The organism is Salinivibrio sp. SS2 (assembly GCF_001722075.1).
In the GTDB taxonomy this organism is placed as follows: domain Bacteria; phylum Pseudomonadota; class Gammaproteobacteria; order Enterobacterales; family Vibrionaceae; genus Salinivibrio; species Salinivibrio proteolyticus.
On sequence record NZ_MEBP01000064.1, the window covers coordinates 1 to 56,447 of the forward strand.

General features: G+C 49.9%; 59 protein-coding genes, 1 pseudogene and 1 riboswitch (1 of these 61 running past the window's edge). Of the genes and pseudogenes, 35 read left to right on the forward strand and 25 right to left on the reverse strand.

The features are described from left to right. Window positions 1–54: 54 nt before the first annotated feature. Window positions 55–564, forward strand: a complete 510-nt coding sequence (locus BGK46_RS05330) for a GNAT family N-acetyltransferase (RefSeq protein WP_069587540.1) — start codon at window positions 55–57, stop codon at window positions 562–564. A 6-nt stretch (window positions 565–570) separates the two neighbouring features. Here the strand turns inward: BGK46_RS05330 and BGK46_RS05335 are convergent, their stop codons facing one another. Further along, complete coding sequence (locus BGK46_RS05335) at window positions 571–1,404, reverse strand: TauD/TfdA dioxygenase family protein (RefSeq protein ID WP_069587541.1); 834 nt, start codon at window positions 1,402–1,404, stop codon at window positions 571–573. Then, window positions 1,401–1,652: a hypothetical protein gene (locus BGK46_RS05340; protein ID WP_025739952.1), complete on the reverse strand. Its 252-nt coding sequence runs from the start codon at window positions 1,650–1,652 to the stop codon at window positions 1,401–1,403. The genes BGK46_RS05335 and BGK46_RS05340 overlap by 4 nt, the downstream gene beginning before the upstream one ends. Before the next feature lie 123 nt (window positions 1,653–1,775). On the opposite strand from BGK46_RS05340, the gene BGK46_RS18000 reads away from it, so the two are divergent. Together BGK46_RS18000 and BGK46_RS05350 are read left to right on the forward strand one after the other, a co-directional pair. Continuing rightward, window positions 1,776–2,054 (forward strand): type II toxin-antitoxin system RelE/ParE family toxin, encoded by a 279-nt coding sequence (locus BGK46_RS18000; RefSeq protein ID WP_069587542.1) that lies wholly within the window; start codon window positions 1,776–1,778, stop codon window positions 2,052–2,054. Window positions 2,055–2,064: 10 nt separating this feature from the next. Next, window positions 2,065–2,385 (forward strand): HigA family addiction module antitoxin, encoded by a 321-nt coding sequence (locus tag BGK46_RS05350; protein ID WP_069587543.1) that lies wholly within the window; start codon window positions 2,065–2,067, stop codon window positions 2,383–2,385. Window positions 2,386–2,442: 57 nt separating this feature from the next. On the opposite strand, the gene BGK46_RS05355 is transcribed toward BGK46_RS05350, so the two are convergent. Further along, window positions 2,443–2,679 (reverse strand): RNA recognition motif domain-containing protein, encoded by a 237-nt coding sequence (locus BGK46_RS05355; RefSeq protein ID WP_069587544.1) that lies wholly within the window; start codon window positions 2,677–2,679, stop codon window positions 2,443–2,445. A 116-nt stretch (window positions 2,680–2,795) separates the two neighbouring features. On the opposite strand from BGK46_RS05355, the pseudogene BGK46_RS05360 reads away from it, so the two are divergent. Next, a pseudogene (locus BGK46_RS05360) lies at window positions 2,796–2,948 on the forward strand (OsmC family protein); the annotation flags it as partial. Between the two features lie 75 nt (window positions 2,949–3,023). Here BGK46_RS05360 and BGK46_RS05365 read toward each other — a convergent pair. Then, window positions 3,024–3,671, reverse strand: a complete 648-nt coding sequence (locus BGK46_RS05365; RefSeq protein WP_069587545.1) for an NAD(P)-dependent oxidoreductase — start codon at window positions 3,669–3,671, stop codon at window positions 3,024–3,026. A gap of 210 nt (window positions 3,672–3,881) precedes the next feature. Between BGK46_RS05365 and BGK46_RS05370 the strand changes: the two genes are divergently transcribed. The 7 genes from BGK46_RS05370 to BGK46_RS05400 all read left to right on the forward strand — a co-directional run bounded on the left by BGK46_RS05370 (window position 3,882) and on the right by BGK46_RS05400 (window position 7,717). Continuing rightward, complete coding sequence (locus tag BGK46_RS05370; RefSeq protein WP_069587546.1) at window positions 3,882–4,469, forward strand: GNAT family N-acetyltransferase; 588 nt, start codon at window positions 3,882–3,884, stop codon at window positions 4,467–4,469. A gap of 19 nt (window positions 4,470–4,488) precedes the next feature. Next, window positions 4,489–5,025 (forward strand): GNAT family N-acetyltransferase, encoded by a 537-nt coding sequence (locus BGK46_RS05375; RefSeq protein WP_069361324.1) that lies wholly within the window; start codon window positions 4,489–4,491, stop codon window positions 5,023–5,025. Then, entirely contained in the window at window positions 5,025–5,573 is a 549-nt protein-coding gene (locus BGK46_RS17865) for a hypothetical protein (protein ID WP_069587735.1), read from the forward strand. Before BGK46_RS05375 ends, BGK46_RS17865 begins: the two co-directional genes overlap by 1 nt. A gap of 134 nt (window positions 5,574–5,707) precedes the next feature. Next, window positions 5,708–6,229 carry a GNAT family N-acetyltransferase gene (locus BGK46_RS05385; RefSeq protein WP_069587547.1) on the forward strand — a complete coding sequence of 174 codons (522 nt, stop codon included), beginning with the start codon at window positions 5,708–5,710 and terminating at the stop codon, window positions 6,227–6,229. Further along, complete coding sequence (locus BGK46_RS05390) at window positions 6,222–6,779, forward strand: GNAT family N-acetyltransferase (RefSeq protein ID WP_371440459.1); 558 nt, start codon at window positions 6,222–6,224, stop codon at window positions 6,777–6,779. The genes BGK46_RS05385 and BGK46_RS05390 overlap by 8 nt, the downstream gene beginning before the upstream one ends. Before the next feature lie 100 nt (window positions 6,780–6,879). Then, window positions 6,880–7,095 carry a VF530 family DNA-binding protein gene (locus tag BGK46_RS05395; RefSeq protein WP_046073336.1) on the forward strand — a complete coding sequence of 72 codons (216 nt, stop codon included), beginning with the start codon at window positions 6,880–6,882 and terminating at the stop codon, window positions 7,093–7,095. A 148-nt stretch (window positions 7,096–7,243) separates the two neighbouring features. Next, a complete protein-coding gene (locus BGK46_RS05400; protein WP_069587548.1) occupies window positions 7,244–7,717 on the forward strand; it encodes a 2TM domain-containing protein in 474 nt (157 codons plus the stop codon). A gap of 67 nt (window positions 7,718–7,784) precedes the next feature. Here BGK46_RS05400 and BGK46_RS05405 read toward each other — a convergent pair whose 3' ends face one another. The 4 genes from BGK46_RS05405 to BGK46_RS05420 form a co-directional block, all read right to left on the reverse strand. Beyond that, entirely contained in the window at window positions 7,785–8,483 is a 699-nt protein-coding gene (locus BGK46_RS05405) for a gamma-glutamyl-gamma-aminobutyrate hydrolase family protein (RefSeq protein WP_069587549.1), read from the reverse strand. After that, the gene (locus BGK46_RS05410) at window positions 8,459–9,466 is read right to left on the reverse strand and encodes an amidoligase family protein (RefSeq protein ID WP_069587550.1); all 1,008 of its coding nucleotides are present in this window, start codon (window positions 9,464–9,466) and stop codon (window positions 8,459–8,461) included. The genes BGK46_RS05405 and BGK46_RS05410 overlap by 25 nt, the downstream gene beginning before the upstream one ends. A gap of 127 nt (window positions 9,467–9,593) precedes the next feature. Next, the gene (locus BGK46_RS05415) at window positions 9,594–11,582 is read right to left on the reverse strand and encodes a hypothetical protein (protein ID WP_069587551.1); all 1,989 of its coding nucleotides are present in this window, start codon (window positions 11,580–11,582) and stop codon (window positions 9,594–9,596) included. After that, on the reverse strand, window positions 11,575–12,801 hold the full coding sequence (locus tag BGK46_RS05420) for an ATP-grasp domain-containing protein (protein WP_069587552.1): 1,227 nt from the start codon (window positions 12,799–12,801) through the stop codon (window positions 11,575–11,577). The genes BGK46_RS05415 and BGK46_RS05420 overlap by 8 nt, the downstream gene beginning before the upstream one ends. Before the next feature lie 304 nt (window positions 12,802–13,105). Between BGK46_RS05420 and BGK46_RS05425 the strand changes: the two genes are divergently transcribed. Next, the gene (locus BGK46_RS05425) at window positions 13,106–14,347 is read left to right on the forward strand and encodes an NAD(P)/FAD-dependent oxidoreductase (protein WP_069587553.1); all 1,242 of its coding nucleotides are present in this window, start codon (window positions 13,106–13,108) and stop codon (window positions 14,345–14,347) included. Between the two features lie 223 nt (window positions 14,348–14,570). Continuing rightward, on the forward strand, window positions 14,571–15,263 hold the full coding sequence (locus BGK46_RS05430) for a response regulator transcription factor (protein WP_069587554.1): 693 nt from the start codon (window positions 14,571–14,573) through the stop codon (window positions 15,261–15,263). Here the strand turns inward: BGK46_RS05430 and BGK46_RS05435 are convergent. After that, entirely contained in the window at window positions 15,256–16,197 is a 942-nt protein-coding gene (locus BGK46_RS05435; protein ID WP_069587555.1) for a DMT family transporter, read from the reverse strand. The two genes, BGK46_RS05430 and BGK46_RS05435, sit on opposite strands and share 8 nt — an antisense overlap. A gap of 90 nt (window positions 16,198–16,287) precedes the next feature. Between BGK46_RS05435 and BGK46_RS05440 the strand changes: the two genes are divergently transcribed. Next, window positions 16,288–17,181 (forward strand): LysR family transcriptional regulator, encoded by an 894-nt coding sequence (locus tag BGK46_RS05440; RefSeq protein ID WP_069587556.1) that lies wholly within the window; start codon window positions 16,288–16,290, stop codon window positions 17,179–17,181. 81 nt (window positions 17,182–17,262) lie between these two features. Here BGK46_RS05440 and BGK46_RS05445 read toward each other — a convergent pair whose 3' ends face one another. Both BGK46_RS05445 and BGK46_RS05450 read right to left on the reverse strand, forming a co-directional pair. Continuing rightward, the gene (locus tag BGK46_RS05445) at window positions 17,263–20,355 is read right to left on the reverse strand and encodes an efflux RND transporter permease subunit (protein WP_069587557.1); all 3,093 of its coding nucleotides are present in this window, start codon (window positions 20,353–20,355) and stop codon (window positions 17,263–17,265) included. Between the two features lie 10 nt (window positions 20,356–20,365). Next, entirely contained in the window at window positions 20,366–21,400 is a 1,035-nt protein-coding gene (locus BGK46_RS05450; RefSeq protein ID WP_254659660.1) for an efflux RND transporter periplasmic adaptor subunit, read from the reverse strand. Window positions 21,401–21,692: 292 nt separating this feature from the next. Here BGK46_RS05450 and BGK46_RS05455 point away from each other — a divergent pair, with 292 nt between their 5' ends. From BGK46_RS05455 to BGK46_RS05480, 6 genes are all read left to right on the forward strand, one after another. Then, window positions 21,693–22,277 (forward strand): nucleoside deaminase, encoded by a 585-nt coding sequence (locus BGK46_RS05455; protein WP_069587559.1) that lies wholly within the window; start codon window positions 21,693–21,695, stop codon window positions 22,275–22,277. Between the two features lie 12 nt (window positions 22,278–22,289). Next, window positions 22,290–22,730, forward strand: a complete 441-nt coding sequence (locus BGK46_RS05460; protein ID WP_069587560.1) for a GNAT family N-acetyltransferase — start codon at window positions 22,290–22,292, stop codon at window positions 22,728–22,730. 83 nt (window positions 22,731–22,813) lie between these two features. Continuing rightward, on the forward strand, window positions 22,814–23,611 hold the full coding sequence (locus tag BGK46_RS05465) for a substrate-binding periplasmic protein (RefSeq protein ID WP_084781291.1): 798 nt from the start codon (window positions 22,814–22,816) through the stop codon (window positions 23,609–23,611). Window positions 23,612–23,958: 347 nt separating this feature from the next. Next, window positions 23,959–24,471, forward strand: coding sequence for a prolyl-tRNA synthetase associated domain-containing protein (locus BGK46_RS05470; RefSeq protein ID WP_077640285.1), 513 nt, complete (start codon window positions 23,959–23,961; stop codon window positions 24,469–24,471). Window positions 24,472–24,624: 153 nt separating this feature from the next. Further along, on the forward strand, window positions 24,625–26,712 hold the full coding sequence (locus tag BGK46_RS05475; protein WP_069587561.1) for a TonB-dependent siderophore receptor: 2,088 nt from the start codon (window positions 24,625–24,627) through the stop codon (window positions 26,710–26,712). A gap of 146 nt (window positions 26,713–26,858) precedes the next feature. Further along, a complete protein-coding gene (locus BGK46_RS05480) occupies window positions 26,859–28,493 on the forward strand; it encodes an acyl-CoA synthetase (RefSeq protein WP_069587562.1) in 1,635 nt (544 codons plus the stop codon). 42 nt (window positions 28,494–28,535) lie between these two features. On the opposite strand, the gene BGK46_RS05485 is transcribed toward BGK46_RS05480, so the two are convergent. After that, the gene (locus tag BGK46_RS05485; RefSeq protein ID WP_069587563.1) at window positions 28,536–29,009 is read right to left on the reverse strand and encodes a peroxiredoxin; all 474 of its coding nucleotides are present in this window, start codon (window positions 29,007–29,009) and stop codon (window positions 28,536–28,538) included. Window positions 29,010–29,302: 293 nt separating this feature from the next. Here BGK46_RS05485 and BGK46_RS05490 point away from each other — a divergent pair, with 293 nt between their 5' ends. From BGK46_RS05490 to BGK46_RS05505, 4 genes are all read left to right on the forward strand, one after another. Further along, a complete protein-coding gene (locus tag BGK46_RS05490; RefSeq protein WP_069587564.1) occupies window positions 29,303–30,559 on the forward strand; it encodes an outer membrane protein transport protein in 1,257 nt (418 codons plus the stop codon). Window positions 30,560–30,572: 13 nt separating this feature from the next. After that, on the forward strand, window positions 30,573–32,975 hold the full coding sequence (locus tag BGK46_RS05495) for a VolA/Pla-1 family phospholipase (protein WP_069587565.1): 2,403 nt from the start codon (window positions 30,573–30,575) through the stop codon (window positions 32,973–32,975). Between the two features lie 185 nt (window positions 32,976–33,160). After that, on the forward strand, window positions 33,161–33,523 hold the full coding sequence (locus BGK46_RS05500; RefSeq protein ID WP_084781293.1) for a DOPA 4,5-dioxygenase family protein: 363 nt from the start codon (window positions 33,161–33,163) through the stop codon (window positions 33,521–33,523). Then, entirely contained in the window at window positions 33,520–33,846 is a 327-nt protein-coding gene (locus BGK46_RS05505) for a DUF4144 family protein (protein ID WP_069587567.1), read from the forward strand. The genes BGK46_RS05500 and BGK46_RS05505 overlap by 4 nt, the downstream gene beginning before the upstream one ends. On the opposite strand, the gene BGK46_RS05510 is transcribed toward BGK46_RS05505, so the two are convergent. Then, window positions 33,843–34,622 carry a TerC family protein gene (locus BGK46_RS05510; RefSeq protein ID WP_069587568.1) on the reverse strand — a complete coding sequence of 260 codons (780 nt, stop codon included), beginning with the start codon at window positions 34,620–34,622 and terminating at the stop codon, window positions 33,843–33,845. The two genes, BGK46_RS05505 and BGK46_RS05510, sit on opposite strands and share 4 nt — an antisense overlap. A 226-nt stretch (window positions 34,623–34,848) precedes the next feature. On the opposite strand from BGK46_RS05510, the gene BGK46_RS05515 reads away from it, so the two are divergent. The 5 genes from BGK46_RS05515 to BGK46_RS05535 are packed head-to-tail and all read left to right on the forward strand — an operon-like array spanning window position 34,849 to window position 37,506. Continuing rightward, entirely contained in the window at window positions 34,849–35,397 is a 549-nt protein-coding gene (locus BGK46_RS05515; protein ID WP_069587569.1) for a lipocalin family protein, read from the forward strand. 12 nt (window positions 35,398–35,409) lie between these two features. After that, window positions 35,410–35,703 (forward strand): hypothetical protein, encoded by a 294-nt coding sequence (locus tag BGK46_RS05520; protein ID WP_069587570.1) that lies wholly within the window; start codon window positions 35,410–35,412, stop codon window positions 35,701–35,703. 27 nt (window positions 35,704–35,730) lie between these two features. After that, window positions 35,731–36,486, forward strand: a complete 756-nt coding sequence (locus BGK46_RS05525; RefSeq protein WP_217492719.1) for a DUF4336 domain-containing protein — start codon at window positions 35,731–35,733, stop codon at window positions 36,484–36,486. Between the two features lie 16 nt (window positions 36,487–36,502). Continuing rightward, entirely contained in the window at window positions 36,503–36,931 is a 429-nt protein-coding gene (locus BGK46_RS05530; RefSeq protein WP_069587571.1) for a VOC family protein, read from the forward strand. A 5-nt stretch (window positions 36,932–36,936) separates the two neighbouring features. After that, window positions 36,937–37,506 (forward strand): O-methyltransferase, encoded by a 570-nt coding sequence (locus BGK46_RS05535; protein WP_069587572.1) that lies wholly within the window; start codon window positions 36,937–36,939, stop codon window positions 37,504–37,506. Between the two features lie 62 nt (window positions 37,507–37,568). Here the strand turns inward: BGK46_RS05535 and punC are convergent, their stop codons facing one another. Beyond that, a complete protein-coding gene (gene punC / locus BGK46_RS05540; protein ID WP_069587573.1) occupies window positions 37,569–38,774 on the reverse strand; it encodes a purine nucleoside transporter PunC in 1,206 nt (401 codons plus the stop codon). A 105-nt stretch (window positions 38,775–38,879) separates the two neighbouring features. On the opposite strand from punC, the gene punR reads away from it, so the two are divergent. Further along, complete coding sequence (gene punR / locus BGK46_RS05545) at window positions 38,880–39,779, forward strand: DNA-binding transcriptional activator PunR (RefSeq protein WP_069587574.1); 900 nt, start codon at window positions 38,880–38,882, stop codon at window positions 39,777–39,779. Between the two features lies 1 nt (window position 39,780). On the opposite strand, the gene BGK46_RS05550 is transcribed toward punR, so the two are convergent. The 10 genes from BGK46_RS05550 to BGK46_RS05595 all read right to left on the reverse strand — a co-directional run bounded on the left by BGK46_RS05550 (window position 39,781) and on the right by BGK46_RS05595 (window position 51,246). Next, window positions 39,781–40,407, reverse strand: a complete 627-nt coding sequence (locus tag BGK46_RS05550) for a CDP-alcohol phosphatidyltransferase family protein (RefSeq protein WP_069587575.1) — start codon at window positions 40,405–40,407, stop codon at window positions 39,781–39,783. After that, window positions 40,400–41,071, reverse strand: coding sequence for an ATP-binding cassette domain-containing protein (locus BGK46_RS05555; protein WP_069587576.1), 672 nt, complete (start codon window positions 41,069–41,071; stop codon window positions 40,400–40,402). Before BGK46_RS05555 ends, BGK46_RS05550 begins: the two co-directional genes overlap by 8 nt. Beyond that, window positions 41,031–42,740 (reverse strand): ABC transporter permease, encoded by a 1,710-nt coding sequence (locus BGK46_RS05560; RefSeq protein ID WP_069587577.1) that lies wholly within the window; start codon window positions 42,738–42,740, stop codon window positions 41,031–41,033. The genes BGK46_RS05555 and BGK46_RS05560 overlap by 41 nt, the downstream gene beginning before the upstream one ends. Before the next feature lie 13 nt (window positions 42,741–42,753). Continuing rightward, window positions 42,754–43,908, reverse strand: a complete 1,155-nt coding sequence (locus tag BGK46_RS05565; protein ID WP_069587578.1) for an ABC transporter substrate-binding protein — start codon at window positions 43,906–43,908, stop codon at window positions 42,754–42,756. Between the two features lie 12 nt (window positions 43,909–43,920). Beyond that, window positions 43,921–46,056 (reverse strand): dihydrolipoyl dehydrogenase, encoded by a 2,136-nt coding sequence (gene lpdA, locus BGK46_RS05570; RefSeq protein ID WP_069587579.1) that lies wholly within the window; start codon window positions 46,054–46,056, stop codon window positions 43,921–43,923. Window positions 46,057–46,340: 284 nt separating this feature from the next. Next, a complete protein-coding gene (locus BGK46_RS05575) occupies window positions 46,341–46,934 on the reverse strand; it encodes a TfoX/Sxy family DNA transformation protein (protein ID WP_069587580.1) in 594 nt (197 codons plus the stop codon). Between the two features lie 115 nt (window positions 46,935–47,049). Next, a riboswitch (cyclic di-GMP riboswitch) is annotated at window positions 47,050–47,149 on the reverse strand. Window positions 47,150–47,328: 179 nt separating this feature from the next. Continuing rightward, window positions 47,329–48,333: an HTH-type transcriptional repressor PurR gene (gene purR, locus BGK46_RS05580; protein WP_069587581.1), complete on the reverse strand. Its 1,005-nt coding sequence runs from the start codon at window positions 48,331–48,333 to the stop codon at window positions 47,329–47,331. A 260-nt stretch (window positions 48,334–48,593) separates the two neighbouring features. Then, window positions 48,594–49,370, reverse strand: coding sequence for a heme ABC transporter ATP-binding protein (locus BGK46_RS05585; RefSeq protein ID WP_069587582.1), 777 nt, complete (start codon window positions 49,368–49,370; stop codon window positions 48,594–48,596). Then, the gene (locus tag BGK46_RS05590) at window positions 49,367–50,404 is read right to left on the reverse strand and encodes a FecCD family ABC transporter permease (protein WP_069587583.1); all 1,038 of its coding nucleotides are present in this window, start codon (window positions 50,402–50,404) and stop codon (window positions 49,367–49,369) included. Before BGK46_RS05590 ends, BGK46_RS05585 begins: the two co-directional genes overlap by 4 nt. Continuing rightward, window positions 50,404–51,246 carry a heme/hemin ABC transporter substrate-binding protein gene (locus BGK46_RS05595; RefSeq protein WP_069587584.1) on the reverse strand — a complete coding sequence of 281 codons (843 nt, stop codon included), beginning with the start codon at window positions 51,244–51,246 and terminating at the stop codon, window positions 50,404–50,406. The genes BGK46_RS05590 and BGK46_RS05595 overlap by 1 nt, the downstream gene beginning before the upstream one ends. A 204-nt stretch (window positions 51,247–51,450) precedes the next feature. Between BGK46_RS05595 and BGK46_RS05600 the strand changes: the two genes are divergently transcribed. The 5 genes from BGK46_RS05600 to BGK46_RS05620 all read left to right on the forward strand — a co-directional run bounded on the left by BGK46_RS05600 (window position 51,451) and on the right by BGK46_RS05620 (window position 55,796). Next, on the forward strand, window positions 51,451–53,505 hold the full coding sequence (locus tag BGK46_RS05600; RefSeq protein ID WP_084781294.1) for a TonB-dependent hemoglobin/transferrin/lactoferrin family receptor: 2,055 nt from the start codon (window positions 51,451–51,453) through the stop codon (window positions 53,503–53,505). 70 nt (window positions 53,506–53,575) lie between these two features. Further along, a complete protein-coding gene (gene hutX, locus BGK46_RS05605; protein ID WP_069587585.1) occupies window positions 53,576–54,109 on the forward strand; it encodes a heme utilization cystosolic carrier protein HutX in 534 nt (177 codons plus the stop codon). A gap of 2 nt (window positions 54,110–54,111) precedes the next feature. Next, window positions 54,112–54,681: a heme utilization protein HutZ gene (gene hutZ / locus BGK46_RS05610; protein WP_069587586.1), complete on the forward strand. Its 570-nt coding sequence runs from the start codon at window positions 54,112–54,114 to the stop codon at window positions 54,679–54,681. A gap of 135 nt (window positions 54,682–54,816) precedes the next feature. Then, window positions 54,817–55,290, forward strand: coding sequence for a DUF2947 domain-containing protein (locus tag BGK46_RS05615; RefSeq protein ID WP_069587587.1), 474 nt, complete (start codon window positions 54,817–54,819; stop codon window positions 55,288–55,290). A 62-nt stretch (window positions 55,291–55,352) separates the two neighbouring features. Beyond that, a complete protein-coding gene (locus tag BGK46_RS05620) occupies window positions 55,353–55,796 on the forward strand; it encodes a hypothetical protein (RefSeq protein ID WP_084781296.1) in 444 nt (147 codons plus the stop codon). Window positions 55,797–55,850: 54 nt separating this feature from the next. Here BGK46_RS05620 and panP read toward each other — a convergent pair whose 3' ends face one another. Then, window positions 55,851–56,447: the 3' portion of a pyridoxal-dependent aspartate 1-decarboxylase PanP gene (panP, locus tag BGK46_RS05625; protein ID WP_069587588.1), read on the reverse strand. Its footprint extends 1,053 nt past the window's final position; only the last 597 of its 1,650 coding nucleotides appear in the window; its start codon lies beyond the right edge, outside the window; it ends in the stop codon at window positions 55,851–55,853.

The window sequence follows — 56,447 nt, forward strand, 5'->3', positions numbered from 1 at the left end:
TCGCGCCAATATGCGATTATGACGCGATAGAATGTTTTAGTAGGCTAGGGGTTTATGACACTGATATGCCGGTCAAAAAGGATCAATGTGCGACAGTTTCATCTCGACGATGCGCCGTTTATTGTGGAGCTGCTTAATGATGCGTCGTTTATACGCTATATCGCAGATAAAAAGGTGCGTACTGAGCAAGATGCGATCGAGTATCTCCGTCACGGGCCGCTTGCGAGTTATCAAGCATATGGCTTTGGCCTGAATCTGGTAGAACGGCGGGAAGATGGTGAGCCCATCGGCATGTGCGGTGTGCTCAAGCGCGATGAGTTGGCATATCCAGATTTAGGCTACGCGTTTTTATCGCGTTATACCGGGCAGGGATATGCCACAGAAGCCGCCGAGGCGGTGCTTGAAGCAACTCTGTTAGCGAGCGGACTGACTACGGTTCAGGCGGTGACCTTACCGGACAACCAAGCCTCAAACCGCTTGCTTGAAAAGCTAGGGTTTCGGCTACAACACCCAATCATGCTTTATGGGCATAGCAACAATCTGTATGAATATACTCGCGCCTGAATGCCGTTAGGTGTTACTGACACGCTCACCCTGAACCGTGACGCGGTGTAATCGTCTGGGCGTGTCACCATAATCGGTTACTGCGTAGTGTTGGGTGGCGCGATTGTCCCAGATTGCCACCGAGTGTTTTTGCCAGCGAAAACGAACGTGATATTTCGATTGGCGTGCTTGACTGAACAGTGTCGCAAGCCGTTGTTGGCTGTCAGCCTCTGGCCAGTCGGCAATCGTACGAGTAAATTGCTCGTTAATAAATAGCACTTCTTGGCCGGTTTCTGGGTGGGTTTGCACCATGGCACGGCGAATGGGCGGGTAGTCTTGAGCGCGTTTCGAGACCACACTCTGGCCGTCGGCGTCTTGATGATCGTAACGACTGCCTTCAAAGGCGTGCAGTGCGTGAATGGTGTCGAGCTGGCGTAGCTCGATTTTTTCTTTGTCGGTTAGATCGGCCCATACTGCTGCCATGTCACACCAAATCGTATCCCCGCCATGTTCTGGTACATACTGCGCGTGTAAAACCGAGCACTTGGGCGGCACCGCTTGCCATGTCATGTCGGTGTGCCAATAGCTTTGGCTGGGTGGATTACCGCGGCTGGTTTCAATCACGACCACTTGGTCGTTGTCGGGTAGGTGCGGAAAAAACGGGTGAGGTGGCTCAAGCTCGCCGAAGCGTTTTGCCAGTGCAACATGGTCGTCGGTAGATAGAGGCTGCTCACGAAAGAAAAGCACTTTGTAGCGTAAAAATTCTTGGTACAGCGCCGCAAACTCAGCCTCGGAAAGCTGGGATAAATCGATATTATCGATTTGCGCCCCTAACGTATCGCCTAAAGGGGTTATCTTCATTTGAACCATACCTTACCGCCAATGAATTTATAGGCTGGTGTGCCTCGCACTAGGGTGTCACGCGCAAAGGGCTGTTCGCACTGAGGGCAGTGACACGGCGTGGTGGTGGCATCCTCAACAATCCTTTCTTTAAAGCACTTCACCAATGCACCTTTGCCGCCTTTGCGGTATTTAAACAGTGGTGCATTACAGCGTTTACAGAAAATATCGATGGTTTTGGTGGGCCCTTTTTTATTTGGCTTTGCCATGTTGATTGCTCAAGCGTCACTAGATGCCGAAAGCTTGATAGTGACGAGTCGGGCGTAGGCTGTCAATTAGCTATCGTTTAATGACGCTTTACGTTATTAACGTTATGCGTTACTATTGGGTTTATGATTCGAACGTTTAATTGCAAAGATACTGAAAAGCTAGCACAGGGAAAGCGGGTAAAGCGCTTCGTCAATTTTGAGCGAGTCGCGCTTAGAAAATTGCGCCAGCTACAAATCTCAACCGATTTAGATGATCTCAAAATACCACCTGGTAACAAACTAGAGCCGCTAAAGGGTGATCGTAAAGGGCAATTTAGCATTCGAATCAATAATCAGTTCCGCATTTGCTTTCGCTGGGTTCAAGGTGGTGCGGAAGATGTCGAAATCGTTGATTATCACTAAGAGGTCGCTCATGCGTACTGTAGAAGCTGTCACACCTGGCGAGTTACTAAAAGAAGAGTTCCTGACCCCGATGGGGATTTCGCAATATCGTTTGGCTAAAGAAATCGGAGTGCCCGCACAGCGTATTGGTCAAATTATTGCTGGTAAACGGGCTATAACGGCTGATACAGACCTGCGTTTATGCCGTTTTTTTGGATTGTCGAAGGGCTATTGGCTGCGTGCTCAAGTGGCCTATGATACTGAAATTACTGAACGTGAGCTCGAAGATCAGCTGAATAGTATTCGCCCATGGACAGAAGTTTCGACCATAAACAAAAGCCAACACGTGTGATCGTGTTGGCTATCGCTCTCGCCTCATAGCCAATGTAAGTGCAAGGGAGCCTTTTGCTTAGTTTGCGACTTTAACGCGGATTTTGCTTTTCGCAACGCTGGTTAAGTGCAACGCCGCCATCGCGGCTTTCGCCTGTGTGTCATCAGGCATGGTCACGAAAGCAAAGCCTTTGGATTCGCCAGTCTCTTGGTCCAGCACCAGATTACATTCGGTGACATCACCATACTCAGAAAACAGCTGACGAAGTTGGTGTTCGGTAGTGGTGCGAGCAAGATTGCGAGCTAGTAATTTCATTGTTGTCCGTAATTGTCGAAGTAACAGCAGCGATTGTCTCAATAAAGGGTGGCAGGACCAAGCAATAGTTTGGCGATGTGACGAATAAGCGAATCAAAGGCTCGTGTTCCGATGGTGATGGCGGCTTTGGCATTGCCGTGAAGTTGGCAGTGTCTGTGGGTGATCTGGATAAAGAGACCGCGCAGTCATTGGTCGAGCAAGCGCACCAGGTCTGCCCATATTCTAATGCCACGCGTGGCAATATTAAGGTCGAGCTGTCAGTGGTTTAAGCTGGTAAGAAAAGATCGAATAGTGAGGAGCGCTCAACACAGCGCTCCTTTTTTACGTTTACGATCTAGCACCTGTTAGGTGCCATAGCCCACCGTGAATGCTTGCTGCAGATGCTTAGGTGTTTCGGCCTCATCAAGCATGGCGACCGCGAAGTCTTCCATTGAAATGCGAGACCGTCCGTCGCTATCTGTCACTAAGGTGTCTGTCCCCAATGTGTACTGACCGGTGCGAGTACCAGGTGCGATCATGGCGGCAGGCGAGAGGTAACTCCAAATCACATCTTGGCTGGTGAGGCACTGCTCATATTGCACTTGGCACGCGCGTGCAATCTCAACCGCTGAAGCAGGGAGAAATCCTTCGGCGTTTAACACGGTTTCACCGTCAGTGCCTGGAATCATCAGTCGAGCGGCACCGCCGACAATCAGAACGCGCATTTGATGGTGGGCTGCGCCTTGGACGACGGCTTGGGTTAACACCGGTAATTGTGCTTCTTCGCCTGTCGGTGGGCGTAACGCCGTAATGGCAAGATCATGACCAGTCATTACCGATGCCACCTTGTCCGCATCGTTCAAATTGGCGGCGACAGGCGTTACGGCGTCGGGTAGCTTGCTGAATGCTGCCTCGTTACGTGTCACTGCCGTGACCTTATGGCCGCGTTGCAACGCTTCCGACACAATTCGACTGCCAATATCGCCCGTGGCACCAAATACGATTATATTCATTGTGTTAGTCTCCATGTTATGACTCCTGTGTGTCCTTATGCCGCGCAATAACCAGTAAAAAGGTGGCTGTCATACGCTTGTGGTTAAACCATGCTGAACTGATTAAGTTGTGATTAATTATTTATCTTGATGTAAAGATAAATGGCAAAAATCTTCACGTCAAGATAAAAGTGTGGATGTTTTTTTATTGAAGAAGACAGAGGGGAGCCAATGGAGATAGCGATCCAGCAAGGATGGCCGCTTGAGCAAGCACAAAACGTCGCTGAGTTATATGAGCAGGCGTTTGGGATGAAGTTCGCACGGGCAATTCCTAATCAAGCAGTGCGCGTGGCGGTGTTGTCTCAGTGTTTTGTCCCAGACTTTTCGTTTGCCGCTATGCAAAACGGCAAGGTGGTGGGGTTGGCTGGGTTTCAAACTCAAGCCGGCGCACTGACACAGGGCATGGGCGCGAAACAGTTGATCGATAGTTTGGGGCCCATCAAAGGCATTTGGGCCTGCGCGATATTGGCGCTGTTTGAGCGTAAAGCGGCACCCAATGAATTGGTGATGGATGGCATTGCTGTTGATAGCGCTGTGCGCGGGCAGGGGATTGGCTCCCAATTGTTGGATGCCATTATGGATTGTGCCCAAGCGCATGGCTTTGAAAGCGTTCGATTAGATGTCATTAATAGCAACCCCAGAGCCCGCAAGCTTTATCAAGCCAAAGGCTTTGTCGCCACTAAAGAAGAGCGCTTTCCGCACCTAAAATGGCTGGTTGGCTTTTCCGGCGCCACCACCATGGTTAAGGCGCTGAACTAAAACAACAAGAGAGACAAGGATGTTTATGATTGAAACACGTCGACTTGTGCTGCGTGACATGCAGCCGAGCGATGAAGAGGCGTTTGTTCACTTAACGCAACACCAGAAGTACCAGCGTTTTTATAGCGAAACGGACTGCCAGCCAGAGACATACCGAGACTTACACGCGCGCTTTATCGAACAAGCCAACACAAATCCACGCGTGGCTTATCAGTTAGCGGTTATTTGCAAGCAATCAGAAAAATGTATAGGCACCGTCGGTTTAAGGCTTGAGGACAACCATCAAGCTTCCATCGGGTGCGGCCTAGCTGTAGAGGCGCAAGGCGCGGGGCTAATGAGAGAGGCGGCTGTCGCGCTGGCCGACTTTGGTTTTGAGTCTCTGGGTGTGCATCGGTTATACGCTGAGACCATTTACGATAATCTTGCTGCAACCAAGCTTTGTCGTTCACTTGGCATGCGACAAGAGGCCCATTTTCATCAGCATCGTTTCTTTAAAGAACGGTGGTGGGATACGGTGGTTTACGCCATATTACGACACGAATGGGAGCAAGGATGATGAGAAAAGCACTACTTGGGGCACTGATGGTGACACTGCAAGCGTGTACCAGTGCGCCCGTTGATAATGAAACGACCGACGCTGCAGAATGTGTCGGTAGTACGGCGTTGCCAAGCGCATGGGCAGACAAGTTTGTCGCTGTGGACGATCCAGCGTTACTGGCGTCGTCGTTGGGTCAGCCATTGAAAGGGAAGCTTTGCCAAGGCAAGGTATATCAGGCGACAGAAGGGGTGACAGTATATCGCGCGTGGAATAGCACCAACCCGCATAGTCAGTTTGGTCACTGGTGGGCGTTATCACAACCGTCTGGCTTGGTGGCGGATTATCGCCAAGATTATGAGATTTGTTATCAATGGTCGCCGCTCGATAAATTGGTACAGTGCACCTTGCAACCGGGCGCCAAGATTGTTGTGGGTAACGGTCAAAGTGCGAAATGTTCCGAGTATTTAACCTATCCAACCTCCAGTGCACAACAAGTTTATCTGCAAGAGGCGGAGCAAGCGGTTCAACATTGTCAAACGTTTGATGCGGTGATGCGTTGGCAGTGATGCGCGGCAATCAACAACTCAATCACATCTAGGTGGCGAGCGCTAGGGCGGTGGGATCACAGACGGTCAATAAGTGTTTATTTCTCAATATCAATGAGATAGCCTAGTTCTATGACAGGAATTGGAATAAGCACATGGAATTAGTCGTCCCCGCACTCAATCACCAAGCAGCCTTTACACGCTTTTATGATGATTTTGCTCAGTTTGACCCCGACAATGCCGATTATTATCGGCCGGGGAAAGACGATTTCCCCACTTACGTGACTCGGTTATCGGATGAGGCATTGGGTAAAAACCTTCGTAAAGGGTATGTGCCGTGTAGTCATTTTTGGCTGCTTGATGCTGAGCAACAAATCATTGGCGCGATTCGGATCCGCCATCACATTAATACGCCATTTCTATCTCAAGAAGCCGGACACATTGGTTACGATATTGCGCCGTCATATCGTGGACGCGGATGCGGCAAGCAAATGTTAGCCTTAGCGCTGCCCAAGGCAAGAGAGCTGGGGATCACTCGCGCTCTAATTACCGCGAATGAAGACAATATGGCATCGCGCAAAGTAATTGAAGCCAATGGCGGCACGTTGGAAAACATCATCAATGGTGAAGTGTTCAATGAATCATTGGCGCGGTACTGGGTGGATATTAATGGATGATTCCCCGCGCGTAGACCAACTGGACAGCGATCGTCTGTTGCTGGTGGCGCCTAATATGGCCCATCAGCCTTTCATGTTAGAAGCCGTATTGGAAAGCCAGCACACCCTTGCTCCTTTTATGGATTGGCTTCCGCACGCGTTGACCGAATCGAGCTCGATTGAAAACACCCAACAAGCGATTGATGACTTCGACATGTTTATCAATGAGCTACGCTACTCGATTTTTGAAAAATCGACGGGGCAATTGGTGGGTGTGATCAGCTTAATCATCCGCAACATCGCGATTCCTTATTTTGAAATAGGCTATTGGCTGCGGAGCTCCAAAGAAGGCCTTGGCTATATGAGTGAAGCGGTGCGAACGCTAGAGCAGTACGCGTTTGATGGCCTTAATGCCAAGCGTGTCGAAATCAAAACTGCCTACGAAAATACCCGCAGCCGAGCGGTAGCCAAGCGCTGTGGGTATCATCAAGAAGCGATTCTTACCAATGACCGTATCCTGCCGAGCGGTGCGATTTCTAGCACTGTCGTATACGCCAAAGTGGCGGAATGAAATAAGACTGAGTGGATCAGTTGATCTCGCGTTTTGCAATATCGTCACGTAGAGTAGCGCTTTTATTGACGAGCGCGTGCTCGAGTTGCTGAGAACCCTTATGGATACACAACCCAATAACCCGCTGCACGGGTTAACCCTACAAACCATTTTGACCCGTTTGGTTGAACACTATGGTTGGTCAGGCCTCTACCAACATATCAATGTGAACTGTTTTTCTAATGATCCTTCGATGAAATCATCGTTGAAATTTTTGCGTAAAACGCAGTGGGCGCGCGATAAAGTCGAAGCCTTGTATATTGATACCTTTTGCTAAGGGTAAAATACACGGATTGGCTATCGGTCGGTGTTTATTTTTAAGTGATTGATTTTAAGTAACTGTCGTTAAGGTGTCGGGGTGCTGTCGTGGTAATGTCGCCCCCATTTTGCATAGTGTCGCTAGGGAAGAGCACAAAGGAGCAAGGATGAACGTGAAAGCACTCAGAGTTCAAAAAGGGTGGTCGCAAGACCAATTAGCACAATTTAGTGGGCTAAGTGTTCGAACGATTCAACGTATCGAGCGCGGCCACAAACCCGGATTGGAGTCGCTGAAATCGTTGGCTGCTGTGTTTGATATCGACATTAGTGATTTGCAAAAGGAGACAGACATGCAGGCAGATACTTCAATGAGTCCAGAAGAAAGAGCGATTGCCAATCGCGTCCGTGCCCTCGGCGGGTTTTATTCTCATTTGACGCGCTATGTGGTCGTGATGGCGATTTTGTTTATTATCAACTGGCAAACTAACCCAGGCTATTATTGGGCTTGGTGGGCAGCAATGGGATGGGGGATTGCAGTGGTCAGCCACGGCGTCAGTGCTCTGGGCATTGTCGATCTCTTTGGTGATAAGTGGGAAAAACGTCAGATAGAGAAGCGACTGAACGCGCGGTCAAAGCGTTAGTCGCTACCTGATAACGCCGAGCGAATGTGCCTCGGCGTTTTTGTTTTTCACCAACTAACAGACATGTTTACTGAGATGCCGCTTGTCGCTGCTGGAAGCGCGTTGCGTGCTCGACTAAGCCTTTGAACAGCGCACGCTGACAGCCAAGATAAAGCAAAAATTCCGGATGCCACTGTACGCCCAGTGTATAGGGGCGGTTGGGCGACTCAATGGCTTGTACAATGCCATCTAAATCACGTGCGCTAACCGTTAAATCCTCGCCTAACGCGTTAATCGCTTGGTTGTGCAGGCTGTTTATTTTGCGTCTGCCTTGCCCCAACCGTTGCTGGATGTGGCCGTTGATATCACGCAATATACACAAGGTTTTCATCGGGAATATTGTCCAGCGATGAGAGGTTTTTTTACGTTGCTCGCGTAAGCTTTGGTACAAGGTGCCGCCTAAGCAAATATTAAGAAGTTGCGCGCCACGGCAAATCCCCAGCAGGGGCTTTTGGCTTGCTAGCGCGCTTTTGATAACCGCGCTTTCTAAGGCATCGCGTTCAGAATCGTAGTTGGGTTTCACTTCGGGCTCAGCGGCGTACAGCACGGGCTCGACATCGTGCCCGCCGGTAATCACCACGCCATGATAGGCGTCTGGGTCCAGCGCGGTACCGGGGTGTAGTTGTAACGGCTTGCCACCATAGAGTTTGACTGCCGCGGCAACAAAAAAACGTGGCAGCCGTGCGCCTTTGCTCGGGCCGGTTATTGCGATGACGGGTTTATCCATAAATTGTGCACCTTTTCCGCCCAGTTATTGACGATACGCGCTAATGGGTCGTTGAGATAGCCCAAATAGGCTTTGCAACATGCGCCCAGTCGCGCCGGATCGGCGGCGAGTTTTTCTACTTCCACCCAATCGTTCCATGCTTCGTGAATGCCCCAATTTTGTTGGCTGACTTTGCTGTCCGGCAACCGATAATGAAACGTGGGTCGCGCCTTAGTCAGCCCGTCGTTGACGGCCGCATTAACGCGCTCAGGATCGAGATGCGCGAACAAGGGCAACATATCTAGCGCACGGTTGCGTGTAGGATTATCCGCAAGGTAGTCATCAATCAGAGTATTCAGATCTGGCCAATAATCAGCGGCTAGCACACGTTCAATATATGCTTTCGGGAAAGGGTCAACATAGTTAGTTAGGCGCCGCGATAGATCAATGTCGGCCCGTTTTAAAAGCCAGTCATACAAACATAAGAATGCTTTTAAGTGCGCACAAATCGTTTTGGCGGTTAGATCAGGCAGTTCTGGATTGAGCTGCATGCCAAACGCATAAACCGGGCTGTCTTCGGTTCCTTCGGCGCCTTGTAGACGCAGTGAAGCAATTAGATTTTCGATGCTATCGAGGCGGTCTAGTGGGAGAGGTGGCGTGACAATTTCTACCGGCACGACCAGCTTGGCTGCCCACGCTAAAACGTCTTCGGCGGACTGATCGAGTTTATTGGCTAATGTTTTCTCGCTTCTGTCACTCTGGCCAAGGCGTTTTAATTTTGCATAATCTAGCTCAATCACCCAATCTCCAGCGTCATCCCCAGTCAGATGACGGTCGTAACGGCCTCCTTTTTTAACCGTGAGCGACAACTTATCTGCGACGATACGTGCGATCTCGTCTAGCTCCATGCCGCTTAGTTCAAGTTCTACTCCGACGCGACGCGCTTCACCTTGCGCATTGTGCTCCCGAGGTGGTTGGGTGAGTTGTGATGTGTGCGTTTTCATTTAATATCCTCACCTTTATTGCTAAGCCTAGTAAATGTGATGAGGTCGGTATCGACAGAATTAAAGGTGTTTCTGCCTAACTATTAACCGTTTGCGACCTAGATAGAAAAAGCCATTGAATGTGCTTTCAATGGGATGGTGCCGCAGCAGCGGGTGAGGCAGAAGCGATATGTCGGTCTTTTGCCCAGCTATCAAGTGCGAGTTGCTTGATGCGACCGATCGCATCGTCAGGGAATTCGGTCGGGGTGCCTACTGCAATCGTATCGTCATGATATAGGTATAAACGTGACAAAAACTGTTCAAAGGGCAGAGAAGCTTCGCCGTATTGTTCTCCTTTTCCTTGGGTTGATACCACGACATCGTGTCCCCAATTCTGCGCGCTATCGTTGTTGGGATTATAAAAATACACCCGCATGACGCTGTCTTGATCGAGGGCGATACGTATCAAGGTAATGGCGTGCCAGCCCACAAATACCCCTTGGCTATTGGTCACGGCAATACCTACGGGTTGGGGATGAATGACTGGTATATTGCCGTTGTAGTAGGGGTGGTAGCGGCTATAGAAACGTTCGATAAATTGATCAAACGCCTTTAACATACCGGTCTGCACGTCAACCGCAATCATGAATTCACGCCCCACATACCAACCGTGAAACTCTGGGTTTATCCATTTGTGAGGGTCTTCTTGTCTGCCTACACACAGACGACCCATCTCAATATATAACTTATCTAGATGAGGAACGAGTGCAACGGACACCGGATCGGTATCAATCGGCAGTGACTGACTCAGCCCTTGCAATAAGGTACTTGAGTCCAGCGTTTGCCCCTCAAAATGCATCCGCAAGTTATTATTGCAGGCCACCTGTACAATAGAGTTCAGCAAATAATCCGGGTCGTTATACGCCCACATGGATATCGCTCGCGCCGATTGGCAGGTTGGATTGTTACCTTGTGCCACACCAAGCGGCTGACCAAGCACGGACATGACACCGGCTAGTAAGTGGACGCGGGCAGGAAGGTGCTCCCCAAACGCAAGTGACAGCGCATTTGCGACGTCTGGGTGCAGGGTCAGATTAATTTGTCGCCACAGGCTGGGCGCGACGGGTGCATCGAACAAAACACCTCGCTCTAACATCATCGCGAGACCGTAAATCGCTTGAGCGGTTTGCGGATGGACAGCTTCTTGAATCAAGGTATGAACGAGCTGACGGTAGGTGACCAAACAATCTAGCCCTGTATTACTTAAACCCAGGGCGGTAGGCAGGACATCGGATTGGTCATTCTCGAGTAGCCAGCGTAAAAAGGTCGCTTGGTAATCAGAGACTAAGCCGACATCGTGCATGGCACGCGCGAAACCCATCGCCTCTTGTTGTAAAGCATTGCTGTCCATTGTACTCAGACGCTCACAGTACGCGTCCAACCCCGGATCGTCATAGCAGCCCTGGGTTGGGCCGTATAACGCACTGACAAGACGATCGATGCCGAGCTTGGCTTCACCGAGGTTAATTTGCTCCTGCGACACCAAGATAGAGATCTGATTGATCATCGCCTTGATGGGGTTGACTTGGATAGGGCGCTGCGCAAGTACACGCCAGACCTCATCAACCAGCTCACTGAGAATGGTTTCATAGCCCAAGTGGCTGAGAATAAAACGATATAAAGTACTAATAGCGGGCGCCGTTGCACCGAGCCGAATACGGCTCGACTCGTCGGTGAGACCCATCACGAGCGATAAATTGAGGCTCAATACCTTGGCAAGAAACTGGTGCGCTTCTTGTTGAGAGAACAGAGGGGAAGAGATCTTCCCCTGGACGATAGCTAGCATCCGAAGCTGGCTGAGACAATCTAGCACCACGGTTGCTTTGTCGGCGTGGGCTATGGTGTCTGGCACCAGATTCGCGACTAAGTACTCAGGCTGGCCCCAATCTGTGCCCTCAAAAAGGCCTGCTTCGGTGAGGGTCACAATACGAGAGTAAAGTTGGTTAATGCCGTCATCCTGCGCCAATACACGCCCACAGATATCTAAAACATGAAACTGGTGGCGGGCTTTAGCGATAGCGCTGACTTGACCAAGTTGTTCGATAGCGTGGTCAAGCTTACTCAATAAGCTAGACATAAAAGTCGAGATCTTCCTGTGCTTTTAATAGATCGCGCATAACGTGCGGATCGTCCCCGTAAAAGTGTAGTAGACCCCAGTGTGTGCCGAAAGCACTGCGCTTCGGTACTTTGTTTTCCATCGGTGACTGAAGTTCATGAAATTCAAAGTACTCGTGGTTTTCTGTTTCTTCAGGAATGGCAAGTTGGCTGACAACACGACGTCGAGGGTAGACCCCAAATGTACCGGCGACACCTTTGGCATCTTTGATAGGCGTAGGGAAAAAGGCTTCTAGCTCTTCGTCAGTCGTGTGTGGGTCAAAGGCCACCACCATGGCTTGATAGCAATTGAAGCCGTAAACACGCTCAATGATTTCAAAGCCTTGGAAACCGGGTGGACGATAGGCGACTTCGCCAAAGTACATGCGGCCGTCCTTGGTGACGAAATACTCGGGATGAATAAAGCCAAAGTCGATATCAAAGGCATCAATCAGTTTTTCAATTTCTTGAGTCACCTTCTCACGGTATTTTTCAAGCTCTGGTGAGGCTGGCACGAACACAGAGTAGCCGAGCGTGACGTATTCAGAGATATTTAAAAACTGGATTTTTCGGTTTTTAATAAAGGCTTCGACGGCGAACTCCCAACCATCCAAGTGGCTCTCCATCAACAAGGGAAACTCTTCATCCGAGACTCGGTCGAGATCGTCCGGTTCGCGAATCATCCAGTGACCTTCACAGCCCGCTTTATCAAACGCTTTGAGGTGAATGGGATCGTTTGGGTCGCCATCCAGTTTCAATAAGGCTTGGTTCACTCGACGCAGAAAACGGACCACATCTGACTTATCTTGTGCTTCTTCAAAGATCCCGACGCGAATACCGCCGATTTGTGCGCGACGTTTCATCAGTGATTTGTCGCGGAAGAGAAGGGCTTGGCCCATTAATTTGGGGTTTTTAAGCAGAACGGCGTTAATTGCACCCGCCCACTCTACAGTTTCTTCAAACAGTGGAATCGCAACATCGACGCCCATTTCTTGCAAGGTGGTGGCAATTTCAAAAGAGCGGTCATTAAGTCGCTCAAAATTCCACGGCAAAAAAGGAATATCGTGTTCTTTAGCGTAGTCTTCAGCCCATGTGGGCGCCACGACGACGTACTGACGATCGAAACGGCTGATCGCGTCAATGGCATTTAAGCTCCACCCCAAAATGGCAACGAAGCCTTTATTAGGATCATAGTCAGCCATATTTCATCCTTTTACTTTCTGAGCATGAGTGACCACTGTCACATACTGCTGCACGGTCTTTAAGGCAAGCTGAGGATAAAAAGCAGGAAAGTGTGCAGTTGGACGACTGAAATCGACTGCATGCGCAACGTTTTCACCCGTCGGCTGGCCAAATGCGATCTCAATCGTTCATGGACTGAGAGCGCGCCGGAAAACTCGTCATTTTATTATTGATGTCGTTATTGGTTATGTGTAAAAGCATGGAATTACGCGGATAAATTTCGCCGCGGAGATAAATGACTTGGCGTGTTCAGGGAGTGAAAAAATGGCCAAAAATGTGGTGGTACTGGGAGCGGGCATGGTCGGTGTGTCTGTTGCTTGGCATTTGTTGAAGCGTGGCTACGATGTGACGGTCGTCGATAGGGTAGCGCCTGGGCAAGAAACGTCGTTTGGCAACGCAGGTATTATTCAGCGTGAAGCTGTTCGGCCCTACGCCTTTCCACGCGACCTTACGACCTTGCTGCGTGTGTTACCTAATCGTTCTGTCGATATTCGTTATCGACCCACCAGTGTACTGCGTGCCGCGCATCCATTGCTGCAATATTGGCATCATTCGAGTGAAAACCAATACAAAAAGTTGGTCCCCGAGTATGCGGCATTGATCATGCAGTGCCTCGATACGCATGATGAAATGATCGCGTCCGCGGGCGCGGCCTCACTGATCCGTAAGCAAGGTTACCTCAAGTTATTCCGCAGCCAAAAAGCGTTGGATGAAGAGTGCGCGCGTGCCGCGTCTGACTATGCCAGTTACGGTGTGGAGTATGAGGTGCTCAATAAAGCGCAGCTCGCTACGTTGGAGCCGCATTTAGCCGCGCCGCTAGCGGGGGCAATTCATTGGAAACAACCTTGGACTGTCACCGATCCCGGAGCCTTGGTACAAGCCTACGCCGACGATGTTATCGCCAAAGGCGGCGAGATAAAGCGTGCCAATTTGCGAGCACTTAAGCAGGAAGACGGACAGTGGGTCATCGAAACAGATCACGTGCGCCTTCGTGCGGATCAGGTTGTGATGGCGATGGGACCGTGGTCATCGTACTGGTTGCGCCAACAAGGCATAGAGGTACCTTTGTTCACCAAACGTGGTTATCACATGCACTACCAAGGTGACGCTAACACCCCGCTCAATCATTGGATTATGGACGCTGAAGTGGGCTATTTGCTCGCACCGATGCGCGCGGGCGTGCGATTAACCACAGGGGCAGAATTGACAGCATTGGATGCTCCCTTGAACGAGCGGCAATTATCGGCAGCGGAAAAGGTAGCACGCGAGCTCTATCCACTGGGTGATCGCGTGGATGCAGCGCCCTGGAAAGGTGGGCGCCCGTGTATGCCGGATATGAAGCCTGTCATCGGACCCACGCCGAATAAACCCGGATTATGGCTCGCGTTTGGCCACGGTCACCAAGGCTTTACGCTGGGGCCCGTCACTGGAAAACTTATCGGACAAATGATGGATGGTGAGAACACATCGGTCGATATGCAGCCTTATCGTGTCGACCGGTTTTAAGTCTGAGTCCGGATGTTTCTGCTGTGCATACGGGGCTGGTTTAGGTGAAATTCGCAGCATTTAAACAGAATGAGTGAACCCAATCGCCCAATGGCGTCGTACTCTCAGTTGCTTTGAATACCGAAGCTATAAGACAATATCGCTTTGCTCTTGCAAGGTCGCCTATCGATGACATGGCGGCCCTGCATTTTCGCCGCTATCAAATTCAGCTAGGACAGTATCCATGTACGAGGAGTATTTCTCGATCGCCAAACCCGCCATCGTCGTGCGTGGTCCGGAAAATATGTCATTTATCGCCATTCTCGAAGCGAAACTACGCGAGTATGGCTGTGATGTCACTGTGATTGGGCCTGATGATGCCATGCCGGATTGGGATACGGTTCAGCTTATCAGCTGGGTGCCGGAAGGTGGCGCTCAAACCAAAACATTGCGCTGGCTTAGTGAGCAATGTCCGTTTATTGCGTTAATGGCGAGTCAAGCGGCGGCCGACCGTGTCGCGGCGCTGAATGCTGGCGCTGATGATGTATTATCGACGCCCGTTGATTTGGAAGAGTGTCTGGTGCGCTCAGCGATCGCCATGCACCGTCGCCATGCAACATCTGCGATGCGAGATACGTCCGGGCAGCTACAAATCGATAATCTCTGGATGCAAAAGGATACGCACCGCGTGCGTGTTAACGAACAGCCGGTAAAATTGACCCCGCTTCAATTTGAGTTGCTGTGGCTCCTTGCGCAGCATAAAGACACGACCCTCAGTAAACCGCTGCTGTATCGCCAAGTATTGAAGAAAACCTTCGCGCCAGATGATCGCAGTCTGGATATGCACCTGAGCCGGATCAGAAAAAAATTGGCCGATGCGGGCTTCCCTGCCGAAAGGCTCCAAACTGCGCACGGGAAAGGCTACTGTTTTATTTAGCGTCGCTTGCGGTTCGAGCAACGCGCCAATAGCGTGGGTGAGGGAGGCGTGGCAGCAACAGTCCTGCGATCACAATCACAATGCCCACCACCTGAAGTTGGCTCACGGCTTGTCCCATCAAAAATGCGGTGAGTACCGCGAACACAGGCACAAAGTTAAAAAAGAGTGCCGCATTGGCTGAACCTAGATGGCGCACGCCGTTGAGCCAGAGTAAGTAACCAGCGACGGTACCCAGCACACCGATATACAGGAGTTCGGAGACGGCCAGCGGACTTGCAGCCCAAACTTCGCCAAATGGATGAACCTTTGGGGTCAGTGCACACATGATGCCAATGACAGTTGCGCCACTCAGCATGCCCAAAAACGTGTAGGGGATCACCGGCATCCAGCGGCCAATGCCTTGGCTGAAGAAGGTGTATGCACTCCATGCAAACATGCCAGTGAAAATCATCTGATCGCCTTGGTTAAAGTTTAATTCGCTGAGCATCTGCCATTGACCATTGGTGATCACCACAAGCACGCCCGATAAACTCACCACCAAGCTGAAAACTTGCCCTTTACGTGGCAATGCGCGAATTGCGATACAGGCGATAAGTGAAGTCACCAACGGGCTGAGCGCCATGATTAATGACCCATTGGTCGCTTGGGTGTACTCGAGCCCAGTGAACAAACAGAGGTTCAGGCCGCCAATCCCCACAGCGCTGACGGTGGTTGCCCACAGCCATTGTTTAGCGCTGAGTGTAGGGATGCGTGTACGGGTGAGCTTGAGATAAAAGCCTAGACAAATTGCGGCGACGGCAAAGCGCCAAAAGACCAAGGTGAGCGCATTCACTTCATTCAGCGCATCTTTACCAATAGGAAAAGTGCTACCCCAAAAAAAGGCACATAAAATGAGAAGGGCAACGGCTTTCCACAGAGAAGCAGTAGTTGTCATAGCAAGACCTGACTTGTTGAGTGATGGGCGCTAGTGTATAAGTTTCAAAATATGAATAAACCGGCAATATCAGAACGGTAGATTCCAAATATGAAACCTAACTATTCGTTAGACGATTTGCGCTGTTTTTGTACCGTGGCGCAGCTAGGGAGCTTTAAAGCCGCGGCGCAGCAGCTTGCCATGCCGCAATCCACCCTAAGTCGTCGTATTCGTCAGCTTGAACAGGATCTTGCTCTGCGTTTACTCAATCGCGATGCACATCGTATCTCGCTGACCCAAATTGGTCATCGCTACTTTGATCGTGCCGCAGGATTGTTCGATGAGTTGCAGGCACTCAATGATGATCTCGTCAGTGAGAAACATCACCCCCAAGGCAAAATTCGTATTAGCGCACCGATCAATGCGGGTAAGCAGTTTTTACGCCGCGTCTTTTTCGACTTTATGCTTGAGTATCCAGAGATTCAACTGGATCTTAACTTTTCCAATAGCTTGATAGACATTGAAGCGGAAGGCATGGATGTGGTGTTTCGGGTCGGGAACCCCGTGGTCGAAAATTGGATTGCACGGCCGCTCACCGATATTCACTTCATTTTGTGTGCCAGCCCTGACAGTGACTATCACGATGTTCGCTCTCCTAGTGATCTGAGTGGTAAACCGGTGGTGATTTGTCATCCGATGACGGTCTGGGAGCTCACACACCATCAAACGGGGGAGGCGTTTGATTATCAAGCCACCACGGGCATACGTGCCGAAGTGGATGAAATTGAAATGTTAACCCATGCCGTGCAGGCCGGGTTTGGCATCGGCTATATTCCTGATTATTCCGCGCTACCTTTGATAGAGCAGGGTGAATTACAGCGCGTGTTGCCGCAATGGTGCAGTCGAGCGCGTACGCTATTTTTGCTCTATCGAGACCGAGAACAGGTGCCTTTGCGCGTTCGATTGCTGGTGGAATTTGTTCTCGCGCGTTTTATGTCCTCCTAGTGTGTAACCGGACATACAAGGGCTGATTTCCGATATAAAAGGGGCCACGTTTCAGTGGCCCCAATGGGTACGATTTTTCGATTAATCGCTATGATGCGTGTGCGCTGGCGACAACTCGGTGGATGCCGGCGTGATGGTTTTGGCTAAGAACAGATACATAGCAGGTACCACGAACAGGGTGAACAAGGTGCCCAGTGTCATTCCACTAGCAATCACTAGCCCCATAGCAAAACGGGCCCCTGCGCCGGCGCCTGAGGCAATCAATAGCGGGATCATGGCGAGCACCGTCGCTGCCGTGGTCATCAAGATAGGGCGTAAACGGATGGCGGTCGCTTCTTCAATCGCCTCACGTTTGGTCCGTCCTTCTTGCTGGAGCTGATTGGCGAACTCGACGATCAATATACCGTGTTTAGCAATCAGACCAACGAGAGTGAGCAAGCCAACTTGAGTGTAAATGTTCAAGGTAGTAAACCCTAGGCTGATAAATATCAGCGCGCCACAGACACTCATTGGCACGGTGACCAAAATAATGATCGCGTTTTTAAACGACTCAAACTGCGCCGCCAAGATCAAGAAAATCACGATTAAAGCAAAGAAGAAGGTCACGACCAGTTGCTGGCCTTCGCTCATAAACTGGCGTGACTGTCCGGCATAATCGACACTAAAGCCTGCTGGCAATTCTGTCGCCGCAATCTCTTCGAGTACACCCAGCGCTTCCCCCAAAGGCACACCAGGGCGCGGTACACCAGAAATTTTCACCGCATTCAGCTGCTGAAAACCGCGCAATGCTTGGGGCTGCACACTTTCTTCTAAGGTCACTAGCGTTGACAGTTGAACCAATTCACCGTCTTGGTTGCGGGTATAAAACTGGCGCAATTGTTCTGGCGTGAGACGTTCATTACGTGCAACTTGGGGGATCACTCGATAAGAGCGGTTTTCCAGTGAAAAGCGTCCCGCATCAGCCCCGGATAACAATGAGCCCATATCCGCGGCAAGCTGTTGCATGTTCACACCCATCAAAGCGGCCTTTTCACGGTCGATGTTGACCGTTTGTTTGGGGCGGTCAATGCTCAGATCGGTATCGACGAAGATAAACCGCCCCGTTTGCATTGCTTTGCCCACGATATTGTTCGCCACTTCATTAATCGCTTCAAAGGGTTGTGTTGAACCGATAATAAATTCAACCGGCGTCCCGCCCCCCGGAGACGGCAGTGAAGGGGGCACCAAGGCAAAGCTACTTAAGCTCGGTTGGCTGTCCATAAAGGGTTGGATTTCGTTTTCCAAGATCGCTTGGGTACTGCGCTCTCGCTCATCCCATGGCGCAAGTACAATACCCGCGATTGCGTTGTTGGTGCCGCCAGAGCCATTGATAATAAAGACGTTGTCGATTTCTGGTACATCGTCAATCAGTCGGTTTAATTCGTCAGTACTGGCAGACAACGCATCTAGCGTGGTTTGGCTGTCGGCTTCGAGTATGGAGAACACAAACCCTTGGTCTTCAGCGGGCTCAAGCTCAGAAGGACTGGTGATAAACAAGAAATAGCAAGACACTAAAACAATCGCACCAAACGTGAGGATCACCGCATTGGTATTCAACAAGCTATGGAGTGTGCGTTGGTAGCGATGATGCAATCGGTCAAACTGCTTATCCAGCCAGTGCTCAAGGGAGCGCTCTTGGGTCGCTTTGTCCGCCTGATAGGGCTTGAGCACATAGGCACACATCATGGGCGAGAGCGTAAGCGCCACCACACCGGATAAGATCACCGACGCAGCGAGGGTAAAGGCAAATTCAACAAACAGTACCCCGGTTAAGCCACCAACAAAGCCGATGGGCAGGAATACCGCGACCAAGGTGGTCGACATGGTGATAATCGGCCACGCCAGTTCGCGCGCGCCCTCAAGCGCAGCTTGTGTTCGGCTTTTGCCTTCTTCGATATGGCGGTGCACGTTTTCAAGCATGATAATCGCATCATCGACCACCACACCGATTGCAAGCACCATGGCAAGCAGTGTCAGTAGGTTGATGGAAAACCCTAGCAGCCACATTAAAAAGAAGGTGCCGATGAGCGATACGGGGATCGCGACCGCAGGAATAATCACTGAGCGTAACGACCCCAAAAAGCCGTAAATCACAAACACCACGATGGCTAGGGCGAGAATAATCGATATCACCACTTCATCAATGGCGTTATCAATATACTCGGTTGAGTCATAGGCGATATAGGCCGATAACCCTTGAGGCAATTGGGTGGTAATGTCGGCATCCCACACCTGATTCACCGCCTCAATAACATCCAGCGCGTTGGCATCTGGCGAGACTTCGATGCCGATAAAGGTGGCATCAAGCCCATTAAAGTTCACCGATGTTTGGTAACTTTCGGCGCCGAGCTCAACGGTCGCCACATCACTCAAACGCACGACAGATTGGCCATCGCTGCTGATCACTAAATCTTCAAATTGTTTCACGTCATGAATGTCAGTGGCAGCGTTCAAATCAATCGCCACGTCTTGGCCTTTGGTGCGCCCCAGCGTAGCAAGCACATTATTGCTGCGCAGGGCGGCAATCACATCCGTGCCTGTGAGATCGTAAGCGGCCATTTTGACCGAGTCGAGCCAGATCCGCATCGCAAAGCTACTGGCACCCAACACATCAGCACGCTGCACACCCGGAATCGTCGACAGCTGTGGCTCGACCACCCGGACCAAGTAATCAGTAATTTGATTGTCGGTGAGGACGTCAGAGTAGAAGGCGAGGTACATTGCCGCGACGGTTTCCCCTACCTGCAGGGTAACGACGGGCTCACGGGCATCATCAGGTAGCTCTGAGCGCACCTTATTCACCTGTGCGGCAATTTGCGTGAGTGCTTCATTCGGATCGTAATCGAGACGCAAGTAGGCCTCAATGGTGCTCACACCGGCGGTTGAGGTCGAGACTAAGTAATCAATCCCTTCGGAGGCAGCAATTTCACGCTCTAGCGGCGTCGTGATAAATCCTTGAATCAAGTCGGCATCTGCACCGATATAAGTGGTAGAGACACTCACCACCGCATTTTTAATCTCGGGGAATTGGCGCACATTCATGTCCGTGATAGCGCGTAAGCCGAGCAAGATAATGAATAAGCTCACCACGGAGGCCAACACGGGTTTCTTGATAAAGACGTCGGTAAATCGCATCGAATCGCTCCTATTGATTCACAACGTTGGGATCAAGATCTTCGCTCGGCTGAACACGTTCGTTGTCACTGATCTTGATGTTGCTGCCGTTACGGAGCTTGAGGAGGCCGGAGGTAACGATACGGTCACCGGGTTGAAGACCTTCTTTAATCACAATCATGTCACCGCGTCGCGCGCCTGTTTGCACAAAGCGCTGTTGGACCGTCAATGCATCGTCTTGCTCTTGGATCACGAAGACTGCGTTGCCATACGGATTAAATTGAATCGCGCTTTGTGGTGCCAGCAAGACATTTTGCGTTTCTTCACCTTGATCAAGACTCACGCGTGCGAACATGCCTGACCGTAAAATGGCATCTGGGTTGTCAAAGGTGGCTTGAATGTCGACACTGCGACTCGAGGGCGTCACAACCGGCGAAATTGCAGTCACTGTGCCGGTAAAGACCTCGTCGGGCTGTGCGCTAATCGTGGCAGAAACGGTTTGGCCATTTTTTAGCGTGCTGAGCTGCTGCTCGGGTAAGGTAAAGTTGAGGTGGATGGGGGTCACTGACGTGAGTGTCGCAACGGCTGTCCCCGGTGCAATGAGTTGGCCAAGACTGACTTCTCGGATGCCAATAATGCCGTCGAAAGGCGCGGTTAACGCCTTTTGCTCGATGCGCGCTTTTTGGCTGTCGACGGCGGCAATCGCTTGTTTGGCTTCACTTTCTTTGCGCTTTAGCTCAGATTCAGAGACATTTTTATCTTTAAACAGCCGTTGATAGCGTCTCAACTCAAGTTGGGCAAGCTCAGCGACGGACTCGAGCCGACGAAGCTCTGCTTCATCAACACTGGCATCCAAGGTGACCAGTAATTGTCCCTTTTTCACCGATGTCGCATTGTCGAACAAGATATTGTTGACGATGCCGCTTGCCTCGGTAGTTAGCTGGGTGTCATTAATGGCCGCAAAACTACCAATGGTGGTTTGTTGTTCACGCCAAGGGTGCGTTGAGACTGTAGTGGCCGTCACGGTGACCGTAGGGGCAGGCATGTTGTCAAAGAATTGGTTCATAAAATGATTGCCTATTGCTTTGTAAGCAAAAATTCCCCCAAAAACGAGCCCACATGCGACTAACATAATAATCAAACGTTTTATCATAAAAATCCCTGAACAGAATTGCTGTCACCACCCTTGGCTTTTTAGTACAGACGAAGGCGCAAAAGGTTGATTTAACCAATAACAAATATCGAACTGACCAATACAAACCTTATCACTGTTTGGTTCAGTCATTGGTGGTAAATTGATGATCTTGTGGATTAGCTCAGGTCAGTGTCATCAGCGAAGCCGAATAAGGAGAACGTCGATGCTACTCAATGCAAATAGCACGGTAACGGAAGCAGCGCTGCGTGCCGTGGCGCATATGCCAACGCGCAGTTTGCCGGTGCTGCTGGATAACAGCTTTAGCCAAAAACTGACCGATGCCGACTTGATGCGCATCGCGGTGTTGTTGGCCCAAAAAAGCGCTGATGAAGGAGGGTGCCCCATCGGTGCGGTGATTGTTGACAATGAGACACGTCAAATCGTCGGTAAAGGGCACAATACCTTGGTACAAGAAAATCATCCCTATAATCACGGTGAAACGGCGGCGATACGCGATGCTGGGCGAATTGATTTTAGCCAAACAACCTTGTTTACCAGTTTAAGCCCATGCGATGTGTGCGCGGCACTGATCACCATGCGCGGTTTCTCTCGAGTGGTGGTGGGGGATGTCACTAGTGCGAGCGGTAACGAGACGATGCTGAAAGAGAAAGGGGTGACGGTTGATGTGCTGGAAGATCCGCAGGGCATTGCGCTGTATCAGCAATTTCGATCCGCGTACCCCGAACAAGAGTTAGAAGATTGGCAAGGTGTAAGTGCCGTCAAGGCACGTTTAGCAAAGCGTGAATGAGAGGAGAACGACATGGATGTTGCGATTGGTCCGACAACGGATGCTAATTACAGTCAAAAGCTGACCCAAGAAAATATGACCCCTTATTATGAAGCGAGGAAAATCGCTTGGAACTCTCAGCAGTTTATAGAGAGTTGGCGAGTTTTCGATAATTATGAAATTCGCCATGAGCGAAAGCGTTGTGGCGTAATTCGTTTGAAGGCAGACGGTGAAACGCTTTTTATCCGCGATTTACAGATAGAGCCGAGTAAGCAGCGGCAAGGGATCGGCCGCGAGGCAATCGCTTGGGCGATCGCTTATGCTCAAACGTCTGGCTATGCGCATTTAGCCTTGCGTGTTTTTGCAGAAAATCCAGCCGTTTCATTATATCAAGCGCTGGGGTTTGTGGAGACAGGGCGCAGCCGAGATGCGGTTCTCACGCTTTCGTTGTCGTTAACCGCAACGTCCGAATAAATAGCAAAGCGCTTGAGCATGTCGATAGAGATGGCATGCTAGTCTTATAGACAGCGTAGTGAGTCAACATAGTGAGTGGTTGGATGACCCATTGGACACAAGCGTGTATTGCGATTTGGCTAACTCTTTTCTCCTTTCAACTATGGGCCGCACCATCGACCTCAGAGCCACTCAAGGTTTGTGTGGGTGACGGTAGCCCTTGGCCGCCATACACCTATTGGCAGGGAGAAACGCGCCAGCAAAAAGCGGACACTTTGACGGGGTTTGCCACAGACTTGGTTTTGTCTGCCCTAGAGAGTAATGACATTACCTATCAACTGGTCTTCATGCCTTGGGCGCGCGTGCAGCATGAATTGGCGCGAGAGTCGGGTCGCTGCGATCTGACTTGGGATGCAAGTTACAAACCCGAGCGAGCGCAATATAGTCGCTTTACGCAGCCACTCTATTCGATATCCTTGGGTTATCTGTACGTGGGCGCACCTGACACACAAGCACAACCGAATTTATCGGCGACACAATCGGTTTGTGGTGTGAACGGCTATAACTATGCCGCATTTGGCGACAACCCCCGACCGAGGTTTGAAGCCAATACCTTGCAGCAAGCCTTGCGGATGTTAGAGGCGGGGCGTTGTCGCTTTCTTGCCAGTGAAATCGAGCCCGTTTTAGGGGGAATACGGCTCGAGCTCTATCAGTTCTCACGCGATCTCGCTTACATCGCGCTGCCCAACCCGAAAGCATTTCATGCTCAAGTGAGCCGATATGCGCCACAAGCGAATGACTTAGTGGCGCAGATTGACGCGTATTTGGACAGTGCGGCTCAACGTGGTGAGTTACAAGCGCTCCGTGCACAGTATTTTCAGTCAGTTACCTCGCAGCCCTAGCCGTAACCAACGTCAGAGTAATGCGTTATCGTGTGCTACGCACAGAGGGTAGAGGGCGCTTGGCCCAGCGTGTGGACAGCTTGGTCGTTGCTAAGTGAGTGTGTAGCTTTTTAGCATATCGATGATAGGTCACTTGACGACCCGAGTGAAAACTCACCTTGAGTACCATGTTTCTCTCCTTGTGATTAACGTTGCGATAAAGTTACATTTTTATTCCAAATAAGTGTATTTAATTATTCTTAAGTCACATAAGAAAGCCTAATAGTGAATATGGGCGTACTATAACCTAACGGATCTGTGCCCTTAGGCTTGGATGGAGACGAATAAGCTAACTAATAAGGAAGATCATGACAGGGACGCCACCACTTTCAGGTCAACAGACTGCGCTGCTTCAAAGCCTCAAAGCGCACGGTATTTCAGTAAAAATATACCGCCATCAGCCTGTCTATACGTGTGAACAAGCAGACGCGCTCGGTTTGCATACTGATGCAAACCCGACCAAGAACTTACTGTTGAAAGATAGAAAGGGTAAACAGTTTTTCTTGGTGGTGTTACCGGGCAAAGCCACCGTTAATTTAGCCGGATTGAGTGAAGCCTTGGGCACGTCTCGCTTATCGTTTGCTTCATCGCAGCAACTCGACACCTATTTGCAGGCGCAATCAGGTGCCGTATCGGTATTTGATGTGATGAATGATCCTGAGCATCGCGTTAGTTTGGTGATCGCGAATGCGATATGGCAAGTCCAAGCGGTGGAATGCCAGCCTTTTTGTCATGATCAAACTTGGGTCATAGCCACGCAAGATCTCGCTCGCTGGCTACACGGTATAGGCCGAAGGTACCAAACGGTAGATCATCAGTAAGTTGATGAAACCTCATAGTTTTGTAACATAACTTATACAATGTTGACGAAAAAAAGCGCAAACAGTTGCGTATGGGTGAAAACAAATAGAAATGAGACTGGTTATCGTTTATGTTCCAATGCGTTCAAATAATCGTTAGCTACAGGAAGTCTCATGTTGAAGAAACACCCACTTGCCGTTTTTGTGGCTGTCGCGCTGTCACCCCTTAACAGTACAGCCGCAACCAACCCGACAGAACCCGTTGATGAAGTCTATGTGGTTGAAGGCCATCAGGCACGTTTTAAGGCTAATAGCAACGAAACGGCGATGCGAATGGATGTCAGCCAACTAGAAACAGCGGGCCAAGTGGCTGTGATGGATCAAACGCTGATTCAAGAGCAAAACGCCACGACACTAGGAGATGTGTTGGTAAATGACGCCAGCATTGGTGTAGGTGGTACGGACCGCAATCGTGAGATTTTCATGCTTCGTGGTTTTGAACTTGATACCGGAACAGGCTACCTGCGTAATGGCCAGCAGCAATGGTCTTATTATCGTCATCCTGTTGAGCTGATGGAACGCGTTGAGGTGTTAAAAGGGCCAGCAGGTTTGCTCTATGGCAAGTCCGCACCGGGCGGTCTGGTGAATATGGTCACCAAACGACCAACAGCTGCGTTCCAAGCGTCAATCAGTCAGAAAGTCGGTACTAACGATTATCAACACACCGTCGCCGATGCGTCGGGTTCTCTCAACGAGAGCGGCACCTTACGTGGTCGGATGGTACTATCGAAACAAAGCGAGGGCTCATCACGTCGCTATTTAGATGGCAGTGAACCTGAGCTCGACCGCCAAATTGCAGGCTTGATGCTAGATTACGACATCACGCCTGATACCCAGCTTTCTCTTCATTATGATCGCGTGATTGATGACAGTAATAGCGATAACGGCGCCAACATCATCAATGGTAAACCGCAACTGGGTAGCCAATTTATCTGGGAAGCGCCTTGGTCGTTCATGGACATTGATGTTGAGAACTACGGAGTCGATATTGTCAGCCAATTAACGCCGGATTGGAAAGTAAAATCAGGCTACAATCGCCAAGACTACAAACGTCATTACCATGAAGGATTCGGACAGCGCGAAACGTACGACGCGAATACCCAATCGTTCAAATACTTTGCCATGGACCGTCACGACAATTGGGTACTGGATACGGCTTATCTTGATGTCACCGGTGCATTTCAGTTCGGAAATATCGATCACCAGGTGCTGATTGGCGCCAATGCGCTGCGTAATGACTATGTCGGTCAGCGTGTAATGAAGAAAAACCAAACAGCCGTGATTGGTGGTGCGTATCCGGAGCCGGATATTCATTATGGCACAGCAACTGCGCGTGATCCTGAGCCTACTGATTCCATTGGCTTTTATGCGCAAGACTTAATGACATTGAATCCACAATGGCAGCTGCTTGCAGGGCTTCGCTACGATCGCGAGGATAACGAGACGGATACGTATTATAACGTGTTGCCTAAAGCCGCGGTAATGTATCATCCGTCACCGGAACAAACCCTGTACGTGACCTATTCCGAGAGCTTTGAGCCAAAAAATCCGGTTGATAGTGATACCGATATTAATGACGGCATGGCGCTAAAGCCGGTGAAGGGTAAGCTTTACGAGTTTGGCTATAAACAATCGTTATTGAACGACCAAGCGTTATTCAGTGCCGCCTTGTTCCAAATTGAACAAGAAAATAAAGTGGTCAAAGAGGCAATCACCGGACAAGGCAGTCTCACTTCACGCACCACTCAATTAGGTAAACAAACGCATAAAGGGGTTGAGGTCAGCCTTGCCGGTCAAGTGACTGACAGTTGGTCAGTGCATAGCTCAGCGACGTATTTAGATGCACGCATCGAAGACCCGTTCAATCCTGCGAACGATGGCAAACAGCCTGCCGATACGCCAGAGTGGGGCGCCAGCATTTGGTCTCGCTATGATGTCGATAACCAAACCTATGTGAACGTAGGTGCGCGTTATGTCGGTGATCGTTATGGCGATATGAAAAATACCTATCATAAGCCAGGTTACACCACCGTGAATGCAGGTGTGGGCCATACCATCAAAGCCGGTGAACAAACGGACTTGAAACTGAGTGTGAATGTTGAAAATCTCTTCAACGAAAGCTATCTCGCTGGTGGTGTACAAAATAAAACCACGTTGGGCGAAGAGCGCAAAGTCGTCCTCGGCGCGTCATTACACTTCTAACTTCACGCATCATTAATTACCGAGGCTCAGCATTGCTGGGCCTTTTTTGCGTTATCGCCGCCATATCGACTTAAGTTGAATAGCGCAAGCTTGATGACATGCTAGGTTGATCTAGTTATCTAGACAAAGTCAGCAAGGAGCGCGTTATGTCAGCCAGTAACATCTATGAGCTTGGCTTGGACAAAAGTCCAGCCAACTATCAAACACTGAGTCCACTTTCTTTCCTCGAGCGAGCCGCTAGCGTCTATCCAGATTATCCGGCTAGCGTTCATGGTCATCTATGTTGGAGTTGGCAGCAAGTGGATCAGCGATGCCGTCAATTTGCCTCGGCATTACGTCAAGCCGGCATCGGGCTAGGTGATACGGTATCGGTGATGGCCCCCAATCTGCCCGAAGTGTTTGAGTTGCATTTTAGCGTGCCGATGACAGGTGGCGTACTCAACACCATTAATACCCGGCTGGAAGCGGAAACCGTCGCGTTTATCCTCGAACATGCGGAAAGCAAAGTCTTTATCGTCGACAAAGAGATGACAGCCGTCGCAAAACGGGCGTTAAAAATGATCAAACACCGTCCGCTGGTGATTGCGATTGATGATCCGCTCTATCCACATGGCGAATGTATCAGTGAGACTACGTACGAAACCTTTTTAGCTCAAGGTGATGGTGATTATCAGTACGCATTGCCAGACGATGAATGGCAGGCCATTTCACTTAATTACACCTCAGGCACAACCGGCAATCCCAAAGGGGTAGTGTATCACCATCGCGGCGCCCATCTGAATGCGGTGAGTAATGTATTGTCTTGGAATATGGATGCGCATCCTGTTTATCTTTGGACGCTACCCATGTTCCACTGTAATGGTTGGTGTTTCCCATGGACGGTGGCTGCAACGGCGGGGGTGAGTGTTAGTCTACGGCATGTCAGGGCAGAGCCTATCTTTGATGCGATAAAAACCCACAAAGTGACCCATTTTTGCGGTGCGCCGATTGTGCTGAACATGATGAATAACGCAGATCCGGTGCTAAAAGCTGAGATTCATCATACGGTTAAAGCGATGACCGCAGGGGCGGCACCACCAGCTTCTGTGATTGAAGGGATGGAAGCGATGGGGATTGAAGTGACCCACGTTTATGGCCTCACTGAAACTTACGGCCCTTGTGTGGTGTGTGACTGGCAACACCACTGGGATCAACTCTCGCAACAAGAAAAAGCACGCATGAAAGCACGCCAAGGTGTACGGGCCCCAATGCAAGGTGGACTGATGGTTGCCGATCCGGTGACGTTTAAACCGGTGGCAAAAGATGGTGGCACGCTGGGTGAGATTTTTGTTCGCGGTAATATTGTGATGAAAGGCTACCTAAAGAATCCGAGCGCGACGGAAGATGCCATGAGTAACGGCTGGTTTCGCACTGGCGACTTAGCGGTATGGCATGCCGATAATTACATCGAAATCAAGGACAGACTCAAAGACATTATCATTAGTGGCGGGGAGAACATTTCCAGTATCGAAGTAGAAGATGTCCTGTACCGTCACCCTGATATTGAAGAAGTGGCGGTGATTGCGATGCCCGATGAAAAATGGGGTGAGGTCCCCTGTGCGTTTGTTAAAACGACTGAAGCATCCGCCGTCACCGAAGCCGATATTATTGCTTTTTGTCGAGAACAAATGGCGCACTTCAAGGCGCCGAAAAAAGTGATCTTTACCGCGCTCCCGAAAACATCGACGGGCAAAGTGCAAAAGTATGTGCTTCGTCGTAAAGTCACTGAAAAGTCAGTGTAAATCATCAAGCGGTGGCGAGAAAACGCCACCGCTAACTCACCGCTATAGCAGGGCGAGGATCGCCTCGGCACTGGAGACGTCAAAGCTTTTTGGCGCTTCAAGGTTCAAATGCGTGACGATGCCATTGTCAATCACCATCGCATAGCGCTGCGAGCGAATACCCCCAAACTTCCCTGAGTCCATTTCCAGGCCTAGCGCTTGGGTAAAGCTGCCATCACCGTCGGCCAGCATATGAATCTGATTGGCGTTTTGTGCTTCGCCCCACGCCTGCATCACAAAGGCATCATTAACGGAGACGCATGCAATCATATCGACGCCTTTTGCTTTAATCTCATCCGCCTTCACCACAAAGCCCGGTAAGTGCGACTCTGAACAGGTTGGGGTAAAGGCACCCGGCACCGCGAACAGCACAACCTTCTTGTTGGCGAAAAGGTCAGGAATATCGTGGGTTTGCATTCCTTCAGCAGTGAGTTCGCTGAGTGTGGAAGTGGGTAAGGGTTGTCCTTGCTCAATCATGGTGACTCCTTGTTAAGTCATAGCAAAAAAGCACAATCTACCGTACCAGTCTACGCCTAACGCTTTGATAAAAATACCGACAATAACTGCGGGTTTTCGCGATTTTGCCTGCAAAATAGCCGCTTTTTCCGCTTAACTGGTCTTACCAATTAAGTTCTCCTTTATCTCACATATCGGCCCTCTATAATCCGCCCTCTTTAACATCTTGTTGTAATCGACTGATTTGACATGGTGTTTACCAATAATTAACATCTGTAACTCAATATTAAAACAAGACCTCGGAGGTCTGACTAGTGAACAAGAAGCAGTATTCTCTCATTGCGCTCAGCGTATTTGCAGCAACCCAAGCCTACGGTGCTGGGTTTCAAGTATCCGAGCAATCAGCGTCAGGGCTAGGGCGCGCTTTTGCAGGCGACGCCGCGGTGGCTGATAATGCCGCGGTATTGGCACGTAACCCCGCAGCCATGATGCGATTTGACCGCGCCCAATTATCTGGAGCATTGACCCTGATTGATCCCGATGTTGATGTAAAAGATCGCACCAACAATGAATATGCCAAAGATGTGGCGCCGATGAAGGTCGTCCCTGCAGGCTTCTATGTTAGTCCGCAAGAGGGTAAATGGACGTGGGGGATTGGCCTATTCACCACCTATGGTATCGCGACGGATTACCCTGACGATATTCAAGCAGGCGACTTGGCCGGCGACACCGATTTGCTCTCAACCAACTTAAACCCGGCGATAGCGTATCAAGTCACCCCTGAATTAAGCCTCGGCGCGGGCGTTAACCTCACCTATGCCAAAGCAAAGTTAACCCGTCATAAAGGGGCGCTTGCGCCTTATTTGAACAATAAGAACAGCGTTACTAGCAATAATCCATCCGATAAATTGATTGGTCTAGAGGGTGAAACCTTTGGGTATGGTTGGAATCTTGGTGCGTTGTACGAAATCAATGAGAATCACCGTTTTGGTGTTGGCTATCGCTCTAAGGTGGACCTCGATTTTGATGATGGCACCTTTGATAGTTACGACAGTGGCCGCGCGACCTCGGCGTCGGTAAAAGGGCGCCTCGAGCTGTCTTTGCCGTCTTACTGGGAAGTGTCAGGCTTTCACCAACTGACTGACGCGTTTGCCGTCCACTATAGCTATCAACACACCAATTGGAGCAGCTTTACTGAGCTGCGCGCCACCTCTGATGAATGTACCGACAATAAGGTGTGTTTTGTTAAAGACGAGTCGTACAAAGATAACGACCGTTGGTCAATCGGTTCGACGTATCAGTTTAATCAACACTGGACGGGCCGCCTTGGCTTTGCCTATGACGAACAAGCCGGTGAAGCCACGCTGAGTATCCCAGACGCTGACCGTTATTGGTATGCCACAGGTTTGACCTACCAATACGATAACGATCTCAGCATTGATGCTGGCTTTGCCATCGTACGTAGCCGTGACGGCTCATTCACAGAAAAAAATGCGCTGAAACAAAACCTCGAGTTTGATTCTAACGGAACGGCTTACATCAGCTCTGTTCAGCTTAATTACCAGTTCTAACCGGGATATCATGATGCTTAAAACACAATTAAAATTGTCAGTCTTGGCAACCGCGATCATCTTGGCTGGGTGTGGCGACGAAAATGCCAGTGATACCAACACACCTCAATTTGAAAGTTATATTCAAACCGCCATTGACCGACCCACTTCGGTTGACTTTACCTTGCAAGGTGCTAATGCAGCAGTGCCTGTGCCTACCTTTTTGCTGATGGACAGTGAAGATGGCACGCTAAAAATACCCACGGAAGGTGACAACGCGCTTACCAACCCAAAGGCTGCCATGAATACCATGGATGGTTGGTCAACCTCGATGCCTTTGGTCTTTAATTTCCGTGGCGCAGGCCTCAATTCAGGGCTTGTGACTAATGGGGTTTATCTCATTGAACTGACCGACTCAATGACGGGAACACCTAACGTTAAAGCTGTGCTCCAACAAGGTACCGACTTTCAAGTACTGAGCGATGCGGCCAGTGACACACTGACGGTGTTGCCTGTTAAGGATCTCAACGCCAGCAGTGAGTACATTATTGCTATAACCGATGATATTCAGGACGTAAATGGCGATCCGATTGGCATGCCATCGAGCTATGCGGGATTAAAATCCCAGACTGTCACTTATGAGAACTCACTACTTGAAGCACCAGAAGCGGTGATTCAGGGAGTTGAAAAATTGGTCGCTGCCGCAGAAGGTGTTGATCCGAGCAAAATCGTCTACTCCACCTGGTTTTCAACTCAATCGGTAGGTGACAGCTTAAACTACACCAAGCTAGCGACGGCGGCTGGGTTTGATGCTGGAAGCCTAGCTGCAATATGGAAAGCGGGCGCCAACCCTAATAATGCTGATTTATCGAATGCCTACACCATCGACATTACCAGCACTCAGGACTATGACACGGCATTGGACGCCGATGCCCAGTTTACCCAGTACTTTGATCCCAATGATGCCGATAATATTAAGGATATACTCAAAACAACGTTTAGCGGCGTTAATGTGAGTAAAGGCACCATCAAGCTACCTTACTATCTGGAAACGGATAGCAACTGGAATAGTCAGCCGTTTGAGTCAGCCACCCCTAGCTTGGTCAAGGTACTGAATGCGCTGCAAGACCCTGAACAGCAGGCGACCATCACTGCTCAGTTGACAGGCGCGGGTGTCGACGTCGCTGTATTAACGGGTAACGATAAACCACAGATCGTCAACGAGCTTTTTAAGCTGGCCGGCGTGACGCTGACCAAAGCTGATGGCAGTCAATTAGACCCTGAGCGCATTATTACCCGTTATAGCCCTGTACCGCAGATTAAATCGGTACAAGAGGTACCTTTCTTGCTGTTTACACCAGCAACGGTTGGTAGCGATACCCAACTCACGGTTTATCAGCATGGGATTACCTCGGCAAAAGAAAATGCTTACTTCTTTGCGCCTAACTTTGCTAATGCCAATCAAGCCATTATGGCGATTGATTTGCCGCTTCATGGTGAGCGTAGCTTAGATGCGAAGCGCTCTGCCAACGTAGATGTGACAGCGTACCTGAACCTTAACAACTTGGCTGTTGCGCGTGACAATGTGCGCCAAAGTGAGTTGGATGTAATGGGTGTGCGCGCAGCTTTGACCCGCACCGAATTGGCGGGTGGATTCGCGGGGACGCCATTAGCGGCGATGTCGTCTTTCACGACCTCGGCACCACGCTTGCTAGGTCATTCGCTGGGCGGTATTGTTGGCACCACCGCGTTTGCGGCGTCTAACCGTGATAACGCGGTAACAGGAGTTGGCCCTTACTATGATTTCTCTGCGCTAAGCGTCGCGAATTCTGGGGGACAAATTGCTAACTTGCTGCTCGGGTCAGACTCGTTTGGTCCTTTGATTAAGCACAGTGTTGCTTTTAAAGGCAGTGCCGCTTACCAGACCTTTGCCGGCGACAATTGTACGCTCGATAATAGCGCAGAAAACAATGTGATCTGCTACAAGACCTTCGAGGTAGCCGGTTCAGCAAGTGCAAATGCTCAGGTTCAGGGTTTGATTCAGCAATTTAGCTATGCAGCCCAAACCTTGCTCGATACCGTCGATCCATATACAAATGCAAGCTATATTACTGGCAAAACCACGCCGATTTATATGCTGCAAGTTGATGGTGATGATACGGTCCCGAACGACGTTGCTAATACCTTCGCTGGCTCTGAGCCATTAGCCGCGAAACTTGGCCTACCAACCATCAATACCAGCTCACCCGCTGCACAAGGTGACCAGAACTTTGTTGACTTTGCCGGTACTAACGCTAGCCATAGCACCTTTATCTTCCCGCAATCGGCGAAGCTTGCAGAACAAGCCGTGCACGCTGAAATGATCCGTCAAGCGGTTGATTTTGGTGGAAACGCCAGCTTGGATAGTATTGATAACTCAAACGGTGTGTTGAACTAACCGACGCGTTATCGTAAAGGTTGTTACCAAACTAAAGCGGCCTCGGCCGCTTTTTCTTATTATCCTTTAGTTAGGCAGCGTTGATTAGCGCCATGAGTGAATAGCCACACCCTTGGTCACTATTTCTTTGCCTTGGTTTCACGTAAACTATTCTCAATTCCATCTTGTTGAATCGAATGATGCTTATGTCTTCTTTACACGCTTTTCCCAATGTTCATCAGACTTACCACGCCCATGTTTACTATGAGGCCGACACCGAAGCGCAGGCGGATATTATCTATCAAGCAGCCGCTGCATCGTCGCTGCCCATCGACCTTGGCCGTTTTCATCGCAAATGTGTCGGCCCACACCCAAAGTGGAGCTTTCAAATCGCTTTTGACAACGCTGCGTTCGATGAGGTGATGGCATGGATTGAGGCGCATCGGGGCGATTTAACCGTGTTTTTGCATGGCGTGACGGGCGATGACTACATAGATCACACTGACCATGTCGGTTGGATGGGTTCGTCTGTTGAACTCAATCTGGCCATGTTTAAGCCCAAGCGATGAATACGTTTCTTAACTATCCGGCGCTCCTAATTTGGCATGGCGATGACGAACTCTCGTTTGCCTCCGATCCGGCGTCGCTTAAGGCGCTGAGCGAAAACGTGATCACAGAAGACGATCGGCTGGTGGATAGCCAAGGCATTTGCTGGTTGAGCCAAGACGGGGGGCAGCACTGGCAGCCAAGCGGGCACGTCATGCCACTTGAGCAGCTCGTGGCGCGTGTCCAAGCGCATTATGCGCAGCTGGGTCAATGCTGTGTGGGAAAAATCCAGTTTAAAGATAGGGCCGCTGCCATCAAAAGTGTGGTTACGGCCCCTGAGAATTAACGGTTGTCAGCAATCCGACGTGACACTTTTAACGAAAAGTGCGGACGAATACGCTTGATGTTCAAGCGCTGCTTGTTACGCAATCGAATGTGGCAGAGCTCAAGTATCAAACCAAATGCCATCGCAACGTATACGTAGCCTTTGTTGATATGAATACCAGCACCTTCGGCCATCAGCAGCAAGCCCAATAGCACCAAGAACAGCAAGGCCAAGGTTTTAAACCCAGGATAACGGCTGACCAGATTATTCACGGGCTCGGCCGCGATCATCATAATGATGGCGGCGGTAATAATGGCGGCGACCATCACGGGTACATCTTGGGTGAGACCGACCGCAGTGATCACTGAGTCCATTGAGAACACCGCATCTACCGCAACGATTTGCAGCAAAATGACTGCCATGCCGGTGCGCACTTGTGTCGAGTGGCTCACGGGCTCGCCATGACCCAACCATGCCCACAGCTCTTTGGCACTTTTTAGCAGCAAAAAGCCACCACCAAACAGCATGATAAGGTCTTTACCGGTAACCGGTTCCGTTCCAATCGTAAACAGTGGCGCAGTCAACGACATGACCCATGCGATGGAGAGCAGCAAGCCAATCCGGCTCATCACGGCGAGACCAATACCCAAGGTACGCGCGAAGCGGCGTTTCTCTTTGGGGAGACGCTCACACAATACGGAAATAAAGACTAAGTTATCAACACCCAATACCACTTCAAGGGTCAGAAGGGTAAAAAAGACCACCCAGGTTTGGGGTTCCATAAAGAGTGTTAACATACGATTACCTCCTCGTTAAAGGAAGCGGGGGAGGGCATAAAACGACATCGGTCGCTGTCCATGGATTGTGATTACCTCTGTGACTAAAGAGCGCTTATATAAGCACCAGTTTGGCGCCTTGGCAAGCAGAAAAACAGCGAGTTGACCAAAAATTGACAAAGCATGTAAACGATCAAACTTGTTGCTGAGTAAGACTTATCATGTTGGATTTAAAGAGGGAATAACGATGAAAAGAGGCTGGATGATTGGGTTGTTGTCCTTAATGTTGACCGGATGCTTAGGCATGCCAAAACAAGTCACGCCAGTAACAAACTTTGAGGTTAGCCGCTATTTAGGCACTTGGTATGAAGTGGCGCGACTGGATCACTCGTTTGAACGAGGATTGTCGGATGTGACCGCGACCTATTCGATGCGTGAAGACGGTGGCGTGAAAGTAATTAATCGTGGCTACAGCCGTGAAGAGGGAAAATGGCAAGAAGCGGAAGGCAAGGCGTACTTCGTTGAAAATGATAAAACGGGATACCTGAAGGTTTCATTCTTTGGGCCTTTCTATGGGTCGTATGTGGTGTTTGAGTTGGATGATGATTACCAATATGCCTTTATCTCGGGGCCTGACCACGATTACCTATGGCTGCTATCGCGCACGCCAACCGTCTCGGAGTCGGTAAAAGAACAGTTTATTGCAGCGGCGAAACAGCGGGGTTTTGCCACTGAAGTGCTGATTTTTGTCGATCACACTCGCACGGATCCCAAACATAAGAGCAATGAGCAGTAAAAGAGAAGCATCATGCGAAAAACAGACAAGAAGTATGACAAAGCGATTCGAGAGGCACTTACAGAGGTTTGCGAGCTCACGATGGAGAATATCGCGGGGTTCGAGTGGTTGACGCATGAGGTGAATTATCAGCGTTTTCCACAAAGCTTAATCGTGCGGCTTATGTTTAAAGACCAACAGACGCTAGCCAGCTTTAAACGGAGTGATGACTACCAAGCCGTTCTGAATGATATACAAACTCGCCTCACTGCTGCAGGGGTCACACTGAAAAACATCAATCAACATATTGAGTTAGATACACTGTAAGGCTGTGACTACTCGCACACTTACCTTATGGCTGACAAGCTACAGTGTAAAGTCGGCCATGAGGAGGATGCTGTGTATCGACTCGATACGTCAATTTGGGTCGCTGATGGTGAAGCAGTCCCTTTCTTTACCTTGCCCTATACCACGCGCATGGTAGTGGTGAGGCTTGCCGACCAATCCCTGTGGATTCACAGCCCGATAAAGCTTATCGATGCATTACGCACTGAGCTAGCGTCGTTAGGGAGAGTGCGTTATCTAATCGCTCCTAACCAATTGCATCACCTCTTTTTATCCGAATGGGTTGAGGCGTTTCCTGACGCACAATTAATGGGTACCCAACAAGTGGCGAAAAAACGAGATGATCTTTGTTTTGACCACTGTTTTGAGGACGTGTCGGAGCCAGCTTGGCACGATGAGATTGCGCAATGTTTGATTACCGGCTCGCCAGTGATGACAGAATGCGTGTTTTTTCATCGACAAAGTCAAACGCTGATTGTCACTGATCTGATTGAAAATTTTCGCCCTGAGGCTTTTTCACCTTTTAAACGCAAAATTGCCGAGTGGGCAGGCGTGACAGCACCCAATGGTAAAACGCCACTCGATTGGCGATTGAGCTTTTGGTTTCACAAAGACGAATTAGCAACACATATTCGTACATTGATTCATTGGACACCGCAGCGCCTTGTCATGGCACATGGCGAAATTGTAGAAGCGGCTGTCCCTCATTTATTGCGCGCATTTTCATGGCTAGGTGAAAAGCGTCTCAATATCCCCACTCATTAAGCGAAGGAGCAACGGTATGGAAGCACGAATAAGCATTATCACGTTGGGTGTCGCTGACTTATCACGGTCGTATGAATTTTATCGCCAGTTGGGTTTTCCCACGCACAATCACCCTGAAGAAGGCATCGTGTTTTTTAGTACCGCAGGTACGCGATTAGCGTTATATCCCGCTGACGCGTTAGCCGATGATATTAAACCCGGACTCACCGTTAACGAGACAGGATTTGGTGGTATCACATTGGCGCATAACACGCGATCTAAAGAAGAGGTCGACGAGGTACTGGCGCTGGCAGAGCGTTGTGGTGGTCGGATCGTTAAACCTGCACAAGACGTTTTTTGGGGAGGCTACAGCGGCTACTTTGCCGATCCGGATGACTATCTTTGGGAAGTGGCTTATGGCGATTGTTGGCAATTTGATGATAACGGCAGCCTTGTCTTGGATTAATAATCATGAACGCCGTACTGGAACAGCTGCAAATGCAGGGGACAGAGAACGACGCCCTGCAACAGGATAAAAGTAAAAAATGGCTGAATATTACGCCTGGAACCGGAAAATTCTTAGCGCTGTTAGTGGATGAAATTCAGCCTACCCGTATTTTAGAAATCGGTACATCAATGGGCTATTCAACGTTATGGCTCGCGCGCGCAGGCGGCAATAGCGTGCAGGTGGTAACGATTGAGCGCGATGAAGCAAAACACCAACAAGCGCAGCAGCACTTTAGGCAAGCCGGCATGGATAAACGGATAGATGCTAAACTGGGCGACGCGAGTGACTGGATGACTCGCCTTGAGGGACAGTTTGAACTCATTTTTCTTGATGCCGACCGAAGTCAGTACCTGTCCCTAGCGCCACGCTTGTTCCAACTCCTCAAGCCTCAGGGTGTGCTGGTAGTCGATAATGCATTATCCCACGCTGATGATGTTGCTCCTTTTAAGCGATGGCTTGAGCAACAGCCTGAACTCGATGTGGGTGTACTTCCCATTGGTAAAGGTGAGCTTGTTGCCTATTTGCGTGAGTGAAAGTTGGCAGGATAAAAAAGGCGTCCCGAAAGACGCCTTATTAGTCTCTAAACTCAGTGGTATTACGCGGCTGCTAGCGTTTGAGCTTGACGGTTTGCATGCCAGACTAAGCCAAAGCCAATAATGACCACCACGCAGGTTGACAGCATGACGGTGGTGACGGCGATCAAGCCGGCGGCTGCAAACGCAGACACCACAGCGCTCGCTACGAAGCAGACCATCATTTGCAAGAAGTTCAATAGCCCCGCAGCGGTCGCACTACAGGATTTGAAATTTTCCAAGGCGCGATTGACGACCAGTGGATAGATGGCACCGTTCGCTGCCGCGAGGAAACAGAACGGACCTAAAATTACCCAGATGTTGGTGACATCGGTACGCCAGCTGATCAAAAAGATAACCACGACACTGATAACAAACAGCTTAAGTAGCCAAGGCAAGATACTGTGATCTTTAAGCTTGTTGAGGGCATGACGACAGGCGTAGCCACCGACGACAAAAGCAATGGTTTGTGGAATATAGCTCAGACCAATATCCGCTTCGGTATAACCCATGGCTGACATCACGAACGGTGATCCTGTCAGATAAGCAAAAAATGCCGCGGAACAACCTGCGAAAATAAGCATGTTACCGATGAATTTTTTTGATTTAAAAACTTGCTGATAGTCAATTACAAGTTTATCAATAATTTTAGTATCTTGTGTGGGTTTGGAAAGGCTTTCCTTTTCTCGTAAGGTAAACGCAACAAAACCAACCCCTAACGCGAATAAAACCACAAAAATACTGCGCCAATCATATAGGGTGAGCAGGTGTGAGCCGACAAGTGGCGCCAATGCTGGCGATAATGCGACGAGCGGCATGATGGTTGCGAACACTTTCTGTCCCAGTTTTCCATCATAGCGGTCAATGACCACGGCTTGCCAAATTACCGCAGCGCTACATGCTCCTAAGGCTTGAACTAGACGTGCGCCAAGTAATAAATAAATGTTATTAGCAAAAATACACACTACAGTCGCGACTAAATAAAGGCTCAGGCCAATCAGCAGCGCGGGCTTGCGACCGATGCGATCAGACAGCGGACCATAAACCAGCTGTCCACAGGCCATCCCTAGCAAAAAGATACTTAAGGTGAGGCCGATATTGGCGGGAGAGGTCGCCAAATCGAGTCGCATCGCCTCAAAGGCAGGTAAATACATATCAGTGGCTAAAAAGCCCAGCATACTGAGCCCTGCTAGCCACAGTAGCGTCATAAACGGCACTTGCTTGTTCATTTTTTGTCTCTTGATAGAAAACTCGACATAGAGATAGTTTATGGCTGACAAAGCTGGCTGTGAAACGCTATGATTTGAACATTGCTTTCAAAAAATTTGATTTGAATGTTCTCTTACCAAGATTTTCATGTGATCGATGTGGTTGCACGGCGAGGAAGTTTCTCTGCGGCGGCCGATGAACTACACAAGGTGCCGAGTGCGGTCAGCTACACGGTACGACAGATTGAAGACAAACTGGCCGTTACTCTGTTTGAGCGACTTCACCGCCAAGTGCGGTTGACGTCGGCAGGAGAATACTTTGTGGCGCAAGCACGGGATATGCTGAAAACCATGGAAGATATTCGTCTACAAACGCAGCGAGTGGCTAATGGTTGGACACAAAGTGTCTCGTTAGCACTGGATAACGTCGTGCGCGAAGATAGCGTCAATACGTTGGTGCGGGATTTTTACGATGCGTTTCCTGATGTCGAGTTGTTGCTAACCATGGAAGTGTTTAACGGCGTATGGGATGCGTTGGCTGATGATCGAGCCGATATTGCGATTGGTGCTACGGCTGCTGTCCCAGTGAGCGGCGCGTTTCGCTATCGGGAAATGGGCACTCTGCGCTGGCGATTTGTGGTGAGCCCGTCGCATCCACTCGTCCAGTGTGTTCAGCCACTGGCTAATGATCAGCTTGCGCCGTATCCGGCTATCTGTTTGGAAGACACTTCGCGCCGCTTGCCGCGCCGTACGACATGGCTACTGGATAATCAGCGCCGCCTTACCGTCCCTAATTGGCACAGTGCCATGCAATGTTTTAAGGCCGGGCTGGGCATTGGTGTGATGCCGTCACACATGGCAGAAGACGCGATTGCGCGAGGAGAGTTGGTGGAGCTTGCCCTTGAAGAGCCGTTATTAAGCAGTCCGTGTTGTATTGCATGGCGCTCGGACAAAGAATCACCACCGGTGCGCTGGCTGCTCGATTACTTAGGCGATAAAGAGCAGCTGCAACACCAGTGGTTATAGACTAGGAGGACGGCGTATCGAGTGTACGCAAGGTATGATAGCCCGCCCAAACTCGTGAGGCGGCGGTGATTAAACAGGCTGCGCCAAAAACGCCGGCAATCCACGCCATGTATGTTGGGAAAAGGCACATCAACACAAAACTGGCGATGGTCTCCGTCCCTTCGGTGATCCCGCCGATATAATACATCGACTTGTTGGCGTAAACCGGGTTATCAATATGGTGTTTGCTGGCCATGATCGCAAACGCTAAAAAGCTTGCGCCTGTCCCCATAAAGCAAAACAGCAAAAAACTGGCGGCAATGGCGTTATTGGTTGGATCGGCCAGGGCAAAACCAAAAGGGATGGCAGCGTAGAAGATAAAATCGAGGGTAATATCTAAAAAGCCTCCCGCGTCCGTGAGCCCTTGCTCGCGGGCGAGCGCACCATCGAGGCCATCGAAAAGTCGATTAATGATAATAAACACAAGTGCTAGCCAGTACATTTGTAGCGCGAGAGCGGGCACCGCTAGCAAGCCAATCAAAAAGCCTGAGAGCGTGACGGTATCGGGTTTTACCCCCCACTTTGTGAGCTGCACCGCTGCCCGCTTCAATGGCCAACGGATCACCGCGATGGCGTAACGATCAAGCATTCTGCATCTCCTCTTGTAGTGCTGAGTCAGCTGAGCGTTTAGGCCAATTTAAACAGCGGCTCTGGTCCGCAATATCCTCGGCATCATGCGTCACAATCAACGCAGGGATGTTTCGCTGCGCAATTTGCTCAAAAACAAAGGTCCGAAAATCCCGCCGCAGCGGCTTATCCAGCTTACTAAAGGGCTCATCAAGCAAGATAGCATCGGGGGCGGCGAGTAATGCACGCAACACACTGATCCGCGCGCGCTGGCCACCCGAAAGCTGGCTGGGGGCATAATCGGCAAACTCTGCTAATTTGACATCGCCTAATGTTGCGATGGCCTGATCGCGTTTTTGCGCTTTGCGCATCGAGGATGGCAAGGCAAACGCCAAGTTTTGCCAAACATTTAAATGCGGGAAGAGTAAATCATCTTGAAACAAAATCCCGATACGGCGCTGCTCAGGCGGTAAGTGATCAAAAGGCTCACCATTTAACGTCAGTTGACCGCTGTAATGCATGGGTGGTTGGATATGCCCCGCCAATACGCTCAGCAGGCTCGATTTTCCGCAGCCACTGGGTCCCATCACAGTAAGTATTTCTCCCGGAGCGACCGAGAATGATAAATCACGCACCAAGCATTGATCAGGCGCGTTTATGGTGAGTTGGTTGACACACAGTGTCATGGTGTTGAGCTCCTGAGAAAGTTGGTGTTGATGTCGGTAAAAGACGGCGTTCAGCCACGCGGCTCAGCACAGTGGCCAAGGCGAAAACAACAAGGGGAAGCATCGCTTGCATCAGTCCATACAGGCCACTGATACGACGATCGAGACCGCTTGATAAGCTGACTGCCTCGGTAGTGAGAGTATTAATGCGTCCCGCGCCCAGCAATTGTGTGGGCAGATATTGCGCCAAACTGACACTCGCGCCAACCGCCCATGCCAAGATAATGGCGGGCAAAAGGAGCGGCAGTTTAACCCGCCACCATGCAAGGGTGGCACTCACACCGAGGCTTCTGGCGGTCTGCATAAGCCGCATATCAAACTGCTGCCACGGCCCATCGAGTGCGAGATACACATAAGGAAACGCGAAAAAAATGTGAGCCCAAAGGGTTGCCGGCACGTGCCATTGGCCGGGGAGGCTATACACCGCCACCTGAATGCCAAACAAGATAGAGAGTTGAGGAACCAATAACGGAATGGCGATGACGGCCCTTGGCACCGAGCGTCGCTGATTGACCGAACGCTCCAGACACCCGATGGCAAACAGCAAGGCGACACTGGCGCTGATCACCGCTAGAACGATGCTGTTCCCCACCAATGACCACACATAGCTAAGCTCTTGCTCCCAGAACCGTAAGCTATATCGACTCGGGAGCCAATCGGGAAATGACCAGCGCAGCGCGAATGACCACATCAGCAACACAGGCATAATCGCAAGGGGAGTGATAAACACCGGCCACCAGAGTGATTTGCCGGGTAACCATGCGTGGCGGCGCCCCGTGTATTGCCAGCGATTGAGACATTGGCAACCAAGCCACGCCAAAAAGCGAAATAGCAATAAGGCCAAGCCACACAGAGCAAATAGCAGCAAAGCGCCGGCTGAAGCTCTAGGTAATAGCGCTAAATCCGGGTCATTAAACCACTGCCATACCAATACCGCATAGGTGGGTGGCGTATTCGGCCCGAGGATCATCGCCACATCAACCACTGACAGGCTGTAGGCGATGACGGCAAAAACCGGGAAACGCATTTTGGCCAGCCAAAGCGGGAGAATGACTTTTAGCCAAGTTGCGGTGCGGTTATACCCGAGGCTGGTTGATACCATCGTCAGCCGAGAGACATCAATTTGACGCAGCACCGACAGACTCATCAACAATAAAAAGGGGGTTTCTTTTAGCGTCAGCGCCAAGGTGAGCCCAATAACATAAGGGTCTTGTACCAGCGCCCAAGTCACGGGGTTATCACCGAGAAGAGGACTTAGCAGGCGAAACAGCCAACCCGAGGGGGAAAGCAGTAAAACCAGGCCAATGGCAAAGGCGACGTGTGGTAACGCAAGTAGCGCAGGTAAGCGCGCACTGATCTTCTGCCAAATGGGCGTTTGCCAAGTGGCTTGTAAAATCATAAAGCTAAGCGCCACCGCGAGCAGGCTACTGCCTAATCCCGAGATGAGCGTTAGCTGAATAGATTGTGATAGCCCCGGCCATGCCATGACAGCTTGCCAGCCGCTAATATTAGCCTCCATAAGCCCTAGTGTGGGCACGAACGCAAAGGCACTCGCGAGTATGCCGCCAACCCCTGGCAACAAGGGTAGGCAGCACACCGTTAGGGTGATGGCAAACAGCAAACGTGCCATATCAGCCTCTTTACTATTGGCCGTAGCGTTTCAGCCACGCACTCTCAAGCGCGGTTTGCCAGCTTGGATGTGGCTCGGGCTGGGTATTAAAGCGACTGACCTCGGCGGTGTCGGATAACTTAACCACGGGTGGATCGCCCCATACTTGGGTGTCGGCTTTACGCAGTTGTGCCTTTTCACTCATCAAGAAATTGATAGCGACCATAGCGCCGGCTTTAGCGTTGGCGTTGTATGGAATCGCCATAAAGTGAATGTTAGATAGCGCGCCTTGGTCAAAGGCAAACGCACGCGCTGACGGGGCGAGTTTTCCAGAGGCCACCGCTGCTTTTGCCGCATTGGGGTTAAACGCGATCGCTACGAGAAGCTCACCATCGTCCAACAGTTGGATAGTTTCGGCACTGCCTGACGGGAACTGAGCGCCTTCGCGCCATGCTACTTGATGTAGTTGGTCTAGATAGCGCCATAGTGGGGCGGTCACGGCGTCAAAGTCTACCTCATCAACCGGCAGGTAAAGTGCCTCGCGCACATCGGTAAGTTCCAGCAGGGCGGCTTTCAAAAAACTGGTGCCATGAAACTCGGGTGGTTTGGGGTAACTGATACGCCCAGGGAATGCTTTAGCCAAACTTAACAGTTCGGCGAAAGAGCGAGGTGGGTTGGCCAAGGTTTTCTGATCATGGATAAACACCAGCTGTCCCACCCCCCAAGGTGCTTCGAGGCCGTCTGTTGGCTCAGTGAAGTCTTCTTCAACCGGTAAACTTTTATCGACAATTTGCCAATTGGGGAGCGTGCTGACAAAAGGGCCGTACAGCAAATCATTTTCCTTCATTGATTTGAAGTTTTCGCCGTTAATCCAAACCATATCGACACTGCCGCCGCTATCCTTACCCGCTGTCTTTTCGGCAAGTAGGCGATTGACGGTTTCAGCGATATCCGTCACTTTGACATGTTTCAGTGTGACACCATAATCGCGTTGTAACTCGCGACTCGCCCAGCGCAGGTAAGCATTGATCTCTTGATTACCGCCCCATGCGTTAAAGTAAACAGTCTGGCCTTTGGCTTGTTGTTCAATACTTTCCCAACGGTCGTTTTCCGTGCTCGCAGAGGCAGTAAAACTGGCGGTACTTACAATTGCCAATGTTAACGCCGCTATCCAGTGTTTCATTGTCATCTTCCTTTTCAATTAGTGACGCATCCAACGATGATATTTTTCGACCCAGTTAAGCAGCTTCTCGGGCGCATGGGCTTGTTTCCACATCCCAGCGGTATACTTCACCGCTTCACTCATAGTGGGATACGGATGGACGGTGCCCAAAATTTTATTTAGTCCTAACCCGTGCCGCATGGCGAGAGTAAACTCTGCGAGCAAGTCGCCCGCATGCTCGCCAACAATAGTCACCCCCAGAATGGTATCTTTTCCTATTGGTGTCAGCACCTTAATAAAACCGTGGTCATTGCCGTCAGCAATCGCGCGATCCAAATCATCAATGCCGTAGTAGGTTACTTCCACCTCTTGCTGATTGGCTTTGGCTTCTTTTTCATTGATGCCCACGCGCGCGACTTCTGGCGATGTATAGGTCGCGGCAGGCATTACTGAATAATCAGCACGAAAGCGTTTAAATTGCCCGAATAGTGCATTCACCGCGGCATACCATGCTTGATGAGCACTGGCGTGGGTGAGCTGAAACGGACCCGCTACATCACCTACCGCATAGATATTTGGATAGGCGGTTTGCAGGTACTCGTTGACTTGAATCGTGCCACGCTCGGTCACTGGAATATCGAGCTTTTCGAGACCAAAGCCTTTGGTGTTGGCACTGCGCCCTAACGCGACCAGCACCGCATCAAATGAGACAGACGTCTCACCGTCAGGGCCATCGAGCAAGGCGATTTGCTCATTATCACTGTGCTCAAATGCTTTGACTTTGTGCTGTGTTAAAACCGTGACGCCGTCACGCTCTAACGCCTGTTCAACCAGCTGAGCGGCATCTTTATCTTCGCGGCCGAGAAGTTGGTCGGCCATTTCTGCGAGAGTGACTTGGCTGCCTAAACACGCAAAACTTTGTGCCAATTCTGCGCCAATGGGACCTCCGCCCAAAACCAACAACCGCGGCGGTAGGTCATTCAGAGACCAAATTGTATCTGAGGTGTAATGCGTGACCTCAGCCAAACCGGGAATCGGGGGCAACATAGGGCGTGCGCCGGTCGCAATCACGATGTTGCGGGTTGTGAGGCGTTCGCCATTCACCTCGACTTCCCATGGCGAAACGATGTGTGCTTCGCCTTGCACACACTCCACGCCGAGCTTGGTGTAACGCTCGACCGAATCGTGGGGCTCAATTTGGGTAATCACTTGTTTAACCCGCGCCATGACCGCCGGAAAATCAACCGCTGGCGCTTGGGTATGAATGCCAAATGTCTTAGCCTTGCCAATTTCTCGCATGGTTTTCGCCGCACGGATCAGCGCTTTTGAGGGAACACACCCTGTGTTTAGGCAGTCTCCTCCCATCGAACCTTTTTCGACCAGCGTAACCTTCGCTTTCACTACCGCCGCGATATAACTTGATACCAAGCCGCCTGCACCGGCACCAATCACTACCATATTGCGGTCAAACTGATGGGGCTTGTTCCAACCTTGATAGCGTTTACGACGTGTGATCCAAGCCATGACCCACTTTGCCAGCAGTGGGAAGATACCCAGTAAGGCGAGTGAGCCAAGCACCGAGGGTGACACCACGTCGCCGAGTGCGTCGATTTGGGCCAGTTGGGTCCCTGCATTCACGTAGACTGCGGTACCCGGCAACATACCGAGCTGACTGACCCAATAGAAGGTGCGGGTTTTGAACGGGGTTAGCCCCATCACGAGGTTAATCAGAAAAAACGGGAAAATCGGGATCAGGCGGAGGGTCAACAGATACAAGCTACCGTCTTTCTCTATGCCGCGATTAATGGTATCGAGCTTATTGCCAAATTTGGCTTGGACCCAGTCGCGCAACATAAAGCGACTCACCAAGAAGGCGAGGGTGGCGCCAATCGAGCTAGCAAAGGAGACCAACACCAATGCCCACCAAAAGCCAAAGAGTGCCGCGCCCAATAAACTCGCCACTGCCGCACCCGGTAAGGACAGGGCGGTCATCACTACATAGCCGACAAAAAACACCAGGCTTGCGGTGGTCGCGTTTTCGATAATGTAATCATTCAATGCCACTTGTTGTGCTTTGGCGTTTTCAAGCGTGAGCCACTGGCTGAGATCTAAACTGAACCAAAGTGTTACAAGCGCCACCACCACTAAACCAAGCAATATCTTTTTTACTGGCATACTGTGTCTCGTCCGATAGTAAATGGGTCCCAGTTATTACTTTAGGTACTGTAGCTGAATTAACTGGCTGATTTGTCGGTTACATTGAGGAACTGTGTCCTTAATCGTACCTTTAACCAGACCCGACCGATCGCAAGAAACTTTCGTTTTATGTCTGAAATTAGTTTGAATGATGATTTATTGAGCATTTAGCGCGTTCAGAAAAAGCGACACCGCCTTAAAGGCGGTGTTGGACGCGAACATTGCTCACAAAAAAGGTAGAGAGGTATGGGGGGTGTGAGGAATTAATTTTCTAAATGTTGTAATAATTCTTGGCGACGTTGGGGTGGAACCACAGACCAATGCTTGCCAGTAATCGCACCTTCTAGTGACCACAGTAATTCCAAGCTTAGCTCTTTTTCATGCGCCGAGAGAAGAGCTTTATAGGCATTAACGGCACCTTGTTGCTGCAAATCTGCTGGAGATGTAATACCTGCTTTTTTCAGCATACGTTCGGTTGCCAGCCGTAAATTAGGTAGATCTTTTAATCTTGTTGGCGAAGTCCTGTTTTTCTCAGCTCGATCTCGCTTCGCTACTTCTAGGGCGTATTTTGCTTCTGACAATAACTTTTCTTCATCGTCCCACCATTCTTCTGGTATTGCAAAATACTTAGTTACAACTGGAAATCCTCTTTTCTTATACACGTAGGGCTCGAGGCCTTGTTGTTTTAATAGTGTTTCATTTTCTTTTCCGGCTCGTAAGTGGAGCTGGTTTTCTACGACTAAAACGAACATGGTATCGTCACAGAAAATACCGAATCCGCCAAACATTGAACGGGACTTAATGCTGCCAAATTTGGCAAATAACTTCATTGCATTCTTTAAAGCTGGTTTATCCATTTGATTAATATCTCGATGAATTACTAATGCCCAAAAAAGACGTCAAAATGTAACAAGGCAAAACCACAGAGTTGTCAACGATCTATCAAATAGTTGTCAGCTTCGATCATTAATTGTTGGCAACCCCGCTGCCATCAACTCCCAAACACTAGTGGAAGTTATTAGGCCGGTGGCTTTGCGTCCCATGCTTTCGCCATGGTTTGCCTTGTTCAAACGCTATTAAGCATATAATAATTAGACAGTGATGTCGTCCCAAGCAGCATTTAAAAATGTGATCTTAGTTCAAGAGGGCTGTAAATGATTAATGGCTAAGTGAAGGGTTCATCGAGTTGTCTCTCATTAGACACACCGTCTCACAAAGGAGACGGTGTGTCATAAAAGTGTAATAAAAACACTAATCTATGGTTTTAACTGATTGTCGACTCACTAGTGCAGGTTGCATTTCGAACACTTGCTGCTGAGTCTCGTTGTTGGCAATTCGCGCGAGCAAGAGCTTGACGGCCGTTTTGCCTAGACGGCGTTTGGGCTGGTGAATAGTTGTCAATGGTGGCGAGAAATACTCGGTGAGATCAATATTATCGTAACCAATCACCGATATATCATCTGGCACTTTCAAGCCGTGCTCGTTAAACGTACTAATCGCCGCTAATGCCATAATGTCATTAAAACAAAAGACAGCGGTCGGGCGGTCTGACATTGTCGCTAATTGCTTCGCGGCAATTTGCGCTTGATCGGCTTCGAAATCCGCCTCAATCAGCCAGTTTTCATTCACTGTAATGTTGGCTTCTTTTAACGCACGGAAATAACCGTTTAAGCGATGCTTACAGGTATTTTTATCCATTTGGCCGGAAATACAGCCAATTTTAGTATGTCCATTATCAATAAAGTGTTTGGTGGCAAGGTAACCGCCTAATTCAGCGTTATCTTCTATGCGGTCTGTATCGATATGGTGACTGCCCCAATCCATCACGACCATAGGCAGATCGCGTTTTTTTTCTAATAACAGCATCAAATCTTCGTTGAGATCAGAGCACACCACAATGAGTCCGTCGACGCGCTTTTCTGACAACATACGCAGGTAGTCGCGTTGCTTTTCAAGGTTTCCCTCGGTATTGCAGAGAATCAGTGTGTAGCCTTGCTTGTAGCAATAGTCTTCCACACCGTGAACAAGCTCGGCGAAAAAGGGGTTGGTGGATTTGGTCACCAGCATACCCAGTGTACGTGTTGTGTTGCATTTCAAGCTTCGCGCCACAGCACTTGGGGCGTAGTTTAACTCTTCAACCGCTTGCCATACTTTCTCAGTCGTCTTCTCTGCGACAAAGCGGGTTTTGTTTATCACGTGTGACACCGTCGTGGTCGATACACCGGCGAGACGCGCGACATCTTTAATCGTTGCCATCTTGATTCTTCTTTGTAGTAATGCGTAGGGATCGTTACTCGCGACCTTACAGAAAAACGCCGCTGTTCGTCAGCGGCGATGTCTTTCACAATCCCGGCACATCAGACGGTTGCGAAGGTAACGAATCCGATTTCATCCATTCTCATAGCTAATCGGTTGCGCTCTCAGTTTACTTAGGTTGGCGCACACTCGCAATTGGTCTGATCAGCGAAAATGGACCAACAGACGGTTTTGTGAGCCAGCTATGATGTATTTATCAATTAAGACACGATCAGTGGGCAGTCATGCTCCGGATGAGTCAGAACGGTCAGCGGGTATTGGTAGATGTCTGCCACTCTATCACTACTAAAACACTGCCACGGGTCGCCGGATAGGACGATTCGACCTGCTTTCAGAAAATGCAGTTGATCGGCGTATTGCGCCGCCAAATTCAGGTCGTGCAACACCAATAGCACTGTCATTCCTTGGTCAGCGAGTGCTCGACAGCGCTTTAGGGTGTAATGTTGATGGGTAATATCTAAGGCCGAAGTGGGTTCATCCAGCATCAGTATCGCTTGATCTGGTGCGGTTTGTGCTAGCTGTAATGACACGCGTGCCATGTGTACGCGTTGTTTTTCACCGCCAGATAAAATCGGATACGGTCGATGAGCAAGATGGCTAATATCCCATGCCGTTAGTTGCTCGTTAGCAAGGGCCGCGATCTGTTCTCGGTTTGCCTTTAGTGGTGTCGCCCCCATCTCGACTACTTCTTGCGCGGAGAATGCAAACGTGAGCCCGCTATGTTGGGGAAGGAAGGCAACTCGTCGGGCAAATTCTTCGCCTTGCCACTGGCTTTTTGGCTGTTGCCAAAACTGCACACTGCCATGCTGATGTTTGTCGCTAATCAATTGCTTTAACAGTGTACTTTTCCCCGCACCATTCGGCCCGAGTAAAACGTGTAACTGGCCGGCAGTAAAGGCGAGATCAATCTCGCTTAGCAGTTGACGGCCGTTAAGCGCATAGCTGAGCTTGGAGATTTGAAGGGCAGAATCTGTCATTCGTGAACCACTGCTTTTCGTTGTTGAATAAGAAGCCATAAAAAGAAAGGAGCACCCATTAAGGCGGTAATAATGCCAACAGGCAATTCGGCGGGGGCGACAATGACACGGGCAACAATATCGGCCAAGGTCAGTAACAGGGCACCAAGAATGGCTGATAAGGGCACCAGTGTGCGATGATCCGGACCGGCAATTAAACGTCCAATGTGTGGGATCACTAGACCCACAAAGCCGATAAGACCGGCAGCACTTACCGCAATGCCCATTCCCGCCGCGGTCACAACAATGAGTAGGCGTTTTAAATGGTGTACATCAATGCCCAAATACGCCGCTTCGTTTTCACCGAGCAAAAGGGCATTTAAGTGGCGTGCGCGCTGGTAGGCAAACACCGTGAGTAAGCATGCAGCGATGCCAGTGAGAACAATTTGTCCCCAAGTCGCACCGGTCAGTGACCCCATCGACCAAAGGGCGATGTCTCGTAACGTTTGGTTATCCGCCACATAGTTAATCAAACCTAATGCAGCGCCGGACAATGCACTGATCGCAATGCCCGCTAGCAACATGATGGTCACCGAACTGCCCATGGCCGTTGTGCCAATTCTGTATACAAATAGGGTTGCCAGTAGTGCACCGATAAACGCAAAGGCAGGCACCGAAAACACAAAGCTGGCCTCGATACTGCCCCAAGAGAGCAATAGCAAGCCCAGTGCGCCTCCTAATGATGCGCCGCCAGAGACACCGATAATACCCGGGTCAGCGAGAGGGTTGCGGAAAAGCCCCTGCATCAAAGTGCCGCAAACGGCGAGCAATGCACCGATAAAAATACACAGCAAGGTTCGAGGTAATCGAACTTGTTGAACGATGGCGAGTACATGCGGCTCAACATTGTCATGCCAAGGGGTTAAGCTCTGTAAACTGGTCAGCCAGCCAAGTTGCCATTGTCCCACCGCGATAGACGTTATCCCTACGACGACAAGTGCAACGATGAGCGCTGGAAAAACATGCGACTGTGAGGATCGAAAAGACGCTTGCATTAGTCGTTCTCTCCAACGACGGTGCGCTGAATACGAATGGCTTCATCCAGTGATTTCAGGCTAAGACCTCCCACTAACACACTGCCGTCAATTGGAATAATACGCTGCTGTTGGAATGCGCGCGTGGCATTGAGTAAAGGCACGGCATCAGCGAGTCCTTCAATACCACCTAGCTGGTCGAGAGAACGTTGCATGACCAAGATAAAGTCCGGATCAAAGCCCAGTAACGCTTCTGGCGACAGTGGTTTATAGCTACTGAGCGCCGTGGCGGCAGGGTTAGTCGCACCCATCAGCGACAACAAGGTATCCGGTGAGGTATTGGCACCCGCGACACTGGCAGGACGTCCTTGGTGAACCAGAAGAAACACGCCTTTGAGCGCGGTTTTGGGGGCATGCGCTTTTAATGTCGCAATCTTGGTGTCTATGTCGGTCAGTAACTCTGCGGCTTTGGACTCTGTGTGGGTGAGACTCGCGACTTTTTCAATCCGTGTTTTGAGTGTCTCGACGCTGGGTTCACTAGACAGTCGAGCCACGGTTACCCCTGACGCTTCGATTTTCTCCAAAACCGGGGTAGGGCCCATTTCATCTGAGCCTACGACTAGAGTCGGTGATAAAGACAGCACACCTTCGACGGCGAGCTGGCGATGATAGCCGACATTCGGCACGTCTTTATTCGGTAGATGGCTGGTGACATCAATGCCAACTATCTGTTCTGTTGCACCTAATTCAACCAGTAAGTCTGTTACACCGGCCCCCGCGCTGACAATGCGTGGTGATGCTGTGACAGAGAGTGAGAGTAGTGCTGAGGCGAGGGCAAGCAGTCTAACCGCGGCAGTTGCCATGATGAATTCCTTTATTTATTAAACCAGTCAATGTGAGTGCAATGCTCGACGTCAGTCCATTACACACTGTTAGTGAACGTAAATGTAATTATGAGTTACAAACCTAATTACGAGCAATTATCGTTTACATTGCCGTTAATGATCAATACAATCCTGCCAAATTGTTCATGATTCTCATTTTTGATTGGCTCAATAGGAAGACCCATGCTGTTAAAAACGGACGTCTCGGAAGTATTGACTCCTTCTACGATCAAGCTTGCTATCGGTGCTGCCCTTGGCACATTGGCATTTATTCCTTCAGCGTTGGCGGAGACGCAAAACACGGCGGATTCGTCATCAGACGTTATCGCGGTGTATGCAAGCCGCATTGACGCACAAAAAGCGAACGGTGCCGCTGCGGTCAGCACGGTATCACTCGAAGAAATTGAAAAACGGCAGGGAAGTAACGTCACTGATTTAATTCGTCACTTACCTAACGTATCCGTAATTGGCGGAGGTCGCGATACCGCTCAATCTGTCGTTATTCGTGGATTAAGCAGCGAAAATGGCCGCGTGGTACAACTTGTCGATGGCACGCGTCAGAACTTCTCTGTTGGTCACCGCTCGAGTCTGTTTATCGACCCTGAGTTACTTAGTTCGGTAGAGGTGGTCCGTGGCCCATCTAGTACCTTATGGGGATCCGGTGCGATGGGAGGCGTGTTTGCGCAAAACACGAAATCAGCCAGTGACTTTCTCTCCGGTACAAAGGCCTTGGGTGGCTATGTCAAACAAGGCTTACATAGTAACGATAACGCCTCACGCACGAGCGGTGCGATATTTGGTCGTACAGAGACAGTTGATTGGCTAGTACAAAGTTACTATCACGATAGTGATGATAACCAACTAGGCAACGGAAAAACCTTGTCTTATTCCGCCGATAGAGAAAAGGGTGGGTTTGCGAAAGTGACATTGACGCCGTCTTTAGACCATCAATGGACTTTGACTGCCCGTCAAGGCAAACGTGACAGCATGGTACCCACTAACCCGACGGTCGAAAAGCCATCAACTTCGTCGCCTCTCGTCTACCGTCAAGTCGATGATCAAAGTCTGTCGCTAAATTATAACTACAATCCTAGCCAGTCGTGGGTGGACTTAGATGCACGCCTTTATTGGAACGACACCGAAGTCAATGAGCATCGCGTTGATAAAGGTGAGCGTGATAATAATCAGATGCAAACCCTTGGTTTGTCTTTATCGAACCGTTCCAACCTTAAAAAGCTGGCATTAATCACAGGGATTGACGCGTATCAAGATCGATTTAAAACCGTGCGCGATAAAAGCAATACCTCTCGCCCAGATAATCAAGATGCCGAAGCGCAAAGTGTCGGCGCATTTGCCCAAGTTGATGTGCCACTGGGACACGCATGGCAATGGCAAGCGGGTATCCGTTTTGATGCCTATGAGGCGAAAGATAAGCGACCCGAATCGACCATTGGTAACCATGATAATACGGCTTGGTCACCTTCAACGGCATTAACTTGGCAGGCAACCGAGCAGCTGGCATTCACAGCCAGTTATCGTGAGGCATTTCGTGCTCCGAATTTAGAAGAAATGTATGCCAGTGGAACACATTTTGCGATGAATCAGTTTGTGCCTAATCCCGCTCTGAAACCGGAAGAAAGTGCCAATAAAGAACTGAGTGTTACTTATACGTTTTCGCCTAGTCAGTATGTCGACAAAGGCTATGTTGACGCGCGTGTTTTTAGAAATGATGTCGATAACTTTATCGAACAGTCAATTAAATACGGTCCCTCAGGCCCGAAAGGACAAGGGTTCGATGGGACGACTGTTAAGACAAATTTGCCTGAAGCTAAACTCGAAGGCATCGAGGTTAGCTTGCATCACCAACTTGGTGGTTTTACCAACAACGTGAGCTATAGCCAAACCGAAGGCAAGAATAAGCATGATGGCAGCTATCTAGATAATATTCCCGCTCATAAATGGGTTGCGGAAACCGACTACGCGCTGACGACGTTACCGGTGAGTGTTGGTGGTCGTATATCTCACTATGCTGATCAAAACAACACGAACAGTGTTAAGACCTATGACGGTTATACATTGTGGGACCTGTATGCAAGCTATAGCCCTAAAGGTGCTTGGGATGGTGTGAAGTTTGATCTCGCGATCGAAAACCTCACCGATGAGTATTACACCACGGCGTGGTCTCAAGTCGCCTCACCGGGTCGTGATATTAAACTCAACGTTCGCTATCAATTTTAATCAATCACTAAACATGGGCAGGGTTGTCCCTGCCCAACAGAAAACGATAACAATAGGCTGGGAGTAAACCATGACAACTACATTGACCGAGCAAGTCAATGCCTTTCTCACCGAGAACGCCTCCATGCTGCCCGCCGATATGGCGAATACGCTGGGTGTCAGTGAAGGTGAGGTGGTACGCGCGATGCCATCCGAATATCAAACTTGGGTGGATGGGCAACACGCCGAAACGGTGTTAAGTCAGGTAGCCGAGTGGGACGGTCCGGTGACCGCGATCGTGCATTCTGGCGGCTCGATATTTGAAGTGAAGGCCCCTTTTCCTAAAGGTAAGATCGCTTATGGCTACTACAACTTGATGGGAAAGCCGGGCGAAATGCATGGCCACCTAAAACTAGAGCGCATGGCGGGTATTGCATTTGTTAGTAAGCCTTTTCGCGGCAAAGTCACCCACTACATCGGCTTTTTCACCGAACAAGGTGACTCAATTTTTAAAATTTACTTGGGGCGTGACGAAAAGCGTCAGCTTCTTGAACATCAGATTGAAGCCTTCAATCAACTAAAAACGCAGTTGGCAACCTCTCAATTGACAGAATCGGAGCAATAATCATGGATCAAGCTACTAAACAAGAACGTCTACAAAATCGTCTTGGCCCTGAAATTAAAGAATTTCGTGCAAACTGCCGTACCCTGCAGCTTGCAACACTCGACGCGCAAGGCAAACCCAATGTCAGTTATGCCCCTTTTGCTCAGCGTGAAGATGGCTTTTATATCTTGATCAGTGAAATTGCTCGCCATGCACGTAACCTGCAAGAAAACCCCAACCTGTCTTTGATGATGATCGAAGATGAGGGCAGTGCGAAGCAGATTTTTGCCCGTCAACGACTCAGCTTTGACGCTCAAGCCGAGATGGTGGCCCGCAATACTGAGGCGTGGCATGCTGGTATTGAGGCATTGAAAGCACGCTTTGGTGACATTATTGGTAACTTAAGTGGGTTGGAAGACTTCCGTTTATTCCGCTTGGTGCCAGAAAATGGCTTGTACGTAAAAGGGTTTGGTCAAGCGTTCCAAGTAGGCAATGATGATTTGGTGGGAATGGTTCACCTTGATCAAGGCCACCGCAAAGTGGGTAGCGACGAAGACATTAAATCGACCGACGAGATTGCGGTAAACAGTTAATATTAACCACGGCCATTTAGTCACTCACGGCAATGCCTCACGCATTGCCGTTTTTGTATGCGTGCGCCTCAGTAACAACCGATCTGTGGATATGGTAAAGTGGCGTCTTACGCCAATGTGATAACGAACAACACCATGAACTATATCCCTTTATCCGACTATAAGCGCAAGTGGATCTTCACTCATCAATCATTACCGATTGCGGAGAGCGATCTCGCCGATATTAAACCCATGACGGAGGCCCGTGCTGGACAGCTATGGCAAGAGTTTGTCAGCAAAGACAGTCCTACGCCCGATCATTTTGGCAAACAGGATTGGCCAACTCACCAAAGCGTTTGGAAAAACCGCTTGGTATGGCAGAGCGCATGGGATAATGATGAGGATCTTCCTGATGAGTTCTTGGCGCATTTCCCCTGGGAGGACAACATTGTGATCTATTTTTGTTACGACAAACACAATGTCGTGGAGTCTCGCTGGGGAATCTTTAAAAAATATTGGAAGAACTTTCTATTCTATGATGATAAACCCATCTTGCTTGGCCGCCGCCGTAAAGAGGTGGCCATGTTTGAGCAATCGGGTGAGGTGGTTATCGGAACGCGCCAGTCTTAGTCGGCATTTAAATTGCATTGTTTTAGGTCATCAGTGAAGTCAGGGTCAATCAGGGACAGGTCATGATTAAAAAGGTGATTATTTTAAGTGTATCGCTGGCCGTAACCGGCTGCGCGGTACCACAGTTTTCTGACTTATGGCGTAATTACAGCACCATTGGCCTTAATGAAGAATTGCGTGGTGCGCAACAAGCGCTGGTCCATTGTCGATACGACAACACATTAGATATCGCGCAGCGGTATACTGTGGTCGGCACAGACAGAGAGAAAGCGCGTGCATTTGAGCTAATGGGGGTGACCTATGATGAACAGGAAAACACGCATGAGTTCAATCACACCCTGCAGCGCTTTTTGTTCTCTGAGCCCGGAAAGGCCATGAACGAATCGCAAGTGCTGATGCAATGGCGGCAAGCGAGACTGAAAATTGAACATGAGCGTGAGTTGGCCTTGGGCCAAACACACTGTTTACAATCGACCGATCCCCCGAAAACGGGACCGCTCAAATAACAAAAGGCAGTCGATGACTGCCTTTTGTCTCTTACCCTGCATCATAGCAATGGGTTAACACGCTTTGAGAATGCTTTCGGCCAGTGTCATCAGGCGCGGATAGGCAAATTCGCTCTGCTGTGCAATGCGGGCTTGCTCTTCTAACACCTCATGGAGAATGTCATGGGTCGTCAGTGGATTGGCCAATACCACGCGGAAAACCGTGGTGGTGCGACGTTGCCACTGCTCAGGGGTGAGACGCGTCCGTGACACAAAGGTGTTGCCGCATTCTCGCTGACGTTTTTGAATAAATTGGGTCAAATCGTTGAGCAGATCGTGCATCAAATCGACCTGTTCATCACTAGCAATCGCAAGCGCCGCTTGAACACGTTGAGGCACAAAGCGATAGGTGAGTAGGCATAACTCGGGCTCAGAAATCAGCTCATAGTCAGAGTGAGCGTCAATCATGCGTGCAAAATGAGAGGCTTTATCGATGCTCTGATCGATCAACAACTCATAACCGCGTCGCGAGATAATGTTCATACACGCGAACACTAGCATCGCCATTCCACTCCGTGAGCCCTCAAGCGTGTGGCTGCCCAAATCTTTTGAACCCTTACGCAAAATGTATTCAGCGTGATGCTCAATCGATGCGACGAGAGACGGGTCTTT

Coding starts and splice junctions, on each gene's coding strand:
- BGK46_RS05430 (WP_069587554.1), top strand. CDS start 14,571: ATGTACGAGGAGTATTTCTCGATCGCCAAACCCGCCATCGTCGTGCGT.
- BGK46_RS05420 (WP_069587552.1), bottom strand. CDS start 12,801: ATGGCTGACTATGATCCTAATAAAGGCTTCGTTGCCATTTTGGGGTGG.
- BGK46_RS05520 (WP_069587570.1), top strand. CDS start 35,410: ATGCGAAAAACAGACAAGAAGTATGACAAAGCGATTCGAGAGGCACTT.
- BGK46_RS05620 (WP_084781296.1), top strand. CDS start 55,353: ATGATTAAAAAGGTGATTATTTTAAGTGTATCGCTGGCCGTAACCGGC.
- BGK46_RS05435 (WP_069587555.1), bottom strand. CDS start 16,197: ATGACAACTACTGCTTCTCTGTGGAAAGCCGTTGCCCTTCTCATTTTA.
- BGK46_RS05440 (WP_069587556.1), top strand. CDS start 16,288: ATGAAACCTAACTATTCGTTAGACGATTTGCGCTGTTTTTGTACCGTG.
- BGK46_RS05425 (WP_069587553.1), top strand. CDS start 13,106: ATGGCCAAAAATGTGGTGGTACTGGGAGCGGGCATGGTCGGTGTGTCT.
- BGK46_RS05475 (WP_069587561.1), top strand. CDS start 24,625: ATGTTGAAGAAACACCCACTTGCCGTTTTTGTGGCTGTCGCGCTGTCA.
- BGK46_RS05575 (WP_069587580.1), bottom strand. CDS start 46,934: ATGGATAAACCAGCTTTAAAGAATGCAATGAAGTTATTTGCCAAATTT.
- BGK46_RS05455 (WP_069587559.1), top strand. CDS start 21,693: ATGCTACTCAATGCAAATAGCACGGTAACGGAAGCAGCGCTGCGTGCC.
- BGK46_RS05560 (WP_069587577.1), bottom strand. CDS start 42,740: ATGGCACGTTTGCTGTTTGCCATCACCCTAACGGTGTGCTGCCTACCC.
- BGK46_RS05410 (WP_069587550.1), bottom strand. CDS start 9,466: ATGAAAACGCACACATCACAACTCACCCAACCACCTCGGGAGCACAAT.
- BGK46_RS05355 (WP_069587544.1), bottom strand. CDS start 2,679: ATGAAATTACTAGCTCGCAATCTTGCTCGCACCACTACCGAACACCAA.
- BGK46_RS05465 (WP_084781291.1), top strand. CDS start 22,814: ATGACCCATTGGACACAAGCGTGTATTGCGATTTGGCTAACTCTTTTC.
- purR (WP_069587581.1), bottom strand. CDS start 48,333: ATGGCAACGATTAAAGATGTCGCGCGTCTCGCCGGTGTATCGACCACG.
- BGK46_RS05485 (WP_069587563.1), bottom strand. CDS start 29,009: ATGATTGAGCAAGGACAACCCTTACCCACTTCCACACTCAGCGAACTC.
- BGK46_RS05375 (WP_069361324.1), top strand. CDS start 4,489: ATGTTTATGATTGAAACACGTCGACTTGTGCTGCGTGACATGCAGCCG.
- BGK46_RS05330 (WP_069587540.1), top strand. CDS start 55: ATGACACTGATATGCCGGTCAAAAAGGATCAATGTGCGACAGTTTCAT.
- BGK46_RS05470 (WP_077640285.1), top strand. CDS start 23,959: ATGACAGGGACGCCACCACTTTCAGGTCAACAGACTGCGCTGCTTCAA.
- BGK46_RS05565 (WP_069587578.1), bottom strand. CDS start 43,908: ATGACAATGAAACACTGGATAGCGGCGTTAACATTGGCAATTGTAAGT.
- BGK46_RS05590 (WP_069587583.1), bottom strand. CDS start 50,404: ATGCAAGCGTCTTTTCGATCCTCACAGTCGCATGTTTTTCCAGCGCTC.
- BGK46_RS05525 (WP_217492719.1), top strand. CDS start 35,731: ATGGCTGACAAGCTACAGTGTAAAGTCGGCCATGAGGAGGATGCTGTG.
- BGK46_RS05615 (WP_069587587.1), top strand. CDS start 54,817: ATGAACTATATCCCTTTATCCGACTATAAGCGCAAGTGGATCTTCACT.
- BGK46_RS05585 (WP_069587582.1), bottom strand. CDS start 49,370: ATGACAGATTCTGCCCTTCAAATCTCCAAGCTCAGCTATGCGCTTAAC.
- BGK46_RS05550 (WP_069587575.1), bottom strand. CDS start 40,407: ATGCTTGATCGTTACGCCATCGCGGTGATCCGTTGGCCATTGAAGCGG.
- BGK46_RS05340 (WP_025739952.1), bottom strand. CDS start 1,652: ATGGCAAAGCCAAATAAAAAAGGGCCCACCAAAACCATCGATATTTTC.
- punC (WP_069587573.1), bottom strand. CDS start 38,774: ATGAACAAGCAAGTGCCGTTTATGACGCTACTGTGGCTAGCAGGGCTC.
- BGK46_RS05595 (WP_069587584.1), bottom strand. CDS start 51,246: ATGGCAACTGCCGCGGTTAGACTGCTTGCCCTCGCCTCAGCACTACTC.
- BGK46_RS05510 (WP_069587568.1), bottom strand. CDS start 34,622: ATGTTAACACTCTTTATGGAACCCCAAACCTGGGTGGTCTTTTTTACC.
- BGK46_RS05400 (WP_069587548.1), top strand. CDS start 7,244: ATGAACGTGAAAGCACTCAGAGTTCAAAAAGGGTGGTCGCAAGACCAA.
- BGK46_RS05415 (WP_069587551.1), bottom strand. CDS start 11,582: ATGTCTAGCTTATTGAGTAAGCTTGACCACGCTATCGAACAACTTGGT.
- BGK46_RS05405 (WP_069587549.1), bottom strand. CDS start 8,483: ATGGATAAACCCGTCATCGCAATAACCGGCCCGAGCAAAGGCGCACGG.
- BGK46_RS05445 (WP_069587557.1), bottom strand. CDS start 20,355: ATGCGATTTACCGACGTCTTTATCAAGAAACCCGTGTTGGCCTCCGTG.
- BGK46_RS05480 (WP_069587562.1), top strand. CDS start 26,859: ATGTCAGCCAGTAACATCTATGAGCTTGGCTTGGACAAAAGTCCAGCC.
- BGK46_RS05335 (WP_069587541.1), bottom strand. CDS start 1,404: ATGAAGATAACCCCTTTAGGCGATACGTTAGGGGCGCAAATCGATAAT.
- BGK46_RS05370 (WP_069587546.1), top strand. CDS start 3,882: ATGGAGATAGCGATCCAGCAAGGATGGCCGCTTGAGCAAGCACAAAAC.
- BGK46_RS05505 (WP_069587567.1), top strand. CDS start 33,520: ATGAATACGTTTCTTAACTATCCGGCGCTCCTAATTTGGCATGGCGAT.
- BGK46_RS05600 (WP_084781294.1), top strand. CDS start 51,451: ATGCTGTTAAAAACGGACGTCTCGGAAGTATTGACTCCTTCTACGATC.
- BGK46_RS05530 (WP_069587571.1), top strand. CDS start 36,503: ATGGAAGCACGAATAAGCATTATCACGTTGGGTGTCGCTGACTTATCA.
- BGK46_RS05555 (WP_069587576.1), bottom strand. CDS start 41,071: ATGACACTGTGTGTCAACCAACTCACCATAAACGCGCCTGATCAATGC.
- BGK46_RS05365 (WP_069587545.1), bottom strand. CDS start 3,671: ATGAATATAATCGTATTTGGTGCCACGGGCGATATTGGCAGTCGAATT.
- hutZ (WP_069587586.1), top strand. CDS start 54,112: ATGGATCAAGCTACTAAACAAGAACGTCTACAAAATCGTCTTGGCCCT.
- BGK46_RS05500 (WP_084781293.1), top strand. CDS start 33,161: ATGTCTTCTTTACACGCTTTTCCCAATGTTCATCAGACTTACCACGCC.
- lpdA (WP_069587579.1), bottom strand. CDS start 46,056: ATGCCAGTAAAAAAGATATTGCTTGGTTTAGTGGTGGTGGCGCTTGTA.
- hutX (WP_069587585.1), top strand. CDS start 53,576: ATGACAACTACATTGACCGAGCAAGTCAATGCCTTTCTCACCGAGAAC.
- BGK46_RS17865 (WP_069587735.1), top strand. CDS start 5,025: ATGAGAAAAGCACTACTTGGGGCACTGATGGTGACACTGCAAGCGTGT.
- punR (WP_069587574.1), top strand. CDS start 38,880: ATGTTCTCTTACCAAGATTTTCATGTGATCGATGTGGTTGCACGGCGA.
- BGK46_RS05395 (WP_046073336.1), top strand. CDS start 6,880: ATGGATACACAACCCAATAACCCGCTGCACGGGTTAACCCTACAAACC.
- BGK46_RS05450 (WP_254659660.1), bottom strand. CDS start 21,400: ATGAACCAATTCTTTGACAACATGCCTGCCCCTACGGTCACCGTGACG.
- BGK46_RS05385 (WP_069587547.1), top strand. CDS start 5,708: ATGGAATTAGTCGTCCCCGCACTCAATCACCAAGCAGCCTTTACACGC.
- BGK46_RS05390 (WP_371440459.1), top strand. CDS start 6,222: ATGGATGATTCCCCGCGCGTAGACCAACTGGACAGCGATCGTCTGTTG.
- BGK46_RS18000 (WP_069587542.1), top strand. CDS start 1,776: ATGATTCGAACGTTTAATTGCAAAGATACTGAAAAGCTAGCACAGGGA.
- BGK46_RS05535 (WP_069587572.1), top strand. CDS start 36,937: ATGAACGCCGTACTGGAACAGCTGCAAATGCAGGGGACAGAGAACGAC.
- BGK46_RS05460 (WP_069587560.1), top strand. CDS start 22,290: ATGGATGTTGCGATTGGTCCGACAACGGATGCTAATTACAGTCAAAAG.
- BGK46_RS05515 (WP_069587569.1), top strand. CDS start 34,849: ATGAAAAGAGGCTGGATGATTGGGTTGTTGTCCTTAATGTTGACCGGA.
- BGK46_RS05350 (WP_069587543.1), top strand. CDS start 2,065: ATGCGTACTGTAGAAGCTGTCACACCTGGCGAGTTACTAAAAGAAGAG.
- BGK46_RS05495 (WP_069587565.1), top strand. CDS start 30,573: ATGCTTAAAACACAATTAAAATTGTCAGTCTTGGCAACCGCGATCATC.